Source organism: Psychrobacter nivimaris, assembly GCF_904846365.1.
Classification (GTDB): domain Bacteria; phylum Pseudomonadota; class Gammaproteobacteria; order Pseudomonadales; family Moraxellaceae; genus Psychrobacter; species Psychrobacter nivimaris_B.
Genome location: NZ_CAJHAL010000002.1, coordinates 1 through 57671, shown reverse-complemented (window position 1 = coordinate 57671; position 57671 = coordinate 1). Strand labels below are relative to the sequence as shown.

At 44.4% G+C, this 57671-nt stretch carries 43 protein-coding genes and 1 pseudogene (1 of these 44 running past the window's edge); 34 read left to right on the top strand and 10 right to left on the bottom strand.

Features of this window, described 5'->3' with window-relative positions:
- A protein-coding gene (locus JMX63_RS01285; protein ID WP_101205551.1) for a pseudouridine synthase crosses the window boundary here: on the bottom strand, positions 1 to 143 show its 5' portion. Its footprint begins 472 nt before the window's first position; only the first 143 of its 615 coding nucleotides appear in the window; the start codon lies at positions 141 to 143; its stop codon lies beyond the left edge, outside the window.
- 438 nt (positions 144 to 581) lie between these two features.
- On the opposite strand from JMX63_RS01285, the pseudogene icd reads away from it, so the two are divergent.
- Positions 582 to 1838: pseudogene (icd, locus tag JMX63_RS01280) on the top strand (NADP-dependent isocitrate dehydrogenase).
- 234 nt (positions 1839 to 2072) lie between these two features.
- Here icd and JMX63_RS01275 read toward each other — a convergent pair.
- On the bottom strand, positions 2073 to 4292 hold the full coding sequence (locus tag JMX63_RS01275; RefSeq protein ID WP_101205552.1) for an NADP-dependent isocitrate dehydrogenase: 2220 nt from the start codon (positions 4290 to 4292) through the stop codon (positions 2073 to 2075).
- A gap of 607 nt (positions 4293 to 4899) precedes the next feature.
- On the opposite strand from JMX63_RS01275, the gene JMX63_RS01270 reads away from it, so the two are divergent.
- The 4 genes from JMX63_RS01270 to JMX63_RS01255 all read left to right on the top strand — a co-directional run bounded on the left by JMX63_RS01270 (position 4900) and on the right by JMX63_RS01255 (position 10807).
- The gene (locus JMX63_RS01270; protein WP_201570330.1) at positions 4900 to 6267 is read left to right on the top strand and encodes a GNAT family N-acetyltransferase; all 1368 of its coding nucleotides are present in this window, start codon (positions 4900 to 4902) and stop codon (positions 6265 to 6267) included.
- A gap of 114 nt (positions 6268 to 6381) precedes the next feature.
- The gene (locus JMX63_RS01265; RefSeq protein ID WP_160021120.1) at positions 6382 to 6882 is read left to right on the top strand and encodes a chorismate--pyruvate lyase family protein; all 501 of its coding nucleotides are present in this window, start codon (positions 6382 to 6384) and stop codon (positions 6880 to 6882) included.
- Positions 6883 to 7433: 551 nt separating this feature from the next.
- The gene (gene glyA / locus JMX63_RS01260) at positions 7434 to 8690 is read left to right on the top strand and encodes a serine hydroxymethyltransferase (RefSeq protein ID WP_201570328.1); all 1257 of its coding nucleotides are present in this window, start codon (positions 7434 to 7436) and stop codon (positions 8688 to 8690) included.
- A gap of 608 nt (positions 8691 to 9298) precedes the next feature.
- Complete coding sequence (locus JMX63_RS01255) at positions 9299 to 10807, top strand: alanine/glycine:cation symporter family protein (RefSeq protein WP_201570326.1); 1509 nt, start codon at positions 9299 to 9301, stop codon at positions 10805 to 10807.
- Positions 10808 to 10935: 128 nt separating this feature from the next.
- Here JMX63_RS01255 and gltS read toward each other — a convergent pair whose 3' ends face one another.
- From gltS to JMX63_RS01235, 4 genes are all read right to left on the bottom strand, one after another.
- Entirely contained in the window at positions 10936 to 12210 is a 1275-nt protein-coding gene (gene gltS, locus JMX63_RS01250) for a sodium/glutamate symporter (RefSeq protein ID WP_102078318.1), read from the bottom strand.
- A gap of 138 nt (positions 12211 to 12348) precedes the next feature.
- Positions 12349 to 12768: a barstar family protein gene (locus JMX63_RS01245; RefSeq protein WP_227543687.1), complete on the bottom strand. Its 420-nt coding sequence runs from the start codon at positions 12766 to 12768 to the stop codon at positions 12349 to 12351.
- A gap of 1 nt (position 12769) precedes the next feature.
- The gene (locus tag JMX63_RS14555; protein WP_134292588.1) at positions 12770 to 13522 is read right to left on the bottom strand and encodes a ribonuclease domain-containing protein; all 753 of its coding nucleotides are present in this window, start codon (positions 13520 to 13522) and stop codon (positions 12770 to 12772) included.
- Positions 13523 to 13643: 121 nt separating this feature from the next.
- Complete coding sequence (locus tag JMX63_RS01235) at positions 13644 to 14945, bottom strand: glutamate-5-semialdehyde dehydrogenase (RefSeq protein ID WP_134292587.1); 1302 nt, start codon at positions 14943 to 14945, stop codon at positions 13644 to 13646.
- Between the two features lie 431 nt (positions 14946 to 15376).
- Between JMX63_RS01235 and JMX63_RS01230 the strand changes: the two genes are divergently transcribed.
- The 10 genes from JMX63_RS01230 (at position 15377) to JMX63_RS01185 (ending at position 27019) form a co-directional block, all read left to right on the top strand.
- Entirely contained in the window at positions 15377 to 15682 is a 306-nt protein-coding gene (locus tag JMX63_RS01230) for a hypothetical protein (protein WP_201570324.1), read from the top strand.
- Between the two features lie 347 nt (positions 15683 to 16029).
- The gene (locus JMX63_RS01225) at positions 16030 to 16827 is read left to right on the top strand and encodes an ABC transporter ATP-binding protein (RefSeq protein ID WP_057758311.1); all 798 of its coding nucleotides are present in this window, start codon (positions 16030 to 16032) and stop codon (positions 16825 to 16827) included.
- Between the two features lie 329 nt (positions 16828 to 17156).
- Positions 17157 to 17957 (top strand): transporter substrate-binding domain-containing protein, encoded by an 801-nt coding sequence (locus JMX63_RS01220; protein ID WP_201570322.1) that lies wholly within the window; start codon positions 17157 to 17159, stop codon positions 17955 to 17957.
- 152 nt (positions 17958 to 18109) lie between these two features.
- The gene (locus JMX63_RS01215) at positions 18110 to 19006 is read left to right on the top strand and encodes a transporter substrate-binding domain-containing protein (protein WP_201570320.1); all 897 of its coding nucleotides are present in this window, start codon (positions 18110 to 18112) and stop codon (positions 19004 to 19006) included.
- A 72-nt stretch (positions 19007 to 19078) separates the two neighbouring features.
- Positions 19079 to 20032 carry an ABC transporter substrate-binding protein gene (locus tag JMX63_RS01210; protein ID WP_101205567.1) on the top strand — a complete coding sequence of 318 codons (954 nt, stop codon included), beginning with the start codon at positions 19079 to 19081 and terminating at the stop codon, positions 20030 to 20032.
- A gap of 436 nt (positions 20033 to 20468) precedes the next feature.
- Positions 20469 to 21203 (top strand): ABC transporter permease, encoded by a 735-nt coding sequence (locus tag JMX63_RS01205; RefSeq protein WP_057758316.1) that lies wholly within the window; start codon positions 20469 to 20471, stop codon positions 21201 to 21203.
- A 12-nt stretch (positions 21204 to 21215) separates the two neighbouring features.
- Positions 21216 to 21941: an ABC transporter permease gene (locus tag JMX63_RS01200; RefSeq protein ID WP_101205569.1), complete on the top strand. Its 726-nt coding sequence runs from the start codon at positions 21216 to 21218 to the stop codon at positions 21939 to 21941.
- A 207-nt stretch (positions 21942 to 22148) separates the two neighbouring features.
- A complete protein-coding gene (locus JMX63_RS01195; RefSeq protein ID WP_406947806.1) occupies positions 22149 to 22778 on the top strand; it encodes a fumarylacetoacetate hydrolase family protein in 630 nt (209 codons plus the stop codon).
- Between the two features lie 294 nt (positions 22779 to 23072).
- Positions 23073 to 25289 carry a PhoX family protein gene (locus JMX63_RS01190; RefSeq protein WP_201570316.1) on the top strand — a complete coding sequence of 739 codons (2217 nt, stop codon included), beginning with the start codon at positions 23073 to 23075 and terminating at the stop codon, positions 25287 to 25289.
- 236 nt (positions 25290 to 25525) lie between these two features.
- On the top strand, positions 25526 to 27019 hold the full coding sequence (locus JMX63_RS01185) for a PGAP1-like alpha/beta domain-containing protein (protein WP_201570314.1): 1494 nt from the start codon (positions 25526 to 25528) through the stop codon (positions 27017 to 27019).
- A gap of 91 nt (positions 27020 to 27110) precedes the next feature.
- Here the strand turns inward: JMX63_RS01185 and hslO are convergent, their stop codons facing one another.
- Positions 27111 to 28091, bottom strand: coding sequence for an Hsp33 family molecular chaperone HslO (gene hslO / locus JMX63_RS01180; protein WP_201570311.1), 981 nt, complete (start codon positions 28089 to 28091; stop codon positions 27111 to 27113).
- Positions 28092 to 28467: 376 nt separating this feature from the next.
- Between hslO and JMX63_RS01175 the strand changes: the two genes are divergently transcribed.
- From JMX63_RS01175 to JMX63_RS01120, 12 genes are all read left to right on the top strand, one after another.
- Entirely contained in the window at positions 28468 to 29442 is a 975-nt protein-coding gene (locus JMX63_RS01175; RefSeq protein WP_180958124.1) for a glutamate/aspartate ABC transporter substrate-binding protein, read from the top strand.
- A gap of 97 nt (positions 29443 to 29539) precedes the next feature.
- The gene (locus JMX63_RS01170) at positions 29540 to 30286 is read left to right on the top strand and encodes an amino acid ABC transporter permease (RefSeq protein WP_101205579.1); all 747 of its coding nucleotides are present in this window, start codon (positions 29540 to 29542) and stop codon (positions 30284 to 30286) included.
- Positions 30283 to 30951 (top strand): ABC transporter permease subunit, encoded by a 669-nt coding sequence (locus JMX63_RS01165; RefSeq protein ID WP_101205580.1) that lies wholly within the window; start codon positions 30283 to 30285, stop codon positions 30949 to 30951. The genes JMX63_RS01170 and JMX63_RS01165 overlap by 4 nt, the downstream gene beginning before the upstream one ends.
- A gap of 184 nt (positions 30952 to 31135) precedes the next feature.
- Entirely contained in the window at positions 31136 to 31867 is a 732-nt protein-coding gene (locus JMX63_RS01160) for an amino acid ABC transporter ATP-binding protein (RefSeq protein WP_057762314.1), read from the top strand.
- 402 nt (positions 31868 to 32269) lie between these two features.
- Positions 32270 to 32878, top strand: coding sequence for a DJ-1/PfpI family protein (locus tag JMX63_RS01155; protein WP_101205581.1), 609 nt, complete (start codon positions 32270 to 32272; stop codon positions 32876 to 32878).
- Positions 32879 to 32977: 99 nt separating this feature from the next.
- Complete coding sequence (locus JMX63_RS01150; protein ID WP_201570300.1) at positions 32978 to 34228, top strand: FAD-dependent oxidoreductase; 1251 nt, start codon at positions 32978 to 32980, stop codon at positions 34226 to 34228.
- Positions 34229 to 34598: 370 nt separating this feature from the next.
- Complete coding sequence (locus JMX63_RS01145; RefSeq protein ID WP_201570298.1) at positions 34599 to 36374, top strand: AMP-binding protein; 1776 nt, start codon at positions 34599 to 34601, stop codon at positions 36372 to 36374.
- A 240-nt stretch (positions 36375 to 36614) separates the two neighbouring features.
- A complete protein-coding gene (locus JMX63_RS01140) occupies positions 36615 to 38225 on the top strand; it encodes a carboxyl transferase domain-containing protein (RefSeq protein ID WP_101205585.1) in 1611 nt (536 codons plus the stop codon).
- Between the two features lie 165 nt (positions 38226 to 38390).
- Entirely contained in the window at positions 38391 to 39200 is an 810-nt protein-coding gene (locus JMX63_RS01135) for an enoyl-CoA hydratase/isomerase family protein (protein ID WP_101205587.1), read from the top strand.
- Between the two features lie 69 nt (positions 39201 to 39269).
- On the top strand, positions 39270 to 41387 hold the full coding sequence (locus JMX63_RS01130; RefSeq protein ID WP_134292793.1) for an acetyl/propionyl/methylcrotonyl-CoA carboxylase subunit alpha: 2118 nt from the start codon (positions 39270 to 39272) through the stop codon (positions 41385 to 41387).
- 15 nt (positions 41388 to 41402) lie between these two features.
- Complete coding sequence (locus tag JMX63_RS01125; protein WP_201570296.1) at positions 41403 to 42323, top strand: hydroxymethylglutaryl-CoA lyase; 921 nt, start codon at positions 41403 to 41405, stop codon at positions 42321 to 42323.
- A 41-nt stretch (positions 42324 to 42364) separates the two neighbouring features.
- A complete protein-coding gene (locus tag JMX63_RS01120) occupies positions 42365 to 43552 on the top strand; it encodes an isovaleryl-CoA dehydrogenase (protein WP_201570294.1) in 1188 nt (395 codons plus the stop codon).
- A 123-nt stretch (positions 43553 to 43675) separates the two neighbouring features.
- Here the strand turns inward: JMX63_RS01120 and JMX63_RS01115 are convergent, their stop codons facing one another.
- Together JMX63_RS01115 and JMX63_RS01110 are read right to left on the bottom strand one after the other, a co-directional pair.
- Positions 43676 to 44404 carry a pantothenate kinase gene (locus JMX63_RS01115; RefSeq protein WP_201570291.1) on the bottom strand — a complete coding sequence of 243 codons (729 nt, stop codon included), beginning with the start codon at positions 44402 to 44404 and terminating at the stop codon, positions 43676 to 43678.
- Between the two features lie 231 nt (positions 44405 to 44635).
- Positions 44636 to 45625, bottom strand: a complete 990-nt coding sequence (locus JMX63_RS01110; RefSeq protein WP_201570282.1) for a biotin--[acetyl-CoA-carboxylase] ligase — start codon at positions 45623 to 45625, stop codon at positions 44636 to 44638.
- Positions 45626 to 45800: 175 nt separating this feature from the next.
- On the opposite strand from JMX63_RS01110, the gene JMX63_RS01105 reads away from it, so the two are divergent.
- The 7 genes from JMX63_RS01105 to JMX63_RS01075 all read left to right on the top strand — a co-directional run bounded on the left by JMX63_RS01105 (position 45801) and on the right by JMX63_RS01075 (position 57145).
- The gene (locus JMX63_RS01105) at positions 45801 to 46604 is read left to right on the top strand and encodes a sulfite exporter TauE/SafE family protein (RefSeq protein WP_201570501.1); all 804 of its coding nucleotides are present in this window, start codon (positions 45801 to 45803) and stop codon (positions 46602 to 46604) included.
- Positions 46605 to 46652: 48 nt separating this feature from the next.
- On the top strand, positions 46653 to 47648 hold the full coding sequence (locus JMX63_RS01100; protein WP_201570273.1) for an STM4504/CBY_0614 family protein: 996 nt from the start codon (positions 46653 to 46655) through the stop codon (positions 47646 to 47648).
- 35 nt (positions 47649 to 47683) lie between these two features.
- A complete protein-coding gene (locus JMX63_RS01095; RefSeq protein ID WP_201570271.1) occupies positions 47684 to 48625 on the top strand; it encodes a hypothetical protein in 942 nt (313 codons plus the stop codon).
- A 66-nt stretch (positions 48626 to 48691) separates the two neighbouring features.
- Positions 48692 to 52642 (top strand): AAA family ATPase, encoded by a 3951-nt coding sequence (locus JMX63_RS01090; protein WP_201570269.1) that lies wholly within the window; start codon positions 48692 to 48694, stop codon positions 52640 to 52642.
- 215 nt (positions 52643 to 52857) lie between these two features.
- A complete protein-coding gene (locus tag JMX63_RS01085) occupies positions 52858 to 53874 on the top strand; it encodes a cell division protein ZipA (protein WP_201570268.1) in 1017 nt (338 codons plus the stop codon).
- 370 nt (positions 53875 to 54244) lie between these two features.
- A complete protein-coding gene (ligA, locus tag JMX63_RS01080) occupies positions 54245 to 56236 on the top strand; it encodes an NAD-dependent DNA ligase LigA (protein ID WP_227673208.1) in 1992 nt (663 codons plus the stop codon).
- A 3-nt stretch (positions 56237 to 56239) separates the two neighbouring features.
- Entirely contained in the window at positions 56240 to 57145 is a 906-nt protein-coding gene (locus tag JMX63_RS01075) for a hypothetical protein (protein ID WP_201570262.1), read from the top strand.
- Here JMX63_RS01075 and JMX63_RS01070 read toward each other — a convergent pair.
- On the bottom strand, positions 57133 to 57671 hold a 539-nt coding region (locus JMX63_RS01070; protein WP_201570260.1), incomplete at its 5' end, for an IS3 family transposase. The genes JMX63_RS01075 and JMX63_RS01070 overlap by 13 nt on opposite strands.

The window sequence follows — 57671 nt, the reverse complement described above, 5'->3', positions numbered from 1 at the left end:
GTAGCATCTAACCGACCAGCAACTCGCAAAGCCTTATCGGTAAAGTATTGCGATAGGGTGGTGTGGTCGTTGTTACTATCATCTCTAAACTGACTTTGCACGCCGTAAGGCTTATTGAATAAGATGAGACTAGAAGTAGACATAAAAAGGTGTTTCCTAGTTTTTGATGGACAATGAATCATTGTAGCGTATGTTTTGTGATGCAGAGCTAGTATTAAGCAACAAGACTAAAGGCGATATATTTAATGTGCTGTATGCCACATGACCTGCTACAAAAGTAGGACAGCGCTTGTATGAATTTGCTGTTATCCTAAATCCGCATTCTGATAGTGGTATTTATATTCTTAATAGAGAAATATCTACTATCTGTAAGCGGCAATCCTTGTTTGGGTCTCTATTTTAATTTTTTTAGCTTCGAGCTATTTTTCATATTGTTCAAATCAATGCCGCAAGTGTCGTACTCATCAAAGCCTTGCTTAGCCGATAAGCGCCCAAAGCGTTACCACTATAATAAAACGGTTAGCATAACAAAGTGTTAAGTTCGCTTGCGACGTCCAACATACAACCAAGGAGTATCATCGATATCATATGATAAGGTTATCGTGCCAAGAGACGGCGAAAAAGTGACCGTAAACGCAGATCTAACATTAAATGTTCCCAACCATCCGATTATTCCGTTTGTGGAAGGTGATGGGATCGGTGTAGATATCACGCCTGTCATGATAAAAGTAGTCAATGCAGCGGTTGATAAAGCGTATCACGGCAAGAAGTCTATCATTTGGATGGAGACTTATCTTGGTGAAAAAGCAGCGAAAGTATATGACGGCGACTATTTGCCAAGCGAGACGCTAGAGATTCTAAAAGACTACGTCATTAGTATCAAGGGTCCATTGACCACACCAGTGGGTGGTGGCTTTAGCTCGTTAAACGTCGCAGTACGCCAAAACCTTGACTTGTATGTCTGTCAACGCCCAGTACGCTGGTTTGAGGGCGTGCCAAGTCCAGTACAGCATCCAGAGCTGACCAATATGGTTATCTTCCGTGAAAACACAGAAGACATCTACACGGGTATCGAGTGGAAAGCGGGCAGCGATGATGCCAAAAAAGTTATCAATTTCTGAAGAGATGAGATGGGTGTGACCAGTATTCGCTTCCCTGAAGACTGCGGCATCGGTATCAAGCCTGTCTCAAAAGAAGGCTCTCAGCGCTTAGTACGCAAAGCGATTCAGCATGCCATTGATAATGATTTGCCAAATGTGACCCTAGTGCATAAAGGCAATATCATGAAGTTTACTGAAGGCGCATTCAAGGATTGGGGCTATGAGCTAGCGGCAGAGCGTTTTGGTGCAGAGTTATTAGATGGCGGTCCATGGATGACTATGAAAAATCCAAAAACAGGTAATGATATTATTAAAGACGTCATCGCTGATGCGTTTTTGCAGCAGATTTTGATGCGTCCCGCAGACTATTCTGTAGTAGCAACGCTTAATCTAAACGGTGACTATATCTCTGATGCATTGGCGGCTGAAGTAGGCGGTATTGGTATCGCGCCTGGTGCAAACAAAGGCGGCGCGATCGCTGTTTATGAAGCGACGCACGGTACTGCGCCCAAGTACGCTGGTCAGAATAAAGTAAATCCAGGCTCATTGATATTGTCTGCTGAGATGATGCTTCGTGATATGGGTTGGACGGAAGCAGCTGATCTTGTCATTAGCGGTATCCAAGGTGCGATTGCCAATAAAACAGTCACATATGATTTTGAGCGTCTGATGCCAGATGCTACCTTACTGAGTACTTCTGAGTTTGGTAAGGCGATTATTAAGCATATGGAAGCCTAAGACTACTTCAGCTCTCAGCATTCTATTTTATTACTATGTATTAAAAGCCACCTATTTATATAGGCGGCTTTTATTATTTCACTCTTTATAAAGATTTTAGAAAACATAAAAAAACACCTCAATGTTCTAAGACGGTTGAGGTGTTTTTTACTAAGACTTAAACTCGCATAATCGCTTCTGGGTATAAAAACCAAAAGAGATTAGGCTTAATTGTTTAAGAGCAGTTGCTTAAAATTATAGCGATGCCAATGTCTCGTTAAACAAAGCGCTTGGACGCATTGCTTTCTTAGCCAATTCTTCATCAGCATAGTAGTAGCCTTTAATGTCTACTGGCTTGCCTTGAGCTTGGTTAAGTTCTTTAACGATGGCTGCTTCGTTCTCTTTTAGCTTTTGCGCGAATGGTGTAAATTGCGCTTTTAGCTCGCTATCTTTATCTTGCGCTGCAAGCTCTTCTGCCCAGTACATTGCTAGATAGAAGTGGCTACCACGGTTGTCGAGCTCGCCAGTTTTACGTGATGGCGACTTATCGTTTAGTAGCAGTTTCTCTGTTGCTGTATCTAGCGTGTCTGCCAAGATTTGAGCTTTAGCATTGTTGTCGTTGTTTGCTAGATGCTCCAAAGATACCGTCAAGGCCAAGAACTCACCAAGTGAATCCCAACGTAGATGGTTCTCTTCTGTCAGCTGCTGAACGTGCTTCGGTGCAGAACCACCAGCGCCAGTTTCAAACAAACCGCCGCCTTTCATTAGTGGTACAACTGATAGCATCTTGGCACTGGTACCTAGCTCTAGGATAGGGAACAAGTCAGTTAGGTAATCGCGTAGGATGTTACCGGTCGCAGAGATAGTATCTAGACCACGAGCAACGCGCTCTAGCGTATAACGCATCGCACGAACCTGAGACATAATCTCGATATGTAAGCCAGTAGTATCATGATCTTTTAGATAGGTTCTAACTTTTTTGATTAGCTCGTTCTCATGTGGACGGTAAGGGTCTAACCAGAAAATTACAGGTGTATCTGATTCACGAGCACGGCGTACGGCAAGTTTTACCCAGTCTTGGATAGGCTCATCTTTAACCTGACACATGCGCCAGATATCACCTTTCTCAACACGTTTTTCGAGTAATACTTCATCAGTATCAATATCGACGATACGTGCAATACCAGCATCGCTAGACTCAAAAGTCTTGTCGTGCGAGCCATACTCTTCAGCTTTTTGAGCCATTAGGCCAACGTTAGGAACGGTGCCCATTGTTTTTGGATCAAAGTTACCATGCCATTTACAGAAGTTAATCATTTCTTGGTAAATGCGGGCAAAGGTAGACTCTGGCATCACTGCTTTACAGTCATACATTTTGCCATCAGCGCCCCACATTTTACCACCTGAACGAATCATCGCTGGCATAGAAGCATCAACGATTACATCACTTGGTGAATGGAAGTTGGTGATACCTTTTGAAGAGTCAACCATCGCCAGACGTGGGCGATGCTCTTGACACGCATGTAAATCACGCTCAATCTCTTCACGCTTTGAAGCTGGTAGCGTTGAGATCTTGTCATATAGATCTGCCATACCGTTGTTGACGTTGATACCTAGCTCGTCAAAGAATGCACCATGTTTTTCAAAGGCTTCTTTGTAGTAGATTCTAACCGCATGCCCAAAGACGATAGGATGCGAGACCTTCATCATGGTTGCTTTTACGTGCAATGAGAACAAGATACCAGCTTCGCGGCAATCTTCCATTTCACGCTCATAAAACTCTAATAATGCCTTTTTGCTCATGACCATCAGATCGATGACTTCTTTATCAAGCAAAGCAATTTTAGGCTTTAATACTTTTTGAGTACCGTCATCAAGTAACAACTCCATACGTACTGTACGAGCTTTATCTAATGTCATAGATTGCTCGCCATCGTAGAAGTCGCCGCCATGCATGTGTGATACGTGCGTGCTTGACCATTGCTTCCACTCACCCATAGAGTGTGGATGCTTGCGTGCATAGTTTTTAACTGCTTTAGGAGCGCGGCGATCTGAGTTACCTTCACGCAGTACTGGGTTCACTGAACTGCCTAAGCTTTTGCCATAGCGCTTGCGCAGCTCTTTTTCTTCGTCAGTTTGTGGGTCTTCTGGGAAGTTAGGGATGGCATAGCCTTTGCTCTGTAGCTCTTTGATAGCAGCTTTTAACTGCTGTACAGAAGCACTGATGTTTGGCAGTTTAATGATGTTGGTATTTGGATCTTGAGTCAGACGACCTAGCTCAGCTAAGTTGTCAGGAACACGTTGCTCTTCGGTCAAGTATTCAGGGAATTCGGCCAATATACGCGCTGCAACAGAGATGTCGCTGGTTTCAACTTCAACGCCTGCTGTTTTAGTGAATGCTTCGACAATAGGTAAGAACGACAGAGTCGCCAGCGCTGGGGCTTCGTCAGTTTTTGTATAAATAATTTTTGACATTTTAGTTAGATCTTCCTTTAGGCTGTAGTTAATAATAAAGCTCAAATATAGTGTTGAATATGCGTCAATGATACTATGCAATAATCTATGATATGGTTAGAACAAGTACTTCATATGTAGCTTCTTAGAAATTTTTAAGACAGGTCAGACATTTTCTTTTAATAATATTCACGAAAAAAGCATTTAAAGGCAACACGTTAACGGTCGGTGCAAAATTGCCTAAAAGTGAATCACTGACGCTACATTATAATCAATCCACTATAAATCCGATAGGATGTCAATCGTATACCATGAACTAAGTATACTGTTTTAGCTCGTATCCTATGGTTTCGAATTATACTAAGCTAATAACAACCTTATTCTACCAGTCATCGGCTTCGATATCATCTTTTCCATACAACTACTGTTTTTTCATGACGTTTTATATTGATCTCACTGCCTATGAGCGCAGTCGTACAAACCACCCGCGTTATCGTTGGTGGTTTTTTATTAGGTGCAGATAAGTTTTTGCAAATTGTGACAGCAATGTCGTAAAAATTTGCTAGTCTAGGTCATCAATAGATTGGTTATCGATAAATATATCGCGATTATAATAGTGACGGTGAATATGAGTTTAGAGTATGCGCTGATTAATGATACCAGCTGGCAGAGCCAAACAGAGTGGCAGACACCAGATACCCCTTTTATGTCATTTGCCTTTTGGCAAGCGTTGACTGACACCGGAGCAATTGGTGAGCAGGCAGGGTGGCTACCGATATTTATTTTGGTACATCGTGTCGCCGACGCTACTAATAGTGCGGATAGTGAAGAGAGTACTGATACCTTAGTAGATAGCGCGGCAGAAAATACATTGCAGCCTGTGGCTGTCATGCCAGTGTTTATAAAAGGTCATCATCGTGGTGAGTTTGTATTTGATCATGCATGGGCTGAAGCTTATGCACGCTATGGCGTTGATTATTATCCGCGATTGGTCACTAGCGCACCATATACACCGATTACTGGTCAAAGGATTTGGTTGGCAAAAAGTGAAGTATTAAATGAAGATATCCTCAAAACAGCCATCGCAGGTATCGATGATATCGCTCAACAAGTGGGCGCCTCAAGCTGGCATGGACTGTTTGTGACACCTGAGCTTGCCTCTATCGCCACCACATCTATGCCAACTGAAATTGATGTAGAGCTTGCGATAGCGGCTCAAGAAAATGGCGTAGAGTCAGCTGTTATTGAGCTACCGATATTTGAGCGTCAAGGTTGCCAGTTCTTATGGCAAAACAAAGACTTACTTAATGACCGTAAGCCATTTGCAGATTTTGATGCGTTTTTGATGACCTTAAAAGCCAAAAAGCGCAAAACCATTCGGGCTGAGCGTCGTAAAGTTGCTGAGCAGGGCATTAGTTGCCAGCGAAAGTGCGGTGATGCTATTAGCGATGCTGACTGGAAGGCTTTTTATCACTGTTATGTGATGACCTATGCAGTACGCGGACAGCAGCCTTATTTGACGATAGACTTTTTTATGGCATTGGCAGTAAGCATGCCTGAGCATATAATGCTTGCGCAAGCACTCGACGCCAGTGGTGAGATTATCGCGAGTAGTTTGTTCTTGTATGACAGACCTGATAGTGACAAGGCTGATGGCGATAATAATGCTACCTTATATGGTCGTTACTGGGGCGCGCTAGGTGAATATGACAGCTTGCATTTTGAGCTGTGCTATTACCAAGGTATCGAGTTTGCTATTGAGCAAGGGTTGATATCTTTTGATCCTGGTACGCAAGGAGAGCATAAGCTGGTACGTGGCTTTATTCCAACGACGACACATTCTATCCACCGTATCTATGATCCGCGTTTTGTACCAGCGATTGGCGATTTTTGTGTCAGAGATCGGATGCATATGGCGCAGTATCGTCAGCAGGCCTTTGAAGCTCTGCCTTTTAATGCAGACAATATGCCTGAATTTGATGGTAGTGACTCATAGCACTAATTCGTAATGGTAATCAGCTTTGATTAACTCTGTTTCACTTTGCAAGCATCTTTTAACTGTTAAACACTCTTTAAATAAACACTCTTTAAAAAATACTAGCCATAAACTATGACCAGCAATTCTTTTAGTTCTACCAGTGGCCTACCTCCTACTGAACTCATACCTTGGCTAAATGCTGAAGGCTCTCTCACTGCGATATTAGAAGAGAAGGCAGGGCAGCCGCTGCGCGTAAAACGCAGCTTTGAAGGCTATCGTTCGCTAACTTTAGGTCAAAAAAAGCAGCTGGGTGTACGAGGTATGATGCTAAATCGTCCAATGCTGGCATGGGTACGGGAAGTGCAGCTGTATGGTAATGATGAAATACCATGGGTCCAAGCACAGAGCATCTTTCCTTTAAACAGTTTAAAAGGTCAGTCTCGTCGTCTTCAGCATCTGAAAAACACACCTATCGGCTACGTGTTATTTAAGCGTCGCCGTACCTTGCCAAATGAGCGTTTTATCAGTCATACGAGTGACGGTTGGCAACGACAAACGCGTTATGATTGGTATGGTCGCACGCTTATGATTAGTGAAACCTTCTTACCTGCGTTTTTAACTAGCGACCTATAAAAATATTACTAGGTTAACCTTGCTTGAGTTATTTAATATACATCTACACTCGGCTGCCTTGTACTACTTTTAAAGTGAATCGACTATATCTAGCCACGTTTGAAAATATTTTATGCCTAAAACAGCATAAAAGTGCAGGCAAGAGAAAAAATTCAGCGGGTAAATCCTTTATTTTATTGGCTATTTATCTGTGTTATATAGTCATTTAATTCGCTCATCTTAAGGTGAGGTTTTTTTGCGCTCACAGCACAAATTTTCATGTTACACTTAATCTTTCGCGATGATATCGATGCAAATGTACATCGATTTTATTGACGAATCAGTCAAGTTAATAACAGGTCAGTCGCCTGTATTTATTCTTATTTCAATCTTTGCTAATAGACTCCATTCACAATAATGGTCGTACCATAAAACAGACTGCAGAAAAACAGCGTGCAGAGGTATCAAGCGTACTTCAGCGACGTTGACGCAGTAGTTGTTTTATTGTGGGCAGGCTATAAGCTTCTTTTCAATGACGTTTTTTAATGACAGTCACTACTTAGGACATCACTATGTTTAAAGATATTTCTATCAAAGATTTTGATCCAGTACTTGCTGAAGCGATGGCCGCAGAAAGCGTTCGTCAGGAAAACCACATCGAGCTTATCGCCTCTGAAAACTACTGCTCACAAGCAGTGATGGAAGCACAAGGTACTGACCTTACCAACAAATACGCAGAAGGCTATCCTGGCAAGCGTTATTATGGTGGTTGTGAGCATGTGGACGTAGTTGAACAATTGGCTATTGACCGCGCTAAAGAGTTGTTCGGTGCAGAGTATGTGAACGTTCAGCCACATTCTGGTAGCCAAGCAAACTCAGCCGTATTTTTAGCATTGTTAGAGGCAAATGACACTGTACTAGGCATGAGCTTAGACGCTGGTGGTCACTTGACGCACGGCGCACACATCAACTTCTCAGGTCTGAACTACAATGCCGTACAGTACGGATTGGTAGACGGTACTGGCCTTATTGATTATGACCAAGTAGATGCTCTAGCACGTGAGCACAAGCCTAAAATGATCATCGCGGGTTTCTCAGCATATTCACAAGTAGTTGATTGGAAGCGTTTCCGTGACATCGCGGACGAAGTAGGCGCGTATCTATTGGTTGATATGGCTCATGTGGCAGGCCTAGTTGCTGGTGGTGTTTATCCAAACCCAGTACCATTCGCTGATGTAGTAACTACTACCACGCACAAAACCCTACGTGGCCCACGCTCAGGTATGATTTTGGCGCGTGATGAAGTATTGGCTAAAAAGCTAAACTCAGCTGTATTCCCAGGCAACCAAGGTGGCCCATTGATGCATGTTATCGCTGCAAAAGCGGTTTGCTTTAAAGAAGCGTTAGAAGATAACTTCAAAACGTATCAGCAGCAAGTAGTGAAAAATGCCCAAGCAATGGCAAAAGTGGTTCAAGAGCGCGGCTATGAAGTCATCTCTGGTGGTACTGAAAACCATCTAATGCTGATCAGCCTCGTTAAGCAAGAAATGACGGGTAAAGAAGCGGACAAATGGCTTGGTGAAGCACACATCACTGTCAACAAAAACGCTGTACCAAACGATCCAAAATCACCATTCGTGACTTCTGGTATCCGTATCGGTACGCCAGCGATTACTACTCGCGGTTTCAATGAAGCACAAGCGGGTGAGTTGGCAGGTTGGATCTGTGACGTACTAGACAGTCGCGGTGATGAAGCGGTTGCTACTGAAGTACGCGCTAAAGTAGAAGCGATTTGTGCAGAATTACCAGTCTATGCTAAAAATCAGTAAACTTTAGAAAGGTAATAAAAAAAACCGTTAAGCTTTTGCTTAGCGGTTTTTTTGTTATTGCTCTCTATGAATATTATGTCATGTAACGCAAACCTATGTTGATATTGCTATTTAGCTCTTTTAATTATATTTAAGTCCGTTATTTAACCTGAAAATTACTACCGACATTTTTCGATAAGTGTAGTGAGCTTGATTGAGTTCCGCTATTAGTTTTAAAGAGCTAAGTTGACGTTTAATTAAGAAAAATATGTAAATCTCTTTGTTCATACAAAACTATTAGTATATAGTCAGTATTGAACATTTAGTAATAATACTAATACAAATTATAATAAATAGTTACACTTTGTATTAGGGCGTGTCTTCAATTCGATCAATAGACATCTAAATGGGTTAAAAACGGCTAAATCTTGCCAAATGGCGTCAAACAGCTGACTAATATCTCGATATTATCTGCGCTACTTTCCTTGTTTGACTGCGATTTATCTCATTTTTATTACCATTTTTAAAATGAAGACACGCCCTAGTATCGCTGTAATTGATTGAATAATTATATAAATGTTATTTTCACTAAAGGGATTTACATGAAAAAATAATCTTTAGTCGCAACGATGCTATTACTCAGCACGACTCTTGCGCAAGCAGCAGAACAATCAGGTTTAGCAGCATTTAGAGCAGGTCTCGATGGCTTTATGGCCAATATATTTGGCTGGTTCGTCGACCTTATTTTCTTTTCAGTATCTCTTGGAGACGTCAGCTTCCCCCTCATTGTGGGTTGGTTATTAGTTGCCGCACTCGTATTCACTTTTTACTTTGGATTTATTCAGTTTCGTCAAATAGGCCTGTCTCTAGATATTGTCAGAGGCAAATATACCGATCCAAATCCCGCCAATAAAGAAGAAGGCGAGGTCAGCCATTTTCAAGCCTTAGCTACTGCTCTATCAGGTACCGTTGGTCTTGGTAACATCGCAGGCGTTGGTGCAGCGCTTGCTATTGGTGGACCTGGCGCTACCTTTTGGATGATTATGGTCGGCCTATTCGGTATGGCGACTAAGTTTGTAGAATGTACGCTAGGTGTCAAATACCGTACGGTACTACCATCTGGCGTCGTATCAGGTGGCCCTATGTACTACCTAAGCCGCGGTATGGCTGAACGTGGTATGGGCGGATTAGGTAAGTTTCTGGCTGTTGGTTTTGCACTCATGTGTATATTGGCGACCTTTGGTGCCGGTAACATGTTCCAGGGTAACCAAGCCTTTGCAGTCATGAGCTCTACTTTTAGCATTCCAACGGACTACAGTGTATTCTTTGGTATTGGCTTAGCATTTTTAGTCGGTATGGTTATCATTGGTGGTATGCCTCGCATCGCAACCGTTACCGAAAAAGTCGTACCCTTTATGGCTTTGTTATACATTACTATGGCAGTAATCGTACTGATTGCTAACTTTAATCATATTGGCACTGCATTTGGCGAGATTTTCTCGGGTGCCTTCACTGGTGCTGGTGTAGCTGGTGGCTTTATTGGCGCATTGATTCAAGGTTTAAAACGTGCCACTTTCTCTAACGAAGCGGGTGTTGGTTCAGCCGCTATTGCTCACTCAGCGGTAAAAACCAAAGAGCCTGCTACTGAAGGTCTAGTAGCGCTATTAGAGCCTTTCATTGATACGGTTGTTATCTGTACGATGACAGCGCTTGTTATTACTATCTCTGGGGTGAATACTGCCGCAAACTTACAAACCCAAGCGCTTACTGGTGTGGATCTAACCCGTGCAGCCTTCATGGAAACGGCACCTATTTTCCAGTATTTCCTAGCTGTCGCGGTATTGTTGTTTGCTTTCTCAACGATGATTTCATGGTCATATTATGGTCTAAAAGCTTGGACTTACCTCTTTGGTGAAGGCAAAGGCGGTGAGATGATATACAAACTTATCTTCTTAATCTTCGTTGTTATCGGTACCATCGTACAGTTTAGCTTCGTTATCGACTTCTCAGATGCGGCTCTGTTCGCTATGGCTATCTTTAACATCATCGGCCTATACTTCTTGATGCCAATTGTGAAAAGAGAAGTTAATTCTTTCATAGCGCGTGTGAAAAGTGGTGAAATTAAAAAGCATAAATAATGGGTTTGATTGAACAATCCATTATAGCTTGATAATTAAAAAAGCCCGCCAAGATGAGTCTTGGCGGGCTTTTCGATGGCTAGTATTTGCTAGATAGCTATTAAGTTTTGATCTGTAACAGCATCAGCCTACATAAACGGCAACTTCGTAAATATCTGCAATATCGTGGCATTGACGATATCAACAAAGAACGCACCTACCATCGGTACGATTAGGAATGCTTTAGGTGAAGGCAGATAGCGATCAGTGACTGCCTGCATGTTCGCAATCGCAGTCGGTGTTGCACCCATACCAAAACCACAATGCCCCGCTGATAATACAGCCGCGTCGTAGTCTTTACCCATAATTTTAAAGGTAATGAGGTAAACGTAGATAATCATAATGATGGTCTGTACAACCAATATAATTAGTACAGGGCCTGCCAAATCGGTCAATTGCCATAGTTTTAAAGACAACAATGCCATTGCCAAAAATAGACTTAAAGAAGCATTACCAAGTACATCAATTGAGCGATCAAACATATCAAAATTGAAGACCATCGTCAGTACATTGCGAATGATGACACCGCCTGCCAGTGCCCATACGAACGTCGGCAGCTCAAACCAGGTGCCTTCAGCAACGATGGCCATCACATCGGCAAAAGCCAAAGCACCTGCGAATAGTGCCAAGGTTTCGATAGTAGAAGAAGCGGTGATAAAGCGCATGCTATCAGGTCTTTCAAAGATATCTTTATTACTACCTGCAGACTCCTCATCGTGTTTGGTACTATATAACGATTGTGCACCAGCAACTTTTTCGATATCGCTAGGATCAGGGTTGGCTGGCGTTGGTTTTAGGCCAAGTCGATTAATCAAGCGACGAGCAACAGGACCGCCAACGATACCACCCGCGACCAAACCATAAGTAGCAACCGCGATACCAAGCGTCGTCGCACCGACCACACCATAGTCTTGTTCTAACGTAATGCCCCAAGCGCCTGCTGTACCATGACCACCTGTTAGAGCGATAGAACCTGTCACCAGACCGAGCAAAGGATCAAGTCCCAATGCACTTGCCATGGCCACACCCACGACATCCTGCAATACAATAAACACTGATACAACGATAGTAAAAATCAATAATGGTGTGCCGCCTGCTTTTAGCCTACTAAAATCAGCGCTCAGACCGATGGAGGCAAAGAACATCAACATGGTGGCGGTCTGCAGCCCTTGATGAAAGTTAAAACTATATCCCCAAACCATATTGAGAGCATAGACAACAATCGCCGCGACCAAACCACCAGCAACCGGTTCTGGAATATTAAAGTCTTCTAAAAACTTGACTCTCCGCACCAAAAACCGCCCAAGCAGCAGCACTAAGGTGGCCAATATCAGGGTGTAATAACCGTTTAAGGTAATCTCCATAGGTTAATCCTTTCTATAAAATAAATTAACCTGAATTCGGGATAAATATGGCTTTATCTCGAATTCAGGTTTCTATGATGACGAATAATTATCGGTGACTATCGGCGGTCAAGCTTGCAATATACAGGCTTTTAGCGACTAAGTTTCTAACGCATAAGCTTCATCCTCAGATGGCACGATGACCCACAATTGTGGTTTGCCAAATTCTCTAAAGGCATCCTCAATGATGCTTTTAAAGACATTGAAGTCCTCAGTGTTTATCCTTTTGACGTCTGTCAAATCAAGCCTTAAATGAATTGCTTCACTGTCTGTTAGACAATCCCATGCACTGTCCCAGTTGTGTGAAAAATAACTGGGAAAGTCACAAGCCTGGCCTAAACTCGTCAATAGCTCAGTTTTTTCGAGCGTGTCACCGATGGCTATAGTAACAGCCTGCGCAGGAATGCTAGTACCCAGTGCTGTACCGTTTTGGTTAATTTGGCCTTGATTAACATGGCTTTGATTAACGTAGTGGATTGCTTGGTTCATACTTTCTCGATTCATATTTTCTTTTTTCATATTAAGGCACCTGTAGTCTTTGGAAGCTATCATAGTGATCGACAGTTAAGTAATAGACAGTAGGAGGGTTACCACCTGTGACGATACGCCGTGCGCCGCGATGAGAGACACCAGGGGTGGGTACGGTATACTCACGGTAGTAGCCTTGTGACTGGGCGGGTAGTCTGCCTTCACGGTTATAAAATGTCGTGCCATCTTTATTTGGATACGGAAATGGTCCACCTTGCTGGATAAGCGCAATCGTATGATCGACCTGTGCATCACCTGTTATACCAGCAGTAGTGGTTTGGCTTGTATTATTAGTGACGTCTTGCGATACCGTTGTCGACTCGATGCTATCAGCAAACAATGTCGAATTTAAATCGCCAAAGAAATAGAAAGCGACGGCGATGATAGCGATAAGGCTAAATAGCGTAGAGCCTAAGCTTCTTTTATTGGGTCTGCTGTTTTGATTGCTACGATTTGAGTTACGAGTGCTGTGATGGCTATTTCTATTAGCATTAGTAGGGGTATAGCTTGGAACATCTGATGCAGTATCTTGGTCAAGGCTCAATGAAGATGAGGTCACTTCAGTGGCTCTTAATTGATTTTTGTCGTTACGGGCACTGTTAAAGTAAACACTTTGTCCAATCGTTATAGGCTTCGCCAGTCTTGCTTTGCTAATATGAAAGAACACATCTTCACTTTGATTATCTACATCGATAAAGCCATAGCCTTTATCTTCGTTCCAGTGCTTAATCTTGCCACTTTGCATGGTCGTACCGCTCCCTATAATTTAAATGCCTTAACTAAAATACTTATGATTTAAACGAAGAAACGCCAGCATAATTGCTGACGTTTCTGATTACTCGTTTCGATAGTCGATGCTGGTATGATTAAGCACGGGTTTCGCCATGACCATAAACGATCCATTTTTGCGACGTCAGACCTTCGAGACCGACAGGGCCACGCGCATGGATTTTGTCCGTTGAAATACCAATTTCAGCACCGAGACCGTATTCAAAACCATCAGCAAAACGGCTAGAGGCGTTAATCATCACACTGGCCGAGTCAACTTCACGGATGAAGCGTTGCGATTTGGTATAGTTATCAGTGATGATGACATCGGTATGATGACTGCCGTGCGTATTGATATGCTCAATCGCTTCGTCAATACCTGCGACCACTTTTACCGCTAGGATAGGAGCTAAATATTCAGTATCCCAATCCTCAGAGGTGGCAGCTGATAGATGACCTTTAAGCTTAGCATTCTCATTTAGGATAGCTTGTGATTTGTCATCAAGGCGTAGTTGCATTGCGTCATCAGCCGCGACGATGGCCTCTGCTATTTTAGGTAATAGCTCATTAGCGACTGCTTCATCGACCAGTAGCGTTTCCATCGTATTACAAGTGCCGTAGCGATGCGTTTTGGCATTGACACTGACCTTAATCGCAATCTCAGGATCCGCATCACTATCAATAAAGGTATGGCAGTTACCGTCTAAATGCTTAATCACAGGTACTTTTGCATCGTTACTGATACGCGCAATCAGACCTTTACCGCCACGTGGTACGATGACATCGACATATTCAGTCATAGTAATCAGCTCACCGACGGCGGCACGATCGGTCGTCTGTAGCACTTGCACGCTATGTTCCGATAGATCAGTATGGCTAAGACCTTTAATGATGCATTTGGCAATGGCTTGGTTAGACTCAAATGCTTCAGAACCACCGCGCAAGATAATGGCGTTACCTGATTTGAGTGCCAGTGATGCAGCCTCTAATGTTACGTTAGGACGCGACTCATAAATCATACCGACCACACCAAGCGGCACCCGCATTTTGCCCAAATGAATCCCTGATGGCTGATAGGTCATGTCAGTGACTTCACCGATTGGGTCAGGAAGGCCAGCGACGTCTTTAAGACCTTGTAGCATACCGTTAAAACGTGCTTCGTTTAGCTCCAAGCGGTCGAGGAGTGCGCTATCAAGATTGTTTTTTTGACCGTTGTCCATATCGATTTTATTTGCAGCCAAGATGTCTTGTTTGGCATTGACCAGCTCATCATGAATGGCCAAAAGTGCTGAATTTTTATCGCCAGTGTTGGCAGCAGCCAGCGCGCGAGAAGCCGCTCGTGCCTGCTTGCCGACAGACTGCATATAGGTCGTAATATCCGTAGTATTCGATTGACTCATAAATTATTTTCCTTATGTGATACAGGTTTTTTATAACTAAAAGCGCCCAGTTTTATATAGGTAAAAGTACCTAAAAAGGCGAAAAATGTCGCAAAAAAAGAAGTTTTGAATGCCTACTGAAATAGCGATAGGTCATTATGCTATTTAACATAGAGCAGATTGGGAAGATAGTAAAGATGATTTTGTGAACAGAATCCGCTTTGCAACGCTCTTGTAAGGGCTTATTCAAAGTAATATTGCTCATGCTAAGCGGTATTTATTTAGAATAACCGCGTTATCAGTACTACACTATATCTTTACGTGTTTTTAACAGAATTGCGCTGTAAATACTAAGGTAGCTGCGAGATATCCTCAGTATAGTAAGCATTAAAACAGCAAGGCTATCAGTAGATAGTACTTAATCTTATTATGATAAGTGATGGAGAACGAACATGGCTACGAAAAATACAACTTATAAAAATTGGTTAACGTTTGGCTTGGTCGCAGGTGCTCTAGCATTAGGCGCTTGTAGTAAAAAAGACGACACACCGATGGAGACTGAAGCTGATACTACTGTAGATGCTCAAACCTCTGTAGAAGAAAGTGCAACAGCGAGTGACAATGACGATGTGGCCGTTGCTAGTGCCGATGATGAGGGTATGGACGTTACCAATAACGATGATGTGGCAGTGGCGACAGCAGAAGATGCGGATATGATGGACGGTACTGAAGACTCAGAGCATGTATCGACGTACTAATCGCATATTATAGAATGCACTAGCTACATATTAGATGTACTAAGCACATACTATAAATAGGCAGTTATCAGATAACACAACGTCTCGTATTCTAAAGTGATAAAATAAAGCCCAGAGCGATAAATGCAGTCTGGGCTTTTTTGTACTCCGGTTTATTAGAAGCTGATTAACCCGTTGGTTAAATACAATATTTGCCTTTTTACTGCGTAATAAGAGACAATATGGCATTTTTCTCTTTGCCTCATCAGGCATATTACGATAATGCATCTAAATGCTTGTACTATATATAGATATAGCTCTTATTTTATTCGTGTTTTCACTCATATTTATTGGAAGTCTGCTGAACCATGCTTGATACTGCAAAAAACCCGACTCGGCCTATCGCCCTAGACTTACAAGACATCCATAAAAGCTACGGCTCATTAGAGGTATTAAAAGGGGTATCCTTGACTGCCTATGATGGCGATGTTATCTCTATTTTGGGCTCATCTGGCTCAGGTAAGTCGACGTTGCTGCGTTGTATTAATCTTCTAGAAAACCCCAATCATGGTCGTATCTTGATCGGTAATGAAGAGCTGATGCTAAAACCTGCTAAATCAGGTGAGCTACAAGCAGCAGACGTGAAGCAGCTAGAAAGCTTGCGCGCTCGCGTCGGGTTTGTCTTTCAGAACTTTAACCTATGGCCACACAAGACAATTCTGCAAAACATCATCGAAGGGCCAACGCAGGTCTTAAAGATTAAAAAAGACCAAGCAATTAGCGATGCGGAAAAACTGCTTGATAAAGTCGGCCTGCTTGACAAAAAAGACGCTTATCCTGCCAACTTATCTGGTGGTCAGCGTCAGCGTGTCGCTATTGCCCGTGCGCTTGCTATGCAGCCACAAGTCCTATTATTTGATGAACCAACCTCTGCGCTAGATCCTGAACTGGTCAACGAAGTGCTTGCGGTAATGCGCGAGCTAGCAGAAGAAGGACGTACGATGCTTATCGTTACTCATGAAATGCGCTTTGCCCGTGAAGTATCAAGCAAAGTCGTCTTTTTACATCAAGGTGTGGTTGAAGAAATTGGCACACCTGAGCAAGTCTTTGATAACCCTACCTCTGAGCGTGTTAAAGACTTTATGGCATCACACCGTCCTACCTAGTTATTAGTTTTTGCCTAGTACCATGTCCAATACAGATGGTGGCAACACTCTTGCCACCATTTATCCTGCCAAACGTAAAATCACTGTAACGTAACCATTGTTGACTGTTTATTGCCCGATGATAACTATGAGTATGCAAAACGTTTGTTTTTGATATTTTACTCAGGTATTATCAAAAGGTTTATAGGCCGTCACGTCTCGTGGCTGTCTGTTATTCTGCTATCTATATTGCTTGTCTGGCATGGACGTCAGAGAACAAAATATCAGAACCCTAAGTCAGAAGATCCTGTCAAAAACTTATGTAAAACCCATCAGAATTTAAGGAACGTATGATGTCGAATTCTCGCCTATTGTGGTCATCGATGACCGTTACTGCTGCATTGATGTTGAGCGCTTGTAGCCAACCTGCCGATGAAACTACCGATGCCAACGCTGACGCCCCTGCAGCAGAAACCACTGGTAAAACCATTCGTATCGCTACCGAAGGCGCTTACCCTCCATTCAACTACACCAATGCTGACGGTAGCTTGGCAGGTTTCGATATCGATGTTGCCAATGCCTTGTGTGATCAAATGCAAGCCAAGTGTGAAATCGTTGCACAGGACTGGGACGGTATCATCCCTGGTCTATTGGCACAAAAATATGATGCGGTGATTGCAGGTATGTCTATCACTGCTGAGCGTCAGGAAAAAGTTGATTTCAGCGAGCCGTACTTTGCCAATACGATGGTATGGTTGACCAATACGGATGGTGGTTTTGATCCTATGACGATTAAAGATGCAACGCTTGGTGGTCAACGTTCTACTACGCCAGGTGCTTATCTACAGGATAACTACGAAGGCAAAGAAGGCAACACAGTTCAGTTGTATGACAACTATGACAATGCCTATCTAGATCTAAAATCTGGTCGTAGCGATGCCGTATTGGCTGAAAAAGTTTCTGCCAAATCATGGTTAGCAGAAAACGCAGCGGGCTTCGGTATCGTTGGTGATGAAATTGATAACGATGACAATATTGCCATTGCTGTACGTAAAGGTGACTCACTCAAAGCTGACTTTGACAAAGCATTGAGCGAAATCCGTAGTAACGGTGAGCTTGCACGTCTTGAGCAAATGAACTTTGGTCAATAATGACTCACTGAAGATTTATGCTTAGAACAAGTAACGTTTGATGCGAGTAATGCTTAAAACCAAGCATGTTTCAAATAAACGGTGTTTATAAGCATAAATCAGCAAGCAGTGATTGACGATACAGCTGGTAAATATATTAAGGAATAAAACTTATGACAATTTCAATGACATCATCAATGAGTAAAAAAGCATTGTGGCTAGCACCGCTTAGCGCAGCGATGCTAATGCTGGCAGGTTGTAACAATAGCTCAGCACCAGCAGAAAATGCCGAAGCTGACACCGCTACTGAAGCACCTTTAAATATCAAAATTGCGACAGAATCAAGCTATAAGCCTTTCAGTTATACCGATGCAGATGGCAAGCTGATTGGTTACGAGATTGAGCTGGTTGACGCATTATGTGCGCAAATGAAAGCTGAGTGTGAAGTCATCTCTCAAGATTGGGATGGTTTGATTCCAGGGCTTAACGCACAGAAATTTGATGCAGCTATCGCAGGTATGTCTATCACGCCTGAGCGTAAAGAAGTGGTTGATTTCAGTGACCCTTACTTCCATAGCGGTATCATCTTGATCGGCAAAAAAGGTGATGACTTAAGCGTTGAGTCACTAACAGGTCTACCAATTGCCTCACAGCGCTCAACTGTTGCCTCGCAATACCTACAAGACGAGCATACAGATGCTGATATCAAACTATACGATACGCAAGACAATGCTTATTTAGATCTGACCTCAGGTCGCGTGCGCGGTATGATGTCTGACAAGGTCACAGGTATTGACTGGTTAAAAACAGACGCAGGCAAAGGTTACGAAGTTAAAGGTGAAGAAATCAGCACCAATGATGATGCGATGGGTATTGCCTTCCGTAAAGGCGATCCGTTAGTTGCTAAGTTCAATGCAGCATTAGCTGAACTAAAAGACAATGGCACCTATGATCAAATCACGGGTAGCTACTTTGGTACTAGCTCAACGGCTGCTGCGCAAAAAGCTGTGGCAACAACTGATAGTGTCGAAGAAGTAATGGTCGCTGAAGAAGAAGCGCCAGCTAACTAATACGATATCTAGCAGTTCGACTGCTGTTGTTTGAAAACGTGTTGTTTACTCAAGAAAAAACCAAGGATGATCATGAGCAACCATTGTGCCCCAATCTGTACCACGACTGGCAAATCTAACATTACTGTAGCCAGTCGTTTGTCTATGTCACTGCTTGCGCTAGCGACGGCCTTTACCGTTGCTGGCTGTAGCAATAGCCAAGAGAGTGCGGCTGATACCAATCCAGAGGCTACCGAAGCAACGGCAGCTTCTACAGGTGATGTATTGCGCATCGGTACAGAAGGGGCCTATGCACCTTTTAACTATACCAATGCTGATGGGACACTGGGTGGTTTTGATGTTGAGATAGCAAATGCACTTTGTGCAGATATGCAGGTAACTTGTGAGATTGTGGCGCAGGACTGGGACGGTATTATCCCTGGTCTAAAAGCAGGTAAGTACGATGCAATCGTGGCCGCGATGTCCGTTACTCCAGAGCGTTCGCAGCAGGTGAGCTTTACTGATCCGTACTTTAGCAATGCCTTGGTTTTTTTGGCCAAAAAAGACAGCAGCTTTGACCCTAGTAACAACAGTGATATCGACTCGCATTCTATTGCTGCACAGCGTTCAACCATTTCATCGCAGTGGCTAGAAGACACGTATCCAAAAGCCGATATGAAGCTTTATGATACGTTGAGCAATGCGTTTCTGGATCTCGGTTCAAACCGTGTCGATGCGATGATCTCTGATAAGCTGCCTGCCATAGAATGGCTGAGCTCAAATGCTGGTAGCAAATATGCGCTCAAAGGTGATGAGATCGATATTAATGATAACTTTGCGATAGCAGTACGCCCAGGCGATCCGCTACAAGCAAAGATCAATCAGTCTCTTGCTAATATAAAAGCTAATGGTACTTACGATAAAATCAATCAAAAGTACTTTGCGGTGCCAGCGTCTGCAACGAGCACAGTTGATGAAGACGCAGATACGGGTACAGATGCAGATACAGACATTAGCGAGCAACCAACGACAGAAAGCGTTAGTTAATAGCTAACAGTAGTCAAAGGTAGCAGTCAAAAAATATTGTTTTGATTAATAAAAGGATATTGCCATGATGGTGATGTCCTTTTTTATTTGTCGTTATATCAACGAATATACATAATAGCCGCCTATTAATTTTGCTCAAATTTAGTCGGCTGATTGTATGTCTCTAGAGGCAAGTGTCTGTTTAAGTACGGTTTAGGCGCAGCTTTTACGCGTCAGTATTAACATCACGGCGAGTGAATATGATAAAATCAGCGCTCATTTCTACTGTGTCAATTATCGCAGCGTTAATCGTATTCTTCTGACGTCATTTTTTGACGCTGACCATCCCTATTGATTTGGTATAAAATACGGTGTTGCGCCGCGTTCAGCTATTGATGCTGATTCTTTTAACTCATATTTTGCAAATTGCTAATATAAAGAGACTGAGTGGATAATCGTGTTTGACTTACAAGGATTTGGCGCGCTTTTATTAAGCGGCGCTACCGTCACCATACAGCTAGCTGTGACCAGTTTGATCATTGGTCTGGCTTTAGGCTTGCTCGGCGCAACCGCAAAGATGTCCAATATCTGGTTGCTGCGTAAACTTGCGACTGTCTATACTGCGACGATGCGCGGTATTCCTGAGCTGCTATTGGTGCTCTTTATTTATTATGGCGGCTCTATCTTATTGATGAGCATCCTCAAAAAGTTCGGCTATAACGACTATGTCGAGATTAGCGCTTTTTGGGGCGGTGTCATGGCGCTGTCTATTGCTTTTGGTGCGTATGCGACTGAGATTTTTCGCATGTCCATTCAAGAGATTCCAGTAGGGCAGCGAGAGGCTGCGCAAGCGATTGGTATGCGTCCTTTTCAGACTTTTTATCGCATCACGTTGCCGCAAGTGTGGCAGATTGCTTTACCAGGTTTGGGTAATTTATTTCTGGTACTGCTCAAAGATACCGCATTGGTATCGGTCGTGGGTCTCAAAGACATCATGTATCAGTCATCGCGTGCGGCACAGTCTACACAGCAGCCATTTACCTTTTATATGGCAGCAGCGATTATTTATTTGGGTCTGACCATGTTGATTACTGGCTTTATGATGTGGCTTGAGTGGCGCGCCAATCCTGCGGCACGCTATGCCAAAAAGATAAGCCGTCAATCCACTCACAGTCAATCGACCATAGGGTAGAGGAGAGATACTATGGATTGGAATTGGCAGGTCATTTTTGACCATATCCCTGATTTACTAGGCGGCGCGGTATTGACCGTACAGCTGGTCTTGTTTTCAGGTGTGATTGGATTGCTGTTTGGTTTGGTTTTGGCATTATTACGACTGTCTAAGAACTGGGTGGTACAGATACTACCGTTTCTGTATATCTTCTTTTTTCGTGGTACGCCGCTGCTGGTACAGATATTCCTGATTTATTATGGTTTGGGTCAGTTCGAGGCCGTACGCGAGTCGTTCTTATGGGAGCCAGTACTTAGCCAAGCATATTGGTGTGCCATCATCGCCTTTACCCTCAATACCAGTGCTTATCTAGCCGAAATTATACGTGGTGCAATTCAGACGATTCCGATTGGAGAGCTTGAAGCTGCTGATGCACTTGGCATGTCAAAATGGCAAAAACTAACACGGGTTACGCTGCCGCGCGCATTTGGTATTGTGATTCCAGCGTACAGTAACGAAGTTATCTTTATGCTAAAAGGTAGTGCGCTAGCGTCGACTATTGCGTTGATGGATATCACAGGTGTTGCTCGTACGATTAGTGCGCGTACCTATACCTTGATGGAGCTATTCTTTGCCGCTGGTATCGTCTATCTACTGCTGTCGTGGGTTATCTTGTTTAGCTTTAGAATGTTTGAAAAACGTATGAACCGTCATGCCAGTTATGTACCACCAGATGTCGTGACCAATACGATTCCATAGTTAGCAGTTAGCAGTTAGCAGTTAGCAGTTAGCAGTTAGCAACTAAATCGTCAAAGTCACTGTAGACAATATAGTATAGCCTGCTGATAAAATAGCCATCATTTACAGGGAGAGTTTAGTATGAGCCAATCGCCACACGAGTCATTAGCGAACGCCATTGCAGCTGGTGTCAATGCCGAGCAGGACGCTATCAATCATAATGAAAGATTGCGTGCTTCTATTGGTAAAGTTGTCTGTGTTGGTCGCAACTATGCGGCACATGCTGCAGAGTTGGGCAATGAAGTACCAACCACGCCGATATTGTTTATGAAGCCTGCGTCTTCAGTGGTCTCTATCCGTGGTGATGTGGTTCGCCCAAGTCCAGAGTTATTTGGCGAGACTCACTACGAGGCCGAGCTATGTATTCAGTTGTCAGCTGACTTATCTATGGCGACGATTGAGCAAGCTCAGCAAGCGATTGGTGGGGTGACATTGGGACTGGATTTGACCTTGCGTGACTTGCAAAGCAAGCTAAAAGAAAAAGGTCATCCGTGGGAGCGTGCTAAGTGTTTTGACGGAGCTTGCGTGCTTGCTGATTGGCTCGACCCACAAGCGTTTGGTAATCTGCAGAATGTACAGTATCAGCTATCTATCAATGATAAATTAACGCAAGATGGCGATAGTGCCTTAATGCTATTCCCTGTCTATGAATTGCTGGTCAATATCAGTCACGCCTTTAGCTTGCAAGCAGGGGATGTAATTATGACTGGTACGCCAAGCGGCGTTGGTGTGTTGCAAGCAGGCGATCAGCTTAAACTAAAACTGGGTGCTCATGAGTGGGTGTCGCAAGTACAGTAAGCTTGATTGCAATAACAAACGCATATTAAAAACCCCGAGCAATTGCTTGGGGTTTTTGCTTTTAAGCCTTTATATTTATTTTTTGACTTTGCTAACTGCCAAACAATGCTAATTATCTAATCATTCTATTTCTAAATCATCAGTACAGTCGATTGTCATCAGTTTGTCACCTATTGTTCAGCGTGCTGTCATAAAGGTTGAGTAGACTTAAGCGGAATTCGTATTTTTGTGGTCGTAATGATAAAGCCGCGATCAACTCTCTGCCAATCTAGCCTAATAGCAAGGTGACTGATAATGACATTATTGAACAATGAGCGAACGCTTGCCCACGAAGTGGTTGAAGACTCAAATCCTACTAATAATACTGACTTTCAGACGATTATCAATCGTCGATTGAACCGCCGTAGTATCCTAAAAGGTGGCACAGGGTTGACTGCTGCTGCGTTTTTTGGCGCATTACCTTTGGTCGGTTGTAGTGAAGACGACGATAGCAGTATTGTTGGTAATGACGATAATGCCGCTATCCCTGCACAAGGTGATCTAAAGCGTCCTGATACCCTAAAGTTTGAAGCAGTCGCGCATTCAACAGCTGATACGATGACCGTAGCAGCAGGCTACAAGGCAGAGATGATATTACCACTTGGTACACCGCTGAACTCTGGTATCGAAGACTGGAAAGACAATCGTGAGCAATCAGCAGAGTCATTTGAATGGCGTATGGGTGACAACCATGATGGGATGTGGTTCTTTGGCAAAAACGGTAACGCTTACGATGCCAAAGCGTCAGAAAACAGCTTGCTAGTCATGAACCATGAATACGTCAATAGCAGTGAGCTTAGCCCATTTGGCTATTACGTCACTCAAGATAACGATGCTGCGCCTATCTTTCAAAACCGCCGTCTCGCGAGCGATGTACGCCGTGAAGTCAACTGTCATGGCGTCTCGGTGGTTGAGTTAACTCGCCGTGCAGATGGTATGGGTTATGAGATGGTACCTGATTCTAAATACAATCGTCGCATTACCAGTAGTACAACAGCACAATTGGCTGGCCCTGTGGCAGGCTCTGCTCTGGTCAAGACCAAGTTTGACCCGACAGGCTATCAAACTCGCGGTATCAATAATAACTGCGGTGCAGGTCTGTCACCGTGGGGTACTTATCTGACTACCGAAGAGAACTTTTTGGGTGTGTTTGCCCGTGGACAAGATGCCAGTCAATTGAGCGCTGTTGATAACTATGCTCGCGAGCGCTACGGTGCGGTGGAGGACTTCCCAGGTTGGGAGTATCTATGGCATACCCCAGAGGCAAAGGATGCCAAAATAGCAGACGAGTTCTCACGCTGGGATATGACCGCAGTCGGTGCCAGTGCTGCTGAAGATTATCGCTATGGCTTTAACACTTTTGGTTATATTACTGAAATTGACCCGTTTGACCAAAACTCTATACCGCAGAAACGTACCGCACTGGGCCGATTCGCTCATGAAAACTGTGCTTACGCCCCTGTTGAGCAAGGTAAGCCAGTGGTGTTCTATATGGGTGATGACGCCCGAGGTGAGTACATTTATAAGTTTGTCTCCAAAGCGATGTGGTCAAACTCGGATATCGGCGGCGGACTAAAAGCAGGTGACAAATATCTGAATGAAGGCAAGCTATACGTGGCGGTATTTAACGAAGATGGTAGCGGTGAATGGAAAGCTCTCGTCCATGGTCAAAACGGACTGGATGCTTTCAATAGCGTATTGCCGTTCAATGGACAAGATGAAGTATTGGTCTTCGCCCGTGCAGCTGCCGATGCCGCTGGTGCTACCAAAATGGATCGACCAGAATGGGTATCGGTCAGTCCTATGACAGGCGATGTCTATGTGACATTGACCAATAATAAATATCGCGGCGTACGTGACGACCAACCTGTCTCAGCTTCCAATCCGCGTAGCTATCAGTCAAGCGGAAAGTCGCTTGGTAATGACAATGGTCACATTATTCGCTGGGCAGAAGCGGGCGGCGACCATGCCGCAACGAGCTTTGAGTGGGATATCTATCTGTTTGGTGCGCCAAGTGATCTATCGGCAGAAAACCTTTCTCAATTAAATGACAATAATGACTTTTCTTCACCTGATGGACTGTATTTTGACCCGCGTGGTGTCTTATGGATTCAGACAGATGACGGCGCTTACACCGATACCAGTAGCTGTATGTTGCTTGCGGCTCTGCCGGGTAAGGTCAGTGATGGCTCGATGAAGACCACATCGGCAGGGCAGTCAACCCGAGTCGGCACATCTGCTAGCAATGACAATATCAAACGATTCTTTGTTGGTCCTGAAGGATGCGAAGTAACAGGTATCACCATGGCGCCAGATTTTAAAACGCTGTTTATCAACATCCAGCATCCGGGCAACACATGGGGCGCTGTCGCTGGTGGTAGTATACCTCGCTCAGCGACTGTGATGATTACTCGCGAGGATGGTGATGTCATACTGGCAGAATCATTTGATACAGCTGATAGCACGACATAGATAGATAAGCTATAGGCGGATAATAGAAACAAATAAAATGCTCACAACCATAAAAATCCCAAGTTAAGGCTTGGGATTTTTTATTATCATATTGATCTGATGGTTAAAGAGACCGTCTATCACTCATTTGGCTCTGCTAGTCGTCATCCTGTTCTAAAGTCAAACCATTTACTTCTCTTTGCTGCAGTTACAGGATAATATAGACCATTACTTTTTTCGCTGAATGTGCAAATATTATGAGCAGTCCAAAGGTGTTTTATAACGACGGTGTTAGTGACAGCGACGCTCAAAATGATAGCAGCTATACTCGTACTCATCATGAGCTCGATGCGCATTTTGTCCCAGATGCGAGTGTACCGCTACACAGTCATCTATATGAGCAAATCGACCAACTCGAAGCCATCGATATGGATGAGTTGGTCAAGCTACTGGCAGATTCAGATGACAGTGATGAAATCAACAAAACACCTGTGTCTTTGGCAGATTTTTTTGAAGGATTGGCTCAGCTTGCAACCATGGGTGTGGTTGAGATTACAGAAATCGTAGAAGCCATCCACCGTGAAGTTATTCTGCGTCCGCTAGGCCGCTTCAATGACAAACATTTAAATAAATGGTCGCGCGGATTTACTGGACGTATCTATGGCACGATACGTCATGTGATGCAAATGGTCGGTAATAATCTAGCGTCTGTACTACGCATATACAAAAACCTGATTCTCCAAAAGTCAGTGCAGCCACTACCGGATTCACTAAAAAAGCTGGTTAATGTACTCAATGGTGTCATGGGTGACCATCTTGTCAACAATCAAAATGCGCTCGCCATTCCGATGATGCTATACACTCAAGACGGCAAGCCGCAAGGTGAGGTGCTATCAGGTCGCATTGCTATTTTGTGCCATGGTTTATGTATGAGTCATTTAAGCTGGCAAGCCCAAGCGGATAATGATTTAGGCGAGGCCATTCATGTCAGCCAGCCTGATACCACGGTGCTGTATTTGGATTACAACACAGGCCGCCGTATCTCTCGTAGCGGCCGTAAGTTCTCTCAATTACTACAAACGCTGGTCGATGATAACCCAAATATCAGTCAGATAGATCTGGTCGGACATAGTATGGGCGGCTTGGTCTCTCGCAGCGCACTGTTTTATGGTGAGCAAGATCGCCTAGACTGGATCAAGCGCGTAGGCAATCTCATCACGCTAGGTTCGCCGCATCATGGGGCAGTGCTTGAGCGTATCGGTAATTATGTGCAAGACATCATTGCCAAGCTGCCGTTTGCAGGCTCACTGGCCAAGCTCGGGGATATGCGCAGTGCCGGTATTATCGATCTGCGTCATGGCAGTATTCGGGATGCGGATTGGAAAGCACTAGAAGGACGTAGTGTCCTACCACAAGATTTCCGCCATCCTGCACGGTTGCCAAGTGGTATTAAAACTTACTTTGTCGCCAGTGCCTTGCTTGAGACCCATTATGATTCTAAGGTAACGGATCTGCTCGGAGACAGTTTGGTATCAGTGGCTTCAGCGTTGGGCGAGGATGATGCCGAGCATGCTTTGTTTGTGCCAGATGGTCATAAAGCCATATTTTATGGTGTTAATCATATGAACTTAATTCATAGTAGACGAGTACGCGAACAAGTGGTTGAATGGCTACTTGATAATGGTCGAAGTGACTATGCCGGACGTCCGCGCATACATTCTTATCCTAGAAGTTTAGATGTAGCGGTGTAGTGATTTAATGATAAAAACAAAAACCCTCAGGCATGACGCTTGAGGGGTTTTTGTATTGCTATAAAGACTGATTTATAGCAAGTAAGAAAAATTACTCAGCAAATATCGCTGCTACATCATCTTTATTAAACTTATAGACTTCACCGCAGAATCCACAATCCATCTCAAATGTCCCGCCTTGCTCTTCAACGATATCTAACGCTTCTGCTTCGCCGATTTGCTCGATTGCCATTTCACACTTCTCGCGTGAGCAAGTGCAGCCAAATGATAGAGGCGCAGGCTCAGGTGCCACGATGTTTTCTTCGTGATACAAGCGATAAAGTATTTCGTTAGCATCCAGTGTCGTTAGTTCTTCTGCTTTTACCGTGCGCGTCAATACAGACAAGCGCGTCCATAAATCATCGTCGATACCTGCATCTTGGTTTTGCTCAACTTCAGACGTTTCTTCAGCAGTACGCGGTAGCATTTGTACCAAGATACCACCGGCTTGCAGGCCATCAGATGCCAAGTTAATTAACGTTGGAATCTGTGCTGATTGCTTTTGATAATGTGCTAAGCAGTCCGCTAGATTGTCGTGGCTACGCTCAACGATACCTTGATATGGCTCACCGCCATCAGGCTGAATATTGATAAACAATACGCCTTGTCCCATCGCACCAAGTTCAGCAAACGCTTCTTTGGCATGGGTCATTTTGTCCCACGCTTGTACTTGCTCATCCGTTTCGCCTTTCCAACTAGCAAGCGCACGAATGATACCGTCTTGATCGCATTCTGCCATCGCCCAGTTTAGTAAGCTGTCACTGTCTGATGATTGTAACTGAATAGACAGGCGACCATTGATTTTGACCGTACTGATTAGCAAACTCGCTGCGGTCAGCATCTCACCCAATAAGCGTTTGATGGCTTCAGGGTAGGGCTTTTGTGCAATTGTGCTCGCATAGCTGCGTGATAGGCGTACCACATCACCGCGCACGGGTGAGTCTTCAACAAAGAAACGTTGGCGAATGTCGTTGCTGCCATGGTTGCCAGTAGTTTGGCTGTCCGTATTTGGGACTTGGATATCTTGAGTCATAAGTCATTTGTAGTATAGAGAAGTTGTTTGCTTTATGGGGATTACTGCCGATTTATCAATCTCACTTAGCAGACTGTTTTGATGATTATGAGTAACAATTGACAATAATTAGCTTAAACAACCAAGCAGCTGTTTGTACAAAGTTCTGAGTAGATAGCCGCTATGAGCCAACATTTTATAGCCAAAATATAAACATATTCATAAATACGTACTCTCTCAAAAAAAATTCACCCTCTACTGCAAATTTGTTGTACAGTAACATTAAGTTGCATTGTGATAAACAACAGCAACAACCGTACGGATGCGGGGCAGTCGGGTCAATCAGACCTATGTCGTCCAAGCACTCACTCAATCTTGCGATAAAAGGATGTATTTCATGACATACTCATTTTCCAAACCGTTGACTTTAGCTGCTGTTATGGCATTAGGTTTAGCGGGATGTAATAACAGCAGCCAGACCAGTACTGATGCGCCAGCAGATGATGCAGCGACGACAGAAACCACGACCAACGGTACGCTACAGAAAATCAAAGACTCTGGCACTATTGTCGTCGGTCACCGTGATTCCTCTATTCCTTTTTCTTATATCGCTGATGATCCTAACCAACCGATTGGCTATGCGCACGACTTGGAAATGAAAGTGGTTGAAGCCGTTAAGCAAAAGCTAAACATGCCAGACCTTAACGTTCGCTATAACCTAATCACTTCGCAGACTCGTATCCCATTGGTACAAAACGGCACGGTAGATTTTGAGTGTGGCTCAACCACCAATAACGAAGAACGTCAAAAGCAAGTCGCATTCTCTAATGGCTTCTTTGAAATTGGCACGCGTCTATTGACCAAAAAAGACTCTGGTATTCAAGACTTTGAAGACCTAAAAGGTAAAACTCTGGTAACGACAGCAGGCACGACTTCGGAGCGTTATATCCGTCAGTACAACGATGATAATAAAATGGATACCAATATCATCTCAGCAAAAGATCATGGCGAAGGCTTCCTAATGCTAGAAAATGGTCGCGCTGATGCCTTTATGATGGATGATGTATTGCTCGCAGGCGAAAAAGCCAAGGCAAAAAATCCTGATGAATGGGTAATCGTCGGTACGCCGCAATCGTTTGAAATCTATGGTTGTATGATGCGCAAAGATGATCCTGAATTCAAAGCTGTGGTCGATGAAGCCCTTGCCAATGTCTTTAGCTCAGGCGAAATCAATAGCATTTATGACAAGTGGTTCTTGAACCCAATCCCACCAAAGAACGTCAATCTAAACTTTGAGATGTCAGACAACTTAAAGGCCTTGATTGCCAATCCGCATGACAGCGCTCAGCCTAAAGAAGCAGCAGCGCAGTAACGCTCATTGTCCCTCAACATAGTTTGCCTATACGTTCAGATAGCCAGTAATTTTATTTGACGTATAGGCTTATCAATCGTTGCTCGGAGAGACAACCATGAATTATAGCTGGAACTGGGGTGTGCTCTTTGAGCAGACTGGTATTGGCAACGAGCTCTATATCCATTGGATGATCACTGGTCTTGGCTGGCTGCTATTGATTGGCAGTATCGCATGGGCCATTGCGATGGTCGTGGGTACCATCTTCGGTATCATGCGCACCTTGCCCAACAAGACCGCTCGTGCAATCGGTACGGCTTATGTGACATTTTTTCGTAATATTCCACTGCTTGTTCAACTGTTCTTTTGGTTTTATATCGCCCCTGGTTGGCTCACGCCGACGATACAAGAATGGTGGTATAAGGACTTGTCTCCGAATACCTCAGCCATGTTATCAGCCAGTATTGGTTTGGGCTTATTTACTGCTGCTCGTATCGTGGAACAGGTACGGACGGGTATTGAGTCATTACCAGATGGACAGATTAATGCGGCCTATGCATTAGGGTTTAGCATTCCACAGGTCTATAAAGAAGTACTGCTACCGCAGGCATTTCGTATTATCTTGCCACCGCTCAGCTCTGAGCTGACTAACTGCTTCAAAAACGCCTCTGTGGCCTCGCTAGTGGGGGTAATGGAGCTGATTAGCCAAACCAAAACCATCAGCGAATACACTCAAAATAGTATCGAGATATATACTTACGCGACGATTATTTACTTGGTTTTCAACTTATCCTTAATCGCTATTATGGGATTGATTGAACGTAAATTGCGTGTGCCTGGGCTTATTGTGGGAGGTCAGAAATGAATATGACCGAATTGGCAACAGCCTATCCTGGTTTGATGGGCGGCATGCTTACCACCTTAAAAGTGCTGTTTTTGGCTATTTTGGGCGGTATCAGTTTAGGAACTGTACTGGCATTGATGCGCTTGTCAGGTATTAAAGCGCTTGAGATTCCAGCCAAACTATACGTCAATTACTTCCGCTCCGTACCACTGCTACTGGTACTGCTATGGTTTTATTTTGCCGTACCGATGATTTATCTTTGGGTAGCGGGTAAGTACCTGCAACTCGATGCTGCGTTTGCCTCTTGTGTGGTCGCATTTATGATGTTTGAGGCGGCTTATTTCTCAGAAGTAGTGCGTGCTGGTATTCAATCGATTGGTAGCGGGCAGGTCAATGCGGCAAAAGCGCTCGGCATGACTTATGGGCAGACCATGCGTCTGGTCATCTTGCCACAAGCCTTTCGTAAGATGCTGCCACTGATTTTGCAGCAATGTATTATTTTATTCCAAGATACGACACTGGTATTTGCCATTGGTTTGACTGACTTTTTCCGCGCAGCCTACGTTCGCGGTGAGCTAATGGGGTTACTCACGCCTTATATCTTAGGTGCTGGTGCTGTCTATTTTGTGATTAGCTTAAGTGCTTCTATTGGCGTGCAACAATTACAAAAGCGTTTGCGGTTTTAATATAGTTATTTTGTTACGGCTTTCGCTTGTGAATGTTAATAGCTTGAATTGAGTGTTTGATTTACCTTTTTTTAATAATGATTATCGAAAATAATGTGGTTAGGAGCCAGTGATGAGCAATGCTGATACGTACTTAAATGCCTTTGGCGGGCTGGTTACCAATAGTGGTCATGCTAGTGATGAGATGGTCATTGAGATATCTAATGTCAGCAAATGGTATGGAGATTTTCAAGTACTGACTGACTGTACGGCGCATGTACATAAAGGTGATGTCGTCGTCGTTTGTGGTCCATCAGGTAGTGGTAAATCAACTTTGATTAAGACAGTGAATGGACTTGAGCCTTTTCAAAAAGGTGACATCATGGTCAATGGTATCTCTGTCGGTGACCCAAAAACTAATCTACCTAAGTTACGTAGCCGTGTTGGTATGGTATTTCAGCATTTTGAGTTATTTCCACATTTGACTATTATTGATAATTTGACTGTGGCACAAATCAAAGTGTTGGGCCGTAAAGAGTCTGAGGCCAAACAAAAAGCGATGGCGTATCTGGACCGTGTTGGTCTGACGGTACAAGCGGCGAAATATCCAGCAGAACTCTCTGGTGGTCAGCAGCAGCGTGTTGCGATTGCACGAGCGTTGGCCATGGATCCCGTCGCAATGCTGTTTGATGAGCCAACCTCTGCGCTTGATCCTGAGATGATTCAAGAAGTGTTAGATGTAATGGTCGAGCTGACTCGTGATGGTATGACCATGATGTGCGTGACGCATGAAATGGGCTTTGCCAGTCAGGTGGCCAATCGTATTATCTTTATGGATGAAGGGCATATCGTAGAAAACTGTAGTAAAGATGAGTTTTTTGAAGGCGCGAAAAGTGACCGTGCGCAGATGTTCTTATCGAAGATTTTGAATCATTAAATACACTCTGATTTACGATTTTTATAGCAGTATTTCTAATATTAAGACGTGTTCTAAAGCTTACTTTTCTTTCCACTGCTAATAATTATACAAAGCGCCCTATTAAAGACAGTTCAACGCTATCTTTAATAGGGCGCTTTGTATTCAGTTTCTTTTGTATAACTATTTGAACAATAATTTGAAGCCTATGATGTTTACACATAAGGAATTTAAATAAGATAGCTTTGAGACTATAAAGCCGCTGAAAATAGAGCGGGAATAGTCGCATGATTAGAGAGGTTGCAAACGGCAAAGGTAGATGAAATGGCTCATCTGATTAACCAAACAAGTTTGAAAAGATAGTAGTCATAATATAGATGAGTTTAATTTAATTTAACGTTATTAACTGAATTAGGATTGAATATGACGCTAAAACGAACCGTCGGCATACTACTGTTCAATGAAGTAGAAGTCTTGGATTTTGCAGGACCTTTTGAGGTGTTTTCGCTGGCTGAAAATGCTACCCCTGCTAGTGATGATAAGTACTTTGAGGTTATCACTATTGCCGAGAACCAAGCAACGATATCCGCTAGGAATGGTCTACAAGTCATTCCTGACTATAGCTTTGCCAATCATCCAGACATTGATGTCTTAATCGTCCCCGGTGGTTACGGTGCCGAAAAAACAGAAATATATAATAAGGTAGTAATTGATTGGATTATCACTCAAGCAAGTTTGGCAGAGCTGACGCTTTCAGTGTGTACAGGAGCATTGCTATTGGCTAAGGCAGGTTTATTAACTGGTAAGTCAGCAACCACGCACTGGATAGATTTAGATAATTTAGCATCCTATCCTGATATCGATGTGATCTCGCATACGCGTTTTGTAGATGCTAGTGACGATACTGGTAATATCATCACATCAGCGGAGATAAGTGCAGGCATCCACGCAAGTCTATACTGTATAGAAAAATTAATAGATAGTGAAATCATGCGTGCAACAGCACATCGCATGGAGTTCGATATTGACTAAGTGAATTGTTAGATAGGTGAGTGAATGGCTGTTTACTGGTACAATAGCGGTCAATATTTTTGATAATTAAAATAAGTCATAAACCATCTTGGAGTTTATATGAGCGTAGAAAATCTATCTGTAGCAACAAGCACAGCATCAAAAAAAGGTGTGGTTATTATTGGTGCAGGACTGGCAGGCTGGCATGTCATTGATGCCATTCGTGCCAAAGACACAGATATCTCCATCACCCTAATCACAGCTGATAGTGGCGACCGTTATCATAAGCCGATGTTGACGATGGCAATCAGCCAAAACAAACGCGCATCAGATTTGGTACGGGCATCTGGTAGCGAAGCGGCTAAGACAGCAGAAGTGACGTTGTTAGCCAATACGCAAGTGACAGATATCGATCCAGTGAGCCAAACCGTACAGGTACGATCTACTGCGCAATCAGATGACGCATTGACGACTATCGGCTATGAGAAAATGGTGCTAGCGATGGGTGCGCATCCTATCTTCCCTAAAAGTTTGCCGCAAGATTTGGTCTGGCATGTCAATCATATCGAGCGTTTTAGTCAGCTACAAGAAAAGCTAGCAACAGGTAGCCAGCACGTTGCGATCGTTGGTGCTGGTATGGTGGGTACAGAAATCGCAGAAGACCTACTTAAAGCTGGTCATAAAGTAACGCTTATTGATTTAAATGATGCACCGCTTTCACAGATGCTACCAGCGAAAGCGACCGCACGTATCGCCAAAGCAATCGAGTCGCAAGGTATTCAATTCTTAGGTGGTTATCAAGTATCAGCTGTTACTCGTGTTGGCAGTAATGACGACGATAGCGAAGATGCCGAGAAGCTACAAGTAGACTATGCCCCATTATTATCGGATGCAGACAATGCTGATATTCAGCCGCTCGAACCACTGATTGTAGATCATGTGATTGCCAGTACAGGTCTGACAGTCGATGAGCAATTACCTACGGCGGCTGGTGTGGAATTCGATCGCCGTACGGGTATCGTGGTGGATGCAGCGACGTTGCGTACCAATGCAGCGAATATCTATGCTATCGGTGACTGTATGTCTATCAATGGGGTCGCTTGTCGTTATGTTGCGCCATTACGCGCGCAGGCCGCGACTATCGCTGATGATATCTTAGGTCATGAGCATAGTGGCTATGATCATAAGCCGCCAATGATTCGCCTTAAGAACAAAGCCATCTCTGTGATGGTGACGGGTGTACCGCAAGCAGTGGGCAATTGGCAAGTGAAGACTGAGAGTGATGATGAGCTAATCATGGATTTGCTCGATGATAATGAAGCCGTTAGCGCAACAGTAACGATTAAAGCGCCTGCAGCTCCTAAAGCATAACGATTGCAATACCGTCTTTTGAAAAACTAATAAAGCACAGTATTTATAAGTAATGTCCTTTATTAGATTCCTTTCCAGACAATTCAGTCAAAAGACAATATTGATGATTGAGCCAGCTCGTTACTTATGATGTGGCTGGCTTTCTTATGTCAAAAGTTTGCCATGATTCTATGCTACCTTTTACTAAGTAGAAAGGCAGACAGTCTAATTAAATGATACATACTGTATTGATATCGTTGACAGGCTTTCATTGATGGCGTTATAGTAGCTGAATGCTATGTAAGACCTGCCCAAGGAAGAAGGTTTGCACGCAGGCTATTAATAAGTGCTATTTATAAATACTATAAAAAGTAAAACGAAAGGACTCGTTATGACTCAAACTCCTGATTTCGATTCGATTCACGTTGACTTCGACACTATTTTAAACAACATTCCTAGTATCAATATGGGCGCACGCTCAGCCAATGCACCACTTACTCAAAGCTATGACAAAGGTCCTGATGTACCGCTGATTGAAGCGACAATCGGTGACTTTTTTGATGCTATTGTTTCCAAATATCCTGAGCGCGAAGCACTGGTCGTCCGCCATCAAAATATCCGTTGGACATATCGTGAGCTACAGCAGCAAGTAAATCAGCTAGCCAGTAGTATGATTGAGATGGGACTAGAGATTGGTGATCGTATCGGTATTTGGTCGCACAACAATGCCGAGTGGTTGCTCATGCAATTGGCCACGGCAAAAGTCGGCGTTATCCTCGTTAATATCAATCCTGCCTACCGTACTTTTGAGCTGCAATATGCCTTAAATAAACTGGGCTGCTCAGCGCTCGTACTGATGCGCCATTTCAAAACCAGTGACTACGCCAGTTTAATTCGCGAGCTGTGTCCTGAGATTTACCATAAAGATTACACTCAGCTTGATTTGGTCGAGATTCCAACGATTGAACGCATCATCTGGATTGATGAGCCAGAGTCGGACGAGATCTTTGGTTTTATGCAAAAATTCTCTGCGTGGATGAGCGAGGGCGATGCCAACGATCCGCGTGTTGCCGAACGTCAAACTCAGCTTAAAAACACTGATGCCATCAATGTCCAGTTCACCAGTGGTACGACTGGTACACCAAAAGGTGCCACCTTAAGCCATCGTAATATCTTAAATAATGGCTACTTTATCGGTGAGGCCATGAATCTCACTGAAGAGGATAGGCTGTGTATTCCAGTACCTCTGTATCATTGCTTTGGTATGGTGCTTGGTAATCTAGCGATTCTCACACATGGCGGCTGTATCGTATATCCAAACGACGGCTTTGAGCCATTGACCGTATTGCAGGCAGTCGAAGAAGAGAAATGTACAGGTCTGCACGGCGTGCCAACGATGTTTATCGCAGAGCTTGACCATCCTGAATTTGAAAACTTTGATTTGTCTACCTTACGTACTGGCATAATGGCTGGCTCTAGTTGTCCGATTGAGGTTATGCGCCGTGTCATCGATAAGATGCATATGAGCGAAGTCACCATTGCCTATGGCATGACAGAGACCAGTCCTGTATCTTGCCAGACCAATGAGCATACGCCACTTGATAAGCAAGTCTCGACGGTAGGACTGGTACAGCCTGCGCTTGAGGTGAAAGTCGTCGATACAGAAACAGGTGAAATTGTACCGCTAGGCGAGACAGGTGAGTTGCTCACACGAGGCTATTCAGTGATGAAAGGCTATTGGGGTAGCCGTTTTAAAACGCGTGAGGCTATCCAAGATGGTTGGATGCATACGGGTGACTTGGCCACAATGGATGAAGACGGCTATGTCAAAATCGTCGGCCGTAGTAAAGATATGGTGATTCGCGGCGGCGAAAATATCTATCCAGTAGAAATTGAAAATTATCTCTATCGCCATCCAAAGATTCGTGATGTGCAAATCGTGGGTATACCAGATGAGCGTTATGGTGAAGTACTTGCGGCATGGATTATTCCAAAAGAACCTGGCTGCTTGACTGAACAGGAAGTACGCGAGTTCTGTAGCGACCATATCGCTCATTATAAAGTGCCAACTTACTATCGCTTTGTGACTGAATATCCAATGACCATCACTGGCAAGATTCAAAAATATAAAATCATTGAGCAAATGAAAGAAGAGTTGGGTTTGTAGTAAGCTTACTTATCTGCTCTAAAAAACAAAAGACTAACCATATTCATTTCACTATAAAAGTATTACAGCATTAACCTCGCTTGAAGTATCACACATACATCTGCACTCGGTTGCCTTGTACTACTTTTAAATTGAATCGACTATATGTGAGCAACGCTTAAAAATAGCAGTTAGTATCATTTATATAAAAAGCTACTCACATCTACGTATCTATCTATGTATAAGAAAAAAAGGGATATCATGAGCGCTATCATAACCAGTAAACTGAGTCCAAACTCAAGCGATTTTCAGCAAAACAGTGCCGCGATGCAAGAGATAGTCGATGACCTGTATGTACACTTGCGTAAAGTTGCCCAAGGTGGCTCAGAGCGCGCACGAGCCAAGCATCTAGCGCGTGGTAAGTTGTTACCACGTGAACGCGTCGAGCGTTTGTTGGATGTAGGTACACCTTTCCTAGAAGTGGCACCGATGGCTGCACATGATATGTATGGCGAAGAGATTCCGGCGGCTGGCGTGATTGCAGGTATTGGCCGTATCAATGGCATCGAGTGTATGATTGTCTGTAATGATGCCACGGTAAAAGGCGGCACGTACTACCCAATGACGGTCAAAAAGCATCTACGAGCACAAGAGATTGCGCAAGAAAACCATCTGCCATGTGTGTATCTGGTTGATTCAGGTGGTGCCAATTTACCGAACCAAGACGATGTGTTCCCGGATAAAGAACATTTCGGCCGTATCTTCTTTAACCAAGCCAATCTGAGTGCGGCAGGTATTCCACAGATTGCTGTGGTTATGGGCAGCTGTACGGCTGGCGGTGCTTATGTGCCTGCCATGAGCGATGAATCTATTATCGTCAAAGAACAAGGCACTATCTTTTTAGGTGGTCCACCACTGGTTAAAGCAGCGACGGGTGAAGAGGTCACGGCAGAAGATTTAGGTGGCGGCGATGTACATACCCGACTTTCGGGCGTGGTCGATCATCTAGCGCAGAATGATACGCACGCGTTATCGATTGCGCGTAATATCGTCAGTCACCTAAATCGCCCTGCGAAAAATATTCCTAATCAAATCACAGCGCGTCCGCCACGTTATGATGCTAAAGAATTGTACGGCGTGATTCCAACGGACAAGCGCAAGCCATTTGATATCAGAGAAATCATTGCACGTATCGTTGATGACAGTGCCTTTGATGAGTTTAAAGCACGCTTTGGTACGACGCTGGTCTGTGGATTTGCTCATATCGAAGGGATGCCTGTTGGTATTATTGCCAATAACGGTATCTTGTTCAGTGAGTCAGCGCAAAAAGGTACTCACTTCATCGAGCTGTGCTGTAAGCGCAAAATTCCATTAGTGTTCCTGCAGAACATTACTGGCTTTATGGTGGGTCGTAAATACGAGAACGAAGGGATCGCTCGTCATGGCGCCAAAATGGTAATGGCAGTGGCCAATGCAAAAGTGCCAAAGTTCACGGTTATCGTCGGTGGCTCGTTCGGAGCTGGTAACTACGGTATGTGCGGTCGTGCTTATAGCCCGCGTTTCTTATGGATGTGGCCAAATGCCCGTATCTCTGTCATGGGCGGCGAGCAAGCTGCATCAGTACTGGCAACGGTCAAGCGTGATAATTTTGATCGCAAAGGTGAAGCGTGGAGCGATGAGGACGAAGCGGCATTTAAAGCACCGATTCGTGAAATGTACGAAGAGCAAGGTCATCCGTATTATGCTACCGCACGCATGTGGGATGACGGCGTAATTGATCCTGCCGATACCCGTAATGTATTGGCTTTAGGACTAAGCGCTGCATATAATGCACCGATTGAAGAGACGACATTTGGGGTCTTTAGAATGTAAGACTTCTAAGGTCTTCTCATAGTAAGCGACTACGGCGTTAACCTTATTTAAAGTATGATTGGTACATCTACGCTTAGTCTTTGTACTTGGTTTCCTTGTATTAACATTATTATGGATTGACCAAGAGTTTGTTTGAGTATTTACATAAAAAATATAGAGAAAGTTATGCAAAAAGATAGTGATAAAAATTATAAAAGCCTACTGGTTAATGTTGAACAGCACGTGGCTACGGTGACATTAAACCGCCCTGAAATACGTAATGCCTTTAACGATGAAATGATAGCCGAGCTAACCGATGCATTCAATACGCTTGGTGCTGATGATGAAGTACGTGTCATTGTGCTAGCAGCAGCTGGCAAGGCGTTTTGTGCAGGCGCTGACCTCAATTGGATGCGTGCCATGGCGGATTATAGCTATGAAGAGAATCTAGCGGATGCTGATAAATTGGCGCAAATGCTTAAGACTATTTATGAATGTCCTAAGCCAACAGTCGCGGCTATTCAAGGCGATGTATACGCAGGTGGCATGGGTTTAGTTGCTGTTTGCGATGTGGCTATCGCCGTTAAGATTGCTAATTTCTGCCTCAGTGAAGTGCGTTTGGGGTTGGCACCTGCCACTATCAGTCCTTATGTTATCCGTGCGCTAGGCGCTAGAGCGTCGCAGCGTTACTTCTTAAGTGCTGAGGTATTTGATGCTAAAAAGGCACGTCAGCTTGGTTTTATCCATGAGCGTGTTAGCGAAGAAGGGCTGGCCGATGAAGTGGCTGCATTCTGTAATAAGGTCGTCAAAAACAGCCCTGACGCGGTAAAAACCTGTAAGCAACTATTACACAATATCGCTGGTGCACCTATTACAGATGAGCTTATTGCTGACACGGTTAAAGGTATCGCTGATATCCGCTCATCAAAGCAAGGTAAAGAGGGGGTGCAAGCGTTTTTGCAAAAGCGTAAACCTGATTGGCTAATGGCAGACTAACTAGTAGTAGAACAATGATAGGCAAATAGACAAGACGTCAAATAATAACGACAAGACACAGGGATAGTTATGTTTTCTAAAATTCTAATCGCCAACCGTGGTGAAATTGCTTGCCGAGTGGCCGCGACTGCTAAGCGTCTTGGCGTCAGTACCGTTGCTGTTTATTCTGATGCGGATCGTGAGGCCAAGCATGTGGCCGTCTGTGATGAAGCTATCTATTTGGGTGGTTCGGCACCAAAAGACAGTTATCTAAAAGGCGATGCTATTATTGCGATAGCGCTTGAAACGGGCGCTCAAGCGATTCATCCGGGGTATGGGTTTTTGAGTGAAAATGCAGACTTTGCGCAGGCTTGCCAAGATGCTGGCTTGGTATTTATTGGCCCATCGGCAGATGCTATCCGTGCTATGGGTGGCAAGTCTGAGTCCAAGCGCTTGATGGAGTCAGCTGGTGTGCCGCTGATACCGGGCTATCATGGTGACAATCAAGACGCACAGTTTTTGCAGCAGCAGGCCGATAGTATTGACTATCCTGTCTTGATTAAAGCGAGTGCAGGTGGTGGCGGTAAAGGTATGCGTATCGTTGAAAAAAGCAGCGATTTTATTGACCTGTTAGATTCATGTCGCCGTGAAGCGATTACCAGTTTTGGCAATGATCAAGTATTGGTTGAAAAATACGCGCTAAAACCACGTCATATTGAAATTCAAGTATTCGGTGATACGCATGGTAATTATGTGCACCTGTTTGAGCGTGATTGCTCCGTGCAGCGTCGCCATCAAAAAGTATTAGAAGAAGCGCCGGCACCGGGTGTCGATACGGCCATGCGTGAAGCGATGGGTACGGCTGCAATTGAGGCGGCGCGTGCGGTTAATTATGTCGGCGCTGGCACGGTTGAGTTTATTGTGGAGCAGCGCGAAGGCACGATGAATTTTTATTTCATGGAGATGAACACGCGCTTGCAAGTTGAACATCCGGTCAGCGAAGCCATTACTGGTGTGGATTTGGTCGAGTGGCAGCTGTTGGTTGCTGCGGGTCAGCCATTGCCAAAATCGCAAGACGATTTGACGATCAATGGCCATGCGATCGAAGCGCGTATCTGTGCTGAAAACCCTGACAATAATTTTTTACCAGCGACAGGAACGTTGTTTACCTATCAGAAGCCTGAGCACAGCACCTTTGTCATTGATAAAAACGGCGCTGATGTGCGTATCGATGATGGCGTACGCGAGGGTGATGTCATCAGTCCCTTCTACGATTCTATGATTGCCAAGCTTATCGTCCATGCGCCCACACGCGAGCAAGCGTTGGCGAGACTAGATCGTGCATTGGCGCAGACGCGTATTGTGGGTCTACCAAATAACGTGGCATTTTTGCGTTATATCTTAAATACCGACTCATTTAACAACGCCAATCTTGATACGGCATTGATAGAGCGTGAGCAGGACAAGCTGTTTGATCAGCATCCGCTTGGATTATCGACGCTTGTGGTGACGGCTATTACGCAGCAGCTTGCGAGCGAAACCGTATTACAAAAGATAGACAATGACCCCTTTAGCAAGCCTACTGGTTTCCGTGCTTATAGCGATTATACTCGTTCATTTAGCTTGGTGTATGATGAGCAGTCCTATTATGCCCGTATCAGTAACTGGCACAATTCGAGTGGCGCTGAACGCAAAAAGGGCGGTGACAATCTCAGTAGCTTTGCGCTTGTCATTGGTAAAGAAATCGCGAATACGCAGGATGATAGCAATATCAATGTCGCCGCTCAGACTGAAACGGTTTATGAAGGCCAAGTCAGCTATGATAGCAGTGATGCGCACAATCATACCTTATGGTTAGAGGGTGCACGTATCAGTGCGCAGAGCTGGGTTAATAATGAGACAGTTTATGCGTTCACAGATAGCGGACGCGATGAGATTACCCTGATTGATGTGATGGCACATGTGGGTGAGGATACCGCAGCGGTTGGTAGCTTAAAATCACCGATGCCAGGGCAAGTCGTTGCCTTTAAAGTTGCGGTAGGCGACACCGTCAAAAAAGGTGAGTCACTTGCGGTCATCGAGGCCATGAAAATCGAACATACCATTACCGCACCAACTGATGGTGTGGTAGCAGAGCTATTATTTGCAGCAGGTGATTTGGTCGCTGATGGTGATAAGCTACTGCGTATCGATAGTGAAAGCGAATAGAAAAGGACAATAAGCATGAGCCACTCGTATCCAAGCCATGTCACCATCGTCGATGTCAGTCCGCGTGATGGATTGCAAAACGAATCCATGACGGTACCGACCGAGGTTAAACAAGCCTTAATCAATGATTTAATTGCAGCAGGTGTCAAAAAATTGGAGGCGACCAGTTTTGTCTCGCCAAAGTGGGTGCCACAAATGGGTGATAACAGCGCACTACTTGATGCGCTTGCGCCAACGCGGCAGAAGGACGTTTGTTACTCAGTACTCGTGCCCAATATGCGCGGCTTTGACAATGCGATTGCCTACCGTCCTGATGAAATTGTTATTTTTTGCTCAGCCAGCGAAACCTTTAGTCAAAAAAACATCAATTGCAGTATCGATGAGAGTATTGAGCGTTTCGCGCCCGTTGCCGCTGCGGCAAAAGCGCAAGGTATTAAAGTACGTGGCGTCATCTCTTGTACGGTTGGTTGTCCCTATGAAGGCGAGATTGACCCAAGCCAAGTAGCCTATGTGACCAAGCGTCTGGTAGAGATTGGTTCAGAGCAAATTGGCATTGCCGATACGATCGGTGTGGGTACGCCGCTCAAAGTACAACGAGCATTGCAAGCTGCACTTGAGTATGCTGATATCTCTATGCTATCAGGTCATTTCCATGATACTTATGGCCAGGCACTAAGCAATACTCTGGCTGCCTTGCAGATGGGTGTGAGTGAGTTTGATACTTCCGTCGCTGGTCTTGGCGGTTGTCCGTATGCCAAAGGCGCAACGGGCAATGTTGCGACTGAAGATGTGGTGTATATGCTGCATGGTATGGGTATCAGCACGGGTATCGATTTGGATAAATTGGTCGTGGCAGGCGAGCGTATCAGCGAGTTCTTAAAGCGTCCTAACGGCTCAAACGTGGCACGTGCTCTAATCAATAAACGTCAGTCTTAAAAATTATCGTAAAAATTAAATACTAAAAACAAGGAATGGTTATGAGTTTACCTGGATTAAATTTTCAACTTGGCGAAGATATTGACGCCCTACGTGATGTCGTACAGCAGTTTGCTACCAATGAGATCGCCCCACGTGCTGCTGAGATTGATAGCAGCGATGAGTTCCCAATGGATTTGTGGCAAAAAATGGGCGACCTCGGTCTACATGGTATTACCGTTCCTGAAGAGTATGGCGGCTCTAACATGGGTTATGTTGCCCATATGGTTGCAATGGAAGAGATTAGCCGTGCTTCGGCATCGGTAGCACTGAGCTATGGTGCGCACTCAAACCTATGTATTAACCAAATCAAACGTAACGGCTCTGAGGCACAAAAGCAGAAATATCTACCAAAGCTAATCAGCGGCGAGTTCATCGGTGCACTGGCCATGAGTGAGACAGGCGCTGGCTCAGACGTCGTTAGTATGAAGCTCAAAGCCGAAGCAAAAGACGGCAGCTATATTTTAAACGGTAGCAAAATGTGGATCACCAATGGCCCTGATGCGGACGTAATGGTGGTCTATGCCAAGACCAATCCTGAATTAGGTGCAAAAGGCATGACGGCCTTTATCGTTGAAAAAGGTATGGAAGGCTTTGGTACCGCACAAAAGCTAGATAAGCTCGGCATGCGTGGTAGCCATACTGGTGAGATGACTTTCAATAATGTAAAAGTACCAAGCGAAAATATCTTGGGCGGTCTTAATCAAGGCGTCAAGGTCTTGATGAGTGGCCTAGATTATGAGCGTGCCGTATTAGCCGCAGGTCCTATCGGTATCATGCAAGCGGTGATGGACAATGTGGTGCCTTATATCCACGACCGTAAACAGTTTGGTCAAGCGATCGGTGAGTTCCAGCTTATCCAAGGTAAAGTTGCGGACATGTATACGATACTGCAAGCAGGTCGTAGCTTCTTATATACCGTGGGTAAAAATCTCGATATGTTGGACGCGCGCGGTGCCGGTCATAGTCGAGAAGTACGTAAAGATTGCGCCAGTGTGATTCTATGGTGTGCTGAAAAAGCCACATGGATGGCAGGCGAGGGCATTCAAATATTTGGGGGTAATGGCTACACCAACGAGTATCCACTTGGTCGCTACTGGCGCGATGCTAAGCTATATGAGATTGGCGCAGGTACCAGTGAAATCCGCCGTATGCTAGTCGGTCGTGAGCTGTTTAACGAGACTAAATAAGAAAGTATTGGGGCAATAACTAGAAACACGTTAGCTATTTTCTGATAGTAAAATAAAAAAGCAGTACGCTTAAAACGTGCTGCTTTTTTCATGTCAACGTCAAACCGAATTATCTATAAGCGGTTAAGACTTATTCCGATAATCAAAGTATCTTGCCAAACCGTTCAAGAGCAAATCATCACGTAAGCGCACTGGGCGATTAACATGCTGCGAAATAATAGCTGCATCACCACCTGTCATAATCAATTCAAAATTAGGGTGACGATGACTAATCTCATTGATCGCGCCGACGATAGAAAGCAAAATACCGCGATGGACCGCGTCTTGAGTGGTTAAGCCTTGGCTGACGCTATCAAAAGTACCGTTCGAGATAGTGATTTGCTTAGTACCAGAGAACAGTGATTCACGTTGCAGGTAGATACTGGGGAAAATATAACCGCCCAAATGCTCAGCATGATCAATCAAATCAATGGTCACCGCTGTACCGCAACCAATCACACACTGGCGTTTTTTCTTATCGACCGCACCGAGCATCTGTAGCCAGCGATCACAGCCGAGCTGCTGATCATTGTAAGCACTTTTCATCAGAGTATGTGCTGCATCGACATGGACAAACTCAAACGGAATATTCAAACGACTGAGTGTCTCTGATACTTTTGCATTGAGATTGTCACCCAATACCGATGAGATACCAATAAAGTCAGGTGCATAACGCTCAAAACGATCTGTCAGACCCATAAGTAGTTCGGCAGGTGCTTGCAGGTGCTGCTTGGCATCATGTGCGACTATTTGTCCGATATCATCGGTTAGCCAGTATTTTAGGCGGGTATTTCCAAGATCAAGCCAGAGCATAAAAGTCCCTTTATATAGTGCTCGTTAATGATGGGGTTCATCAATATAGTTGTCTAAGCCTAGGGCATGTCCCTAATTCAAACGTTTGTCACTAAATGGGCCAAAAATGGCTAAATCTTTGACAAACGGCGTCAAATAGCTGGTCAATATCTCGATATTGTCTGCACTATTTTCCTTGTTTGCCTGCGATTCATCTCATTTTTATCACCATTTTTAAAATAGGGACACGCCCTAATAAATAACGTCGATGCGTCCAGTAAAAAGCGTAGAAATCTTACCGCTATCTTGGCGCAATTGCAAACAGCCATGTGTGTCGACACCGCAAGCGATTCCCGTCACGACTTTTTCTTCGTTATTATAGTCTTGCGTGACGCGTAAGCGCAGACCTGATAGCGCATCCATCATCGCAAACTGCTCCAAAAAACTATCCAAATAATAAGTATGACCCGTTGGCTGCTCTATGCCCAAATGCTCAAAGCGTGTCATCGCCGCCATCAATGTTTTGCTCATCTGCTGATAGAGCATTGGTAGGTCTGGTAGGCTCGAAGATCGTGTCTCTAAAGGCAGCCTCTCATTAATATCTTGTAAGCTAATCGCTTGGTAGCTCATGCCTTCAGACGTTTGTGTGGTGAGCTTGGGTGCTGCCTGTACGTTTAGGCCAATGCCTAGCACCACACCGACCAACCTACCAGCTTTAGTCACTGGCTCTATCAAAATACCAGCCAGTTTATTAAAGGGTAGGGTACGCTGATTTGCTACATCACCATTCAATACGGAATCCAATACCGAGCTGTCCGTCATGGATTGCACTTTAGATAGCTCTTCAGATTGACTCTTAGTTTGCTGATAAAAACCCAAGTCATTTGCCCATTTCACACCGATTGGTGTCAGTCCCTGCGCTTGTAGTTGCTCGTTCAGTGTTTGAATGACGGGCATTTTTGCCAGTTCAAGGCCAATGATGAGCGATAGCAAGCCACTGATTGGCATATGCACGGGATGGTATAGCGACAGATAGACATTGCCGCGCGGTGATTGCCACGAGCGCCCGTGCTGTCCACGACCTGCGCTTTGGGTTTCTGCGGTCAAAACGTGTACGGTGGCGACATCTAATGCCCCGTTTTGCAAGGCTTCTATCAGCTCGCTATTGGTCGAGGCGCTACTAGCCACATGACGGTGATTGAGCTCGGATAAATAGGTAGAAAAACTAGTGAGTGGCGGCATAAGTTTAGTCGATGTGGTTAAAGGAAACTTTGATATACTGAGCGATTATTGCGGTCAGACAGTACCGAGTAAACAGCATAAAGGTCACGCTGAGATTTGGCAAATACAATTAAGCACGCCTAAGCGCTAGTGAGTACTATAGCGCCAGTCAGTATTATAAAAGGTTCGTTCTATGATGTTATATGTGTGGTTTGTGATTGCAGGCGCGTTTGCGGGTGTCAGCGCGGGCTTGTTTGGCGTCGGCGGTGGCATGATTATCGTGCCGGCTTTGGTCTGGATTTTTACCGCTTATGACTTTTCGCCAGAAGTAATCACCCATTTGGCCATCGGGACGTCACTGGCGACCATCGTTGTAACTTCAATCAGCTCACTGACGGCACATAACAAGCGCGGCGGCGTGCGCTGGGAAGTATGGCGTAAGATGGCGCTTGGATTGGTCATCGGTAGTTTGGTCGGCGCTGGTATCGCGGATATGATTGATGGGCAAGCTCTACAGGCTATCATTGGTTTCGGTGCACTATTGGTTGCGCTAAAAATGCTGTTCTTTTCAAATAAAGAACAGGTGGGTAAACCGTTACCATCGGCTAGCGTCCAGTTTGGTGCAGGCACGGGCATTGGTATGGCGTCCTCTATTTTTGGCATTGGTGGCGGCAGCTTGACCGTACCGTTCTTGAACTGGGCAGGGCTTCCGATGAAACAATCGGTCGGCACATCAGCGGCATGCGGTCTACCGATTGCATTGGCTGGGGCAGCAGGGTTTGCTTGGTTCGGTCAAGACGTGGTCAATCTGCCCGAGGGCACGATAGGGTTTGTCCATATTACTGGGTTTCTATTTATTTCAGTCGCCAGCTTTGCGATGGCAAAAGTCGGTGCCAAGCTAGCCCATGTCTTACCTGCGCTAATGCTTAAGCGCGCATTTGGCATATTATTGATATTTGCTGGAGGGCAGTTGTTATTGAGTGGGTTAGGGATGCTTTAGTTCTTAGTATGTAAAGATGTAGTGCTATTTGATAAAAGAGAGGTTGTTATGGAAAGAGAATTGTATTTCAAAAGAAATAAAGCTCAGGAAGAGAGTTTAAACCTTTATCAGTATGATGGCTTTCCTAAGGCTTTTAGAGTCCAAGTATTTCATATACTTGCGGATGTATTTTATTCCCCAGAAGATTTAGAGGTAAGGAGTTTAAGGGGTGACGTCCGAATAAATATAAGTAGCGGAGACTTGCAAAAATTTCTTCTTAATATAGACGAGGAGATGTCTACAGTCTGTAAGCAATTTTCTAGAGAAAAGGGCAGGTTGTCTATAAAAGGTCCTACTAATAAAGTATCTACTAAGAGTAGCTATCAGTCTATCCTAGAGTTTTTTATTAGTGAACAGGATACAGATGACTTTCTCACTATCTTAGAGATGGTTTGTAATGTTGTTGAAAATAAAACTTCAGAATTTGATTTTGGTAAACGTGAAGATGCTTATGTTATTTCCAAGAAAGCAATTGATGAGTTAAATCAGCGCTTTTATGAACATAATATAGGTTATCAATATGAAAATGGGCAAATTGTTAGAGTAGATTCTGAGTTTATTCACACTGAATCAGTACATCCAGCACTTCAACTACTCAGTAATCCACTATATAAAGGTGCACAAGAAGAGTTTCTAAAAGCTCACGAACATTATCGTCATGGTCGTTATGATTCTGCTTTATCAGATTGTCTCAAAGCTTTTGAAAGCACTATGAAAATTATATTAGATAAACATGGTTGGGAGTATGATAAAAATCGAGATACTGCAAGCAGGCTTATAAATTGTTGTATACGTAACGAGTTAATACCAAAATTTTGGACTGATCATTTCACTTCGTTGAATAATATGTTGGCATCTAGCATACCCACACCTAGAAATAAGTTGAGCGGTCATGGTAAAGGTAATAAAACTGTAGAGGTTCCTGAACATCTTATTCAGTATGTGCTACATATGACAGCATCTACTATTGTGTTTTTAGTCAAAGCAGAAGAAACGTTAAACTGAATAAATTAGTATGCAAACCGTGAGACATTATTAGTATGAAAGCTGCAGAAAAGTACCGCCGTGTTTTCGGCTCAATGAATCATCTAAAAGACCAGTTATCATGGACGACGGGTCTCTCTAATATGGTAGAGTTTTTGGCATGGGAGCCGCAGCGCATTTTAGGCATCACTAAAAAGCAATACGTATGCCAAATCATCGAATGGGCGACTCACCCAGAGTTAAAGGATAAAAATATAGAAGAGATTGAGCAATCAATCATCAAAAAGCTCAATACAAAAATGAATGAGACTGAGCAACTAGAGACCTATTCAACGCAAACGATGGGTATCTGTAATGCGAGAGAAGCCGTGCGCCGCGTAACGTTCTTTTCTGAAGACTATCTAAATAAAGAATTCGATATTTTTTTGAGTTTGTGCAGTGATGTTTATCTGAACTTATTTTATCAGCAATGTATTAGCTTTGAGCCAAGTGGGTCATGGTCGACACATGGTAATAGCGGTATGTTCGAAAACAGTACAGAGCTCAAAGCAATGTATATGGACAACCTAGCCTACAACCATCAGGCGAATGTATTGATAGCCAATGAGCTAAAACTCGCTGGCCGGAAAAACCCAGACCCAATCCTAAAGTACTGCTTGATGTACGAGCATTTATTAGCAAAAGGCTTTATCGATAAAGGGGCAAAATTTTTGCTGTTATTTATCGGTGGTGACGCGCTAAAGCAAAACAAGCAAACGCTCGTGAATCGGGAGTTGGCTCTGTGTCATAAACGGCCAAGGAAATATCAGCATCTACTAAGACCAGAGCTGTTAGAAATAGTCGATCATTTGGAAGTGGCAAGTATCTCTTGGTCAGCCTTTATCGAGTTTAATAATCGCTATTTAGCAGAAAATAACGTCTGCCAAGTGGAGCAAAAACTGCTGCGAGGGTTCCATCAAAGCCTTGAATCAAAATCGTTTATGCAGTTAGCCGTTTAACCCTAAAAACCCACTACAATTTCAGGTAGAATAGCCGCCTGTTTTTGCTAAGTTTATTGACTCTTCATGCGTTTAAAATCTCTAAAGCTGGCAGGCTTCAAATCCTTTGCCAATCCAACAACCTTTACTTTTCGTCATGGTATCACTGCCATCGTCGGGCCGAACGGCTGTGGCAAATCCAATGTGATTGATGCCATCCGCTGGGTGCTGGGCGAAACCTCCGCCAAGCAGTTACGCGGCGGGGCGATGAGCGATGTGATCTTTGCTGGTACGCAAGACAAAACAGCCAAAAGTGTCGCCAGTGTCGAGCTAACCTTTGAGCATACCCAAGATGAGCAGACTGGTATTCGCCACGAGTTTAACTTGTACCAAGAGCTATCCGTTCGCCGTCAGGTAAATAAAGATGGCCGCTCAGATTATTTTATCAATGGTACGCGTTGTCGTCGCCGTGATGTGGTCGATGTGTTTTTAGGTACAGGGCTGGGTGCACGTAGTTATGCGGTAATTGAGCAAGGCATGATTGGGCGCATTGTTGAGTCTAGTCCTGTGCAGCTGCGTGAGTTTATCGAAGAGGCGGCAGGTGTCTCGCGCTATCAGGCTCGCCGTGAAGAAACGCAAAAGAAGTTAGAGAAGACAAGGGACAATCTAGCGCGTTTGCACGATATGCAAAGCGAGTTACTGCGTCAACAAAAGACACTGTCTAAGCAGGCGGCCAGTGCGCAGCGTTACGAAGAGTTGGCATTAACACTGGCTGATATCGAGCAGCAGCTCGCTATTCAGCAGCTGTATCAAGCCAAGCAAACGCATCAACAGCAGAAAGTAGCGCATGAGCGTAGTGCTACGGAGGTGTCGTCACTACAGGCTGACTACGACACGCTCAAAGCGCAGCAAGATAAGCTCACTGCTCGTATCAATCAAGAGCAATGGCTCAAAGACGATGCCCAAAGCGCTCACTATCAGCAGCAGCTCGGCTATCAACAAGCGGAACATAAGCTAAGTGATGCCAAGGCACAGCTGGTTACTATTGAGCAGCAACTGTCTGGCTTGGCTCAGCAGCGTATGCAATCACTCACTGATATCGAACAGCTCAACGCTGAACAAGCTGAGCAGAATCAAGCGCTAGAAGCGTTACGTCCGCAGCTGACTGAGCTAACAGATAAACGCAATAACTATAAGCGTAATGAGCAGCCACTACAACGTGCGTGGCATGAAGCGCAAAACAATCTGTCACGCTTGCAAGATAAAGCCCGTTCGCTTGAGCAGCAGCAAGCCATCAACACTCAAGCACAAAAACGCCATCAGAAAAGCTATGATAAATGGCAACGCCGCGAGCAAAACTGGCAAAACCTGTGGCAGCAATTACAGCAGTCTATAGCGCCATCTGACCGTGCTGATGTGAGTAAGACGAATAATGCGCAAGATCTCAGTCAAGTGCTAGAACAGCAAGTCACTGAGCTAAGCATGCAGTTGCAGCAGGTTGAGCGTCAACGTGAAGCCGTCGATGAACGATTATCAGAGATACAACCGCAAGCGCATAGTTTGCAGCAGAGACTAAACGCACAACAGAGCGAGCTAAGCGATAATGAAAAGCGTCATGCGCTACTGGCAGGCGAATACGATACCCTGCATCAAATACTGCATCCGAAACCTACACAACAGCAATCAGCAAAGTCGAAAGTTACCGCGACAGATAATGTAGATAACGATGGTATACATCATCAGCCGTTAGCCATTGCAACGCTACGTGAGCAGATTGAGCTAAGTGCCAAAGGGCAGGAGTATGCGCCGCTACTCGATAATATCTTGGCATTATGGCTAGATAGCCATGTGCTGGTTGCTAATCAACAAGCCAACCAACAAGCTAATCAAATCAAGCAATCAAACGTTAATAATGCTAATAGTATTTCTCAGAAAACTGATAGCTTATGGCAATCGCTTGAGCATGACGTTGCAGATTTACTGACTTATCAAACGGCACAAAACACGCCAGCCAGTGCAAAAGATAAAGCTCTAGTAGAGACGGGTCATAGCTTATGGTTGCCTACTGCGCAAAGTGATATTAGTGACCAAGAATTTGTCAGCGAATTGCCAGACAATTTGATTGATAAAGTGTTGCCATTATCGCAGTTGATTAAACAGCCTACATTAGCGCTTTGGCAGCAATGTTATATATATACGGCGCAGCTTGAGATCAGTGAGCAGCATGAAATTGATACACTTACCGATGTTCTAAAGTCATTACCACCATCAGCGATATTGCTTACTGCAGATGGTTGGCTGTTCAGTCGTCATGGGACGATTAATTTAAGCAAATTCGCTGGTGCACAGGATGAGAAAAAAGATAGCAATAGCCAATCCCTCACGCAGCGTTTGCAACAGCGTACGCGTTTGCAAGCGTTAGAAGACTTGCTTGATGAGTTTGAAACCGAAATACAAGACCAGCAAAAATCTATCGCCAAAGACCAGCGTGACTATGATGCGTTGATGGTTAGCTTGGAAGAAACGCGCGCGCAAGCTGAGCAGTTAACCCGTGATAAGCATAAATACCAGCAGCAACTGACGACCGAGCGAGCCAACGCTGAGCGCTTGCAAGCGGATAGCCAGCGTTTGAACGCTGATAAAGCAACGCTTGAGCAGGAAAAGCAAGAACTGGCGCAAGAGCAACAAACGCTCGAGCATGAGCAGCAGCACATTGAAGGCGAGATCGCCACACTCACTCCGCAAATAGTAGATGCACGAGCGACAACTCAGCAACTGCAAGCTGAGCGCAGTGAGCTAAACCGTGCACGTCAAGCTGATGATGATGCCTGGCAAGCATTGCAGCTGCGTATTCAGCAATATGAGATGCGCTTAGAACATAGTATTAGCAGTCTGGCTCGTACGACTGAGCAACATGATAAGTCGTTAGAGAATGAGCAAAGTCTACAGACGCGTCACGAGAAGCAGCAATCCAAATTGCCAGAGCTACAAGCAGCTTTGCAGTCTGCACAGGTAACGCGCGATGAGCAGCAAGTGCTATTGAACGAGCGTGATACTGCGCTAATGGCATTAAAACAAACGTACGCTGAGCAGCAGACAGCATTTGATACATTGCAAAATACATTGCAAACGCAGCAAAGCGAGCTTGCCCGTCATGCTACTGAGCTGGCACTGAGTGCAGCGCGCTTGGAAGATGCTAGTTCGCACACGCAAAGCGCCTTAGATGCCTACTATCGTGTGAGTCATAAATATAAAGCGCAAGCAGAGCAACCGCAACAAAGCATGAGCGTCTCAAACTTGCTAGCAGCTTTTATCGCTCATGATCGCCGCGTCCGTCCAGACAAAATCGCTGAGCTAGAATCTGAGCGCGCCAAGTTGACCCAGCAGTTGAGCAAAATTGGGCCAGTCAATTTGGCAGCGGTCGCAGAGTTGGCCGAGGTAAACGAACGCTTGGATCCACTCGCACAGCAGACGGCAGATATCGCGGCCAGTATGCAGACATTGACTGAAGCGATTGCCTCTATTGATGAGACGACCAAGACGCTGTTTATGCAGACGCTTGATGCGGTCAATAATGAGCTGGCCAATTTATTTGCCAAAGTCTTTGGCGGTGGACAAGCTAGCCTGACGTTGAACACTGACGAGATGCCAGCCAATACGCCAAAGTCCGAACAATGGCGGGCAGGGCTTACCTTAATGGCGCAGCCAAAGGGCAAACGCAACAGTCGCTTGGCGGTACTATCGGGCGGTGAAAAAACCCTTACCGCGCTGAGTTTGATTTTTGCGATATTTAAGCAGCATCCTGCACCGTTCTGTGTCCTTGATGAAGTTGATGCACCGCTTGATGATGCCAACGTCGCGCGCTTTACCAGTCTCATTCATGAGCTAGCAGATGATTTACAGTTTATTTTTATCAGTCATAATAAACTGACGATGCAAATTGCTGATGAGCTAAAGGGTATCACTATGCCAAGTGCAGGCATTTCTACACTAGTCAGTGTGTCGCTCGATGAAGCCGCGCGTTACGTAGAGAGCTAAGCGTGAAGTAGTTGTTACTAAAAGTGCTATGAGAATCAGTGCGATGCAAATATAATCAATCAGTTGGCATAAATGCAAATAAGCTTGACCTCAGTCCAGCATACTGGTTATAAAGTACACAATGTGGTGACGATATAGGTCAGCCATGCTAGAATATTGCCATTTATGCTCGTTTGTGTATTCCCTTTTGTTATATATACTAGGATGTATTTATCATGACCGTTATTCAGTTTATATTGATTGCCATTGCCGCGTTTATCGTGCTCGCAGGGCTGTTTATGGTCATTCGTAGCTTTAAGCGCCGCGGTGCTACCGAAGCTGCTGCGGTCAATTATGATAAAAATGGTATTCCCATCATACCGCGTCACGAGCGCAACATCGTCGATCAGCCAGATCTTGATGATACGGTCGCAGGCGAGACGAGCATCGGTCCAGATCGTAGCTACTTGGATGCCGTCGTTGAAGAAGAGCCATTGACGCAAACGCATACTAACGTTGACGCTCAACTAACGGCTGAGCGTGACCATGTAGCAACTGACGACCATGACGTCATCGATGAAGCGGACTACGCGCGCTGGCAAGAAGAGCAACGCCGTGCCGATAGTGCTGAGTTTGTAGAAGTCGCAGATCAGATGCATATCGAGCAAGAGCCTGATGCGTTCTCTAGCCTAATGTCAGCGACCGATAGCCTGATGCCAACCATTGATACGGCAGAAGAGCCAAGCTTCGATGACAACAGCCCGATACTGGATCAGCATCTATCAGAGTCAGGTGATGATGCGCAAAACGGCCCATTGATCAATGCCAAAGACAATATCAATATCACCATCTTGCCGCACCAATATCGCGATCGTCCAGCGGCGATTATCCGTGGTCGTGACCTGCTAGCATTGATTGATAAATACGGTCTACGCTATGGCGCGATGAATATGTTCCATCGCTACGAGCAAAAAGACGGCACGGGTATGCTGTGGTTTAGCATGATGGGCATCACCGATAGTGGTATCGCACCGTTTGATCCGCATAGTGTCGCGACCAACACCTATAACGGTGTCGTCGTATTCCTGTCACTGCCGCATCCACAAGCCGTACGCAGCTTTGATAGTATGATGAGCATTGCTTATATGATGGCAAGCGACCTTGATGCGATTATGCTGGATGAAGAGAATGAACCAATCACGCCTGAATACAAGCAGCAACTACGTAACCAAGTCCGTGATTATGAGGGTTAGCAGCGCGAAGGCTAAGCTAAGAAAGTTAAAAGCTGATTAATAGCAGAAATCATAAAAAAGGCGAATAGCGATTAACGTTATTTGCCTTTTTTATTGGGCTGTAGTTTCTGCAGAATACTAACCATAGTAGACTGAGCGAGCCTAACATGGTATCTGATTTATATAGGATTGACTATACCGAGCTTCCTACAAACTTGTTATCATATCGACATCTTGAATTGCAAAAAAGACGCCGACTATGACTGACTCTACCTCATCAAATAACTCTAAAAACCTACCTGCTCAAGTAGAAAATCAAGCACCTGCCAAATCTAATGTGCCTAGTCCGACCGACAGTAGTACCAATAATAGTGCAGAGATTGTCTCAAAAATGCGTGCGCTTATTGAAGCGATTAAGACGCATAACTATGCCTATTACGTGCTCGACAATCCAATTTTAGAAGACAGCGAGTACGACCAATTGCGTCGCTCGTTGCTCGAGATTGAAGAAGAATATCCAGATTTGGTGCAGCCAGACAGTCCAATCAATCAAGTCGGCGATATGCCACTATCGGCCTTCACTCAAGTCACGCATGATATTCCGATGCTGTCATTAGGCAATGTCTTTGAATATGATGATTTGCGCGATTTTATGCGCCGTGTCAATGATCGCCTCAGCGACTCGCAGCAAAACCCTGAATACGAGATGGAGCTAAAGCTCGATGGACTGGCGGTCTCACTGAAGTATGAGCATGGTAAATTTGTCCAAGCGGTCACGCGCGGTGATGGGCAGACCGGTGAAGATATTACCCAGAATGCTAAGACCATTCGTAACTTGCCCCTATGGATAGCTGATGCTGCTGATATTGAGTTGCTAGAAGTGCGCGGTGAAGTATTGATGCCTAAGGCAGGCTTTGAGCGTCTTAATCGATTGGCAGAAGAGAATGAGGGCAAAACCTTTGCTAACCCGCGTAATGCCGCTGCTGGTAGCTTACGTCAGTTAGATCCAGCGATAGCAGCCAGTCGTCCATTGGCTTTCTATGGCTATTCGGTCAATCAGGGTTTGCCTGAGAATATCGACACTCAGTCAGGGGCGTTGGCATGGCTTACCGAGCTTGGATTTACGGTCAGCGCCGTAGAAGTGGTAGCAAATCCACGCGCCGCCCAGACCTATTATGAGTCAGTGATAGAAGGGCGTAGCGATCTGCCATTTGAGATTGACGGTATGGTGATTAAGGTAAACAACCTTGCGTTACAGCAGCAGTTAGGCTACCTATCACGTGAGCCACGCTGGGCAACCGCTTATAAATTCCCTGCCGAAACGGTAATGACACGTCTCAACGATATCGAATGGCAAGTTGGCCGTACGGGTCAAATCACACCAGTCGGCAAGCTTGAGCCTGTCAAAGTTGGCGGCGTCACTGTCAGCAATGTCACCTTGCATAACTTTGGCGAGATTCAACGTTTAGATGTGCGCGCAGGCGACACGGTCAGCGTTCACCGTGCAGGTGATGTCATCCCAAAAGTCACTCGTGTCTGGCACGATCAGCGCCCAGCCGATAGCGAGCCGGTCACGCTACCTTCGACTTGTCCTGTCTGTGACTCTCCTGTCGTGCTACCAGAAGACGAAGCATTGGCGCGCTGTACGGGTGGGCTGTTTTGCCCAGCGCAGCAGCAAGAAGCACTTATTCATTTTGTCTCACGTCGTGCCATGGATATCGATGGACTTGGTGCAAGTTGGCTGATTAGCTTCTTTGAGCATGGTCTGGTCAAAACCGTTGCTGATATCTATCAGTTGCACAATCATGCGGATGAGATGGTCACCTTTGAGAAACTGGGTGAAAAATCGGTACAAAATATCATTAACGCTATCGAAGCCAGCAAGAATACGACATTGGCTCGCTTCATCTATGCACTCGGCATCCGCGGTGTCGGTGAAGGTACGGCGCAGAACTTTGCCCAGCAGTTTGGTGATTTAGATAGTCTGATGGCGGCGAGTATCGAGACCCTGATAAAAACCCCAGATGTCGGAGAAATCACTGCCGAGCTGACCTATAAGTTCTTCCGTGCGCCGCACAATATCGAAGTGATTAATTCATTGCTTGAAGCTGGCGTACATTGGGATAAGGTCGAGCAAGTCGCCTCAGAAGGGCTCCCACTCGATGGGCAAACGTGGGTCATCACGGGTGCGCTCGATAGCATGGCGCGTGATGAAGCCAAAGCCAAACTACAAGCGTTGGGTGCAAAAGTCTCGGGCAGCATCTCTGCAAAAACCACTGCGCTACTGGCAGGGGATAAGGCTGGTTCTAAACTGACCAAAGCGGAAAAATTGGGTGTGAAAGTGGTGGGTGAAGATGAGTTTTTAGAGTTGGTTAGGGAGTAAATGATGAATATTGATGAATTAAATGGTCTCGATGAAGTGACTCAAAAAGAAGTTGAGAAGTTACTGAAAGTGACGCGTGAGAAGAATGGAGATGAAGAATATATAAGTGCTCAGTTTGAGCTAGAAGACTACATGGATAAGAATAAAAAATATGAATTAGGTGTGAAGTATTTAAAGAATATAAGAGAAGATGATGGTGCTATTTACTATAAAGCATTAATACTTATATTTGCTAATCAATACTTTTTTATGAATGATTTAGATGCTTCTTATGACTCTATAGTTGAGTTCTTAGAAGGTAGTGAATATGCTTTTAATGGTGTGAAAGAGGACACTTTTGATAGTATAAGAGGCGATGCTTTTGGGGTTGCAAAAAAATATTTTTACCAAGAAAACTATATAAAATCTCTAAATTTATTTAAATTAATTGGAGGTTCTTACTCATATCAGTCCAGTTGCTACGAAAAAATATGTAAATTAAAAATGAATATTGAGACTAAGAAAATAGGAGAGATGAGTAACGATTTGAAAGGCAAGGTAGAGAAAATTATAGACATCTTAAAACTAGATTTTCTTCCTTTATCAGAAGACGAGCAAGCTCCTGAAAGAAAACTGGCACACTATACAAGTACATATACAACCAATAAGCTGCTTTCTAAAGAAAAAAATAAAGACAAGCCAAGCGCTTTTCGTTTAAATACCATCAATAATGTTAATGATCCTAGCGAAGGTAAGTTGCTTACAAACTACCTTGAGTCCGTGAAAGAGAACTCTTTTTATAAGCCTGATTTTGATGAAAGGTTACATGCGTTTATCAGCTGTTTCACTTTCAACCATGACAGTTTAAATCTGACCCCTGCTGTCAATCCCGTAGAACTAAACTTGGGAGATTTTAGTTACGCAGCCTGACGATAAAAGTCAAACCACACCTGTCTTGGCGATTTATAGCCCAAACCCTTTTGAATCCTAGTCTGATTGTAATACAGCTCGATATATTTGATGATGTCAGTAATGGCTGTGAATCGTGTTTTATAGTCCTTATGATATATTAGCTCATTCTTTAATATGCCCCAGAAGCTTTCTATTGGCGCATTGTCATAACAATTGCCACGACCACTCATAGAGCCTATAAAGTGATGCTGCTTAATGATTTTGTGGTAGGCATGGCTACAGTACTGACTGCCTCTGTCTGAATGCACAATTAATCCTTTATTAGGTCGTTTGTTTTTGATTGCCATATTGAGTGCACGGCAAACCAAGTCAGCAGTCATGCGTTTGTTGATAGCATAGCCGACAAGCTCTTTGGTATATAAATCTTTAACGCCTGCCAAATACAACCAGCCCTCAGCAGTCCAGATATAAGTAATATCGCTTACCCATGCATCATTAGGACGGTTTGCATCAAACTTCTGATCCAGCACGTTTGGATAAACCA

What these genes read in the sequence shown, in the direction of transcription:
- JMX63_RS01215 (WP_201570320.1), top strand. Translation starts at nt 18,110, where the DNA reads ATGACAATTTCAATGACATCATCAATGAGTAAAAAAGCATTGTGGCTA.
- JMX63_RS01135 (WP_101205587.1), top strand. Translation starts at nt 38,391, where the DNA reads ATGCAAAAAGATAGTGATAAAAATTATAAAAGCCTACTGGTTAATGTT.
- JMX63_RS14555 (WP_134292588.1), bottom strand. Translation starts at nt 13,522, where the DNA reads ATGCAAAGTGGCAAGATTAAGCACTGGAACGAAGATAAAGGCTATGGC.
- JMX63_RS01075 (WP_201570262.1), top strand. Translation starts at nt 56,240, where the DNA reads ATGAATATTGATGAATTAAATGGTCTCGATGAAGTGACTCAAAAAGAA.
- JMX63_RS01115 (WP_201570291.1), bottom strand. Translation starts at nt 44,404, where the DNA reads ATGCTCTGGCTTGATCTTGGAAATACCCGCCTAAAATACTGGCTAACC.
- JMX63_RS01160 (WP_057762314.1), top strand. Translation starts at nt 31,136, where the DNA reads ATGGTCATTGAGATATCTAATGTCAGCAAATGGTATGGAGATTTTCAA.
- JMX63_RS01225 (WP_057758311.1), top strand. Translation starts at nt 16,030, where the DNA reads ATGCTTGATACTGCAAAAAACCCGACTCGGCCTATCGCCCTAGACTTA.
- JMX63_RS01220 (WP_201570322.1), top strand. Translation starts at nt 17,157, where the DNA reads ATGATGTCGAATTCTCGCCTATTGTGGTCATCGATGACCGTTACTGCT.
- JMX63_RS01255 (WP_201570326.1), top strand. Translation starts at nt 9,299, where the DNA reads ATGCTATTACTCAGCACGACTCTTGCGCAAGCAGCAGAACAATCAGGT.
- JMX63_RS01165 (WP_101205580.1), top strand. Translation starts at nt 30,283, where the DNA reads ATGAATATGACCGAATTGGCAACAGCCTATCCTGGTTTGATGGGCGGC.
- hslO (WP_201570311.1), bottom strand. Translation starts at nt 28,091, where the DNA reads ATGACTCAAGATATCCAAGTCCCAAATACGGACAGCCAAACTACTGGC.
- JMX63_RS01085 (WP_201570268.1), top strand. Translation starts at nt 52,858, where the DNA reads ATGACCGTTATTCAGTTTATATTGATTGCCATTGCCGCGTTTATCGTG.
- gltS (WP_102078318.1), bottom strand. Translation starts at nt 12,210, where the DNA reads ATGGAGATTACCTTAAACGGTTATTACACCCTGATATTGGCCACCTTA.
- JMX63_RS01185 (WP_201570314.1), top strand. Translation starts at nt 25,526, where the DNA reads ATGAGCAGTCCAAAGGTGTTTTATAACGACGGTGTTAGTGACAGCGAC.
- JMX63_RS01125 (WP_201570296.1), top strand. Translation starts at nt 41,403, where the DNA reads ATGAGCCACTCGTATCCAAGCCATGTCACCATCGTCGATGTCAGTCCG.
- JMX63_RS01270 (WP_201570330.1), top strand. Translation starts at nt 4,900, where the DNA reads ATGAGTTTAGAGTATGCGCTGATTAATGATACCAGCTGGCAGAGCCAA.
- glyA (WP_201570328.1), top strand. Translation starts at nt 7,434, where the DNA reads ATGTTTAAAGATATTTCTATCAAAGATTTTGATCCAGTACTTGCTGAA.
- JMX63_RS01140 (WP_101205585.1), top strand. Translation starts at nt 36,615, where the DNA reads ATGAGCGCTATCATAACCAGTAAACTGAGTCCAAACTCAAGCGATTTT.
- JMX63_RS01170 (WP_101205579.1), top strand. Translation starts at nt 29,540, where the DNA reads ATGAATTATAGCTGGAACTGGGGTGTGCTCTTTGAGCAGACTGGTATT.
- JMX63_RS01190 (WP_201570316.1), top strand. Translation starts at nt 23,073, where the DNA reads ATGACATTATTGAACAATGAGCGAACGCTTGCCCACGAAGTGGTTGAA.
- JMX63_RS01265 (WP_160021120.1), top strand. Translation starts at nt 6,382, where the DNA reads ATGACCAGCAATTCTTTTAGTTCTACCAGTGGCCTACCTCCTACTGAA.
- JMX63_RS01100 (WP_201570273.1), top strand. Translation starts at nt 46,653, where the DNA reads ATGGAAAGAGAATTGTATTTCAAAAGAAATAAAGCTCAGGAAGAGAGT.
- JMX63_RS01230 (WP_201570324.1), top strand. Translation starts at nt 15,377, where the DNA reads ATGGCTACGAAAAATACAACTTATAAAAATTGGTTAACGTTTGGCTTG.
- JMX63_RS01235 (WP_134292587.1), bottom strand. Translation starts at nt 14,945, where the DNA reads ATGAGTCAATCGAATACTACGGATATTACGACCTATATGCAGTCTGTC.
- JMX63_RS01275 (WP_101205552.1), bottom strand. Translation starts at nt 4,292, where the DNA reads ATGTCAAAAATTATTTATACAAAAACTGACGAAGCCCCAGCGCTGGCG.
- ligA (WP_227673208.1), top strand. Translation starts at nt 54,245, where the DNA reads ATGCGTGCGCTTATTGAAGCGATTAAGACGCATAACTATGCCTATTAC.
- JMX63_RS01090 (WP_201570269.1), top strand. Translation starts at nt 48,692, where the DNA reads ATGCGTTTAAAATCTCTAAAGCTGGCAGGCTTCAAATCCTTTGCCAAT.
- JMX63_RS01155 (WP_101205581.1), top strand. Translation starts at nt 32,270, where the DNA reads ATGACGCTAAAACGAACCGTCGGCATACTACTGTTCAATGAAGTAGAA.
- JMX63_RS01145 (WP_201570298.1), top strand. Translation starts at nt 34,599, where the DNA reads ATGACTCAAACTCCTGATTTCGATTCGATTCACGTTGACTTCGACACT.
- JMX63_RS01210 (WP_101205567.1), top strand. Translation starts at nt 19,079, where the DNA reads ATGAGCAACCATTGTGCCCCAATCTGTACCACGACTGGCAAATCTAAC.
- JMX63_RS01110 (WP_201570282.1), bottom strand. Translation starts at nt 45,625, where the DNA reads ATGCCGCCACTCACTAGTTTTTCTACCTATTTATCCGAGCTCAATCAC.
- JMX63_RS01105 (WP_201570501.1), top strand. Translation starts at nt 45,801, where the DNA reads ATGTTATATGTGTGGTTTGTGATTGCAGGCGCGTTTGCGGGTGTCAGC.
- JMX63_RS01245 (WP_227543687.1), bottom strand. Translation starts at nt 12,768, where the DNA reads ATGAAAAAAGAAAATATGAATCGAGAAAGTATGAACCAAGCAATCCAC.
- JMX63_RS01175 (WP_180958124.1), top strand. Translation starts at nt 28,468, where the DNA reads ATGACATACTCATTTTCCAAACCGTTGACTTTAGCTGCTGTTATGGCA.
- JMX63_RS01130 (WP_134292793.1), top strand. Translation starts at nt 39,270, where the DNA reads ATGTTTTCTAAAATTCTAATCGCCAACCGTGGTGAAATTGCTTGCCGA.
- JMX63_RS01150 (WP_201570300.1), top strand. Translation starts at nt 32,978, where the DNA reads ATGAGCGTAGAAAATCTATCTGTAGCAACAAGCACAGCATCAAAAAAA.
- JMX63_RS01095 (WP_201570271.1), top strand. Translation starts at nt 47,684, where the DNA reads ATGAAAGCTGCAGAAAAGTACCGCCGTGTTTTCGGCTCAATGAATCAT.
- JMX63_RS01200 (WP_101205569.1), top strand. Translation starts at nt 21,216, where the DNA reads ATGGATTGGAATTGGCAGGTCATTTTTGACCATATCCCTGATTTACTA.
- JMX63_RS01120 (WP_201570294.1), top strand. Translation starts at nt 42,365, where the DNA reads ATGAGTTTACCTGGATTAAATTTTCAACTTGGCGAAGATATTGACGCC.